Origin of the sequence: Aristophania vespae (assembly GCF_009906835.1) — a bacterium.
GTDB lineage: Bacteria > Pseudomonadota > Alphaproteobacteria > Acetobacterales > Acetobacteraceae > Aristophania > Aristophania vespae.
Map to the genome: position 1 here is coordinate 1816716 of NZ_CP047652.1, position 57671 is coordinate 1874386.

At 43.4% G+C, this 57671-nt stretch carries 42 protein-coding genes, 1 tRNA gene and 1 pseudogene (2 of these 44 cut by a window edge); 28 read left to right on the forward strand and 16 right to left on the reverse strand.

Annotated elements, in window-relative coordinates; translation table 11 throughout:
- Together GT348_RS08165 and GT348_RS08170 are read left to right on the forward strand one after the other, a co-directional pair.
- Positions 1–301, forward strand: the 3' end of a protein-coding gene (locus GT348_RS08165) for an efflux RND transporter permease subunit (protein ID WP_160619276.1). It extends 2801 nt beyond the left edge of the window; the window shows 301 of its 3102 coding nt (coding positions 2802–3102); its start codon lies beyond the left edge, outside the window; it ends in the stop codon at positions 299–301.
- A complete protein-coding gene (locus GT348_RS08170; RefSeq protein WP_236646481.1) occupies positions 298–1821 on the forward strand; it encodes an efflux transporter outer membrane subunit in 1524 nt (507 codons plus the stop codon). Before GT348_RS08165 ends, GT348_RS08170 begins: the two co-directional genes overlap by 4 nt.
- 45 nt (positions 1822–1866) lie before the next feature.
- On the opposite strand, the gene GT348_RS08175 is transcribed toward GT348_RS08170, so the two are convergent.
- The 4 genes from GT348_RS08175 to GT348_RS08190 all read right to left on the reverse strand — a co-directional run bounded on the left by GT348_RS08175 (position 1867) and on the right by GT348_RS08190 (position 5551).
- Positions 1867–2475 carry a histidine phosphatase family protein gene (locus tag GT348_RS08175; protein WP_160619277.1) on the reverse strand — a complete coding sequence of 203 codons (609 nt, stop codon included), beginning with the start codon at positions 2473–2475 and terminating at the stop codon, positions 1867–1869.
- 47 nt (positions 2476–2522) lie between these two features.
- Positions 2523–3464 carry a ribose-phosphate pyrophosphokinase gene (locus tag GT348_RS08180; RefSeq protein ID WP_160619278.1) on the reverse strand — a complete coding sequence of 314 codons (942 nt, stop codon included), beginning with the start codon at positions 3462–3464 and terminating at the stop codon, positions 2523–2525.
- Positions 3465–3568: 104 nt separating this feature from the next.
- Positions 3569–4492: a hypothetical protein gene (locus GT348_RS08185; RefSeq protein WP_369692600.1), complete on the reverse strand. Its 924-nt coding sequence runs from the start codon at positions 4490–4492 to the stop codon at positions 3569–3571.
- Between the two features lie 51 nt (positions 4493–4543).
- A complete protein-coding gene (locus GT348_RS08190) occupies positions 4544–5551 on the reverse strand; it encodes an energy transducer TonB (RefSeq protein WP_236646482.1) in 1008 nt (335 codons plus the stop codon).
- Positions 5552–5685: 134 nt separating this feature from the next.
- Between GT348_RS08190 and GT348_RS08195 the strand changes: the two genes are divergently transcribed.
- The 7 genes from GT348_RS08195 (at position 5686) to GT348_RS08225 (ending at position 9847) form a co-directional block, all read left to right on the forward strand.
- Positions 5686–6369, forward strand: coding sequence for a DNA-3-methyladenine glycosylase family protein (locus tag GT348_RS08195; RefSeq protein ID WP_160619279.1), 684 nt, complete (start codon positions 5686–5688; stop codon positions 6367–6369).
- 141 nt (positions 6370–6510) lie between these two features.
- Positions 6511–6729, forward strand: a complete 219-nt coding sequence (infA, locus tag GT348_RS08200; RefSeq protein WP_141451242.1) for a translation initiation factor IF-1 — start codon at positions 6511–6513, stop codon at positions 6727–6729.
- Positions 6730–6753: 24 nt separating this feature from the next.
- On the forward strand, positions 6754–7386 hold the full coding sequence (locus GT348_RS08205; RefSeq protein WP_236646483.1) for a Maf family protein: 633 nt from the start codon (positions 6754–6756) through the stop codon (positions 7384–7386).
- Between the two features lie 20 nt (positions 7387–7406).
- Positions 7407–8456, forward strand: coding sequence for a ribonuclease E/G (locus GT348_RS08210; protein WP_160619281.1), 1050 nt, complete (start codon positions 7407–7409; stop codon positions 8454–8456).
- A complete protein-coding gene (locus GT348_RS08215; protein WP_160619282.1) occupies positions 8456–8638 on the forward strand; it encodes a DNA gyrase inhibitor YacG in 183 nt (60 codons plus the stop codon). Before GT348_RS08210 ends, GT348_RS08215 begins: the two co-directional genes overlap by 1 nt.
- An 84-nt stretch (positions 8639–8722) precedes the next feature.
- Positions 8723–8798, forward strand: a tRNA-Phe gene (locus tag GT348_RS08220).
- 188 nt (positions 8799–8986) lie between these two features.
- A complete protein-coding gene (locus GT348_RS08225) occupies positions 8987–9847 on the forward strand; it encodes an aldo/keto reductase (protein ID WP_160619283.1) in 861 nt (286 codons plus the stop codon).
- An 89-nt stretch (positions 9848–9936) separates the two neighbouring features.
- Here GT348_RS08225 and GT348_RS08230 read toward each other — a convergent pair whose 3' ends face one another.
- A complete protein-coding gene (locus GT348_RS08230; protein WP_236646484.1) occupies positions 9937–11583 on the reverse strand; it encodes a glycoside hydrolase family 32 protein in 1647 nt (548 codons plus the stop codon).
- A 135-nt stretch (positions 11584–11718) separates the two neighbouring features.
- On the opposite strand from GT348_RS08230, the gene GT348_RS08235 reads away from it, so the two are divergent.
- A complete protein-coding gene (locus tag GT348_RS08235; protein WP_160619285.1) occupies positions 11719–12714 on the forward strand; it encodes a bile acid:sodium symporter family protein in 996 nt (331 codons plus the stop codon).
- Here GT348_RS08235 and GT348_RS08240 read toward each other — a convergent pair.
- From GT348_RS08240 to GT348_RS08255, 5 genes and pseudogenes are all read right to left on the reverse strand, one after another.
- Positions 12702–13406 carry an ABC transporter ATP-binding protein gene (locus GT348_RS08240; protein ID WP_160619286.1) on the reverse strand — a complete coding sequence of 235 codons (705 nt, stop codon included), beginning with the start codon at positions 13404–13406 and terminating at the stop codon, positions 12702–12704. The genes GT348_RS08235 and GT348_RS08240 overlap by 13 nt on opposite strands.
- 61 nt (positions 13407–13467) lie before the next feature.
- Positions 13468–14039, reverse strand: a pseudogene (locus tag GT348_RS09600) (FecCD family ABC transporter permease).
- A complete protein-coding gene (locus GT348_RS09605; protein WP_256375720.1) occupies positions 14039–14458 on the reverse strand; it encodes an iron chelate uptake ABC transporter family permease subunit in 420 nt (139 codons plus the stop codon). Before GT348_RS09605 ends, GT348_RS09600 begins: the two are co-directional and overlap by 1 nt.
- 3 nt (positions 14459–14461) lie before the next feature.
- On the reverse strand, positions 14462–15370 hold the full coding sequence (locus tag GT348_RS08250) for an ABC transporter substrate-binding protein (RefSeq protein WP_160619287.1): 909 nt from the start codon (positions 15368–15370) through the stop codon (positions 14462–14464).
- The gene (locus tag GT348_RS08255) at positions 15294–17213 is read right to left on the reverse strand and encodes a TonB-dependent receptor plug domain-containing protein (RefSeq protein ID WP_236646486.1); all 1920 of its coding nucleotides are present in this window, start codon (positions 17211–17213) and stop codon (positions 15294–15296) included. Before GT348_RS08255 ends, GT348_RS08250 begins: the two co-directional genes overlap by 77 nt.
- A 145-nt stretch (positions 17214–17358) precedes the next feature.
- Between GT348_RS08255 and GT348_RS08260 the strand changes: the two genes are divergently transcribed.
- From GT348_RS08260 to GT348_RS08270, 3 genes are read left to right on the forward strand one after another with little or no spacing between them, the layout of a single operon-like run.
- Positions 17359–18612 carry a metallophosphoesterase family protein gene (locus tag GT348_RS08260; protein WP_160619288.1) on the forward strand — a complete coding sequence of 418 codons (1254 nt, stop codon included), beginning with the start codon at positions 17359–17361 and terminating at the stop codon, positions 18610–18612.
- Positions 18612–20753, forward strand: coding sequence for an AAA family ATPase (locus GT348_RS08265; RefSeq protein ID WP_160619289.1), 2142 nt, complete (start codon positions 18612–18614; stop codon positions 20751–20753). Before GT348_RS08260 ends, GT348_RS08265 begins: the two co-directional genes overlap by 1 nt.
- Complete coding sequence (locus GT348_RS08270; RefSeq protein WP_160619290.1) at positions 20657–21991, forward strand: ATP-binding protein; 1335 nt, start codon at positions 20657–20659, stop codon at positions 21989–21991. Before GT348_RS08265 ends, GT348_RS08270 begins: the two co-directional genes overlap by 97 nt.
- Positions 21992–22043: 52 nt before the next feature.
- On the opposite strand, the gene htpG is transcribed toward GT348_RS08270, so the two are convergent.
- From htpG to GT348_RS08285, 3 genes are all read right to left on the reverse strand, one after another.
- Complete coding sequence (gene htpG / locus GT348_RS08275; protein WP_160619291.1) at positions 22044–23918, reverse strand: molecular chaperone HtpG; 1875 nt, start codon at positions 23916–23918, stop codon at positions 22044–22046.
- Positions 23919–24280: 362 nt separating this feature from the next.
- Positions 24281–24703 (reverse strand): cupin domain-containing protein, encoded by a 423-nt coding sequence (locus tag GT348_RS08280; protein WP_160619292.1) that lies wholly within the window; start codon positions 24701–24703, stop codon positions 24281–24283.
- A 64-nt stretch (positions 24704–24767) separates the two neighbouring features.
- Positions 24768–25244, reverse strand: coding sequence for a carboxymuconolactone decarboxylase family protein (locus tag GT348_RS08285; RefSeq protein ID WP_160619293.1), 477 nt, complete (start codon positions 25242–25244; stop codon positions 24768–24770).
- A 260-nt stretch (positions 25245–25504) separates the two neighbouring features.
- Between GT348_RS08285 and pdxR the strand changes: the two genes are divergently transcribed.
- Entirely contained in the window at positions 25505–26917 is a 1413-nt protein-coding gene (gene pdxR / locus GT348_RS08290) for a MocR-like pyridoxine biosynthesis transcription factor PdxR (protein ID WP_236646487.1), read from the forward strand.
- Between the two features lie 192 nt (positions 26918–27109).
- A complete protein-coding gene (locus GT348_RS08295) occupies positions 27110–28024 on the forward strand; it encodes an NAD-dependent epimerase/dehydratase family protein (RefSeq protein WP_160619294.1) in 915 nt (304 codons plus the stop codon).
- A gap of 133 nt (positions 28025–28157) precedes the next feature.
- Here GT348_RS08295 and GT348_RS08300 read toward each other — a convergent pair whose 3' ends face one another.
- A complete protein-coding gene (locus GT348_RS08300) occupies positions 28158–28958 on the reverse strand; it encodes an SDR family NAD(P)-dependent oxidoreductase (RefSeq protein ID WP_160619295.1) in 801 nt (266 codons plus the stop codon).
- Between the two features lie 558 nt (positions 28959–29516).
- Between GT348_RS08300 and GT348_RS08305 the strand changes: the two genes are divergently transcribed.
- Positions 29517–30959 carry an MATE family efflux transporter gene (locus GT348_RS08305; protein WP_236646488.1) on the forward strand — a complete coding sequence of 481 codons (1443 nt, stop codon included), beginning with the start codon at positions 29517–29519 and terminating at the stop codon, positions 30957–30959.
- On the opposite strand, the gene GT348_RS08310 is transcribed toward GT348_RS08305, so the two are convergent.
- Entirely contained in the window at positions 30892–32832 is a 1941-nt protein-coding gene (locus GT348_RS08310) for an alpha/beta hydrolase family protein (RefSeq protein ID WP_160619296.1), read from the reverse strand. The two genes, GT348_RS08305 and GT348_RS08310, sit on opposite strands and share 68 nt — an antisense overlap.
- 180 nt (positions 32833–33012) lie before the next feature.
- Between GT348_RS08310 and GT348_RS08315 the strand changes: the two genes are divergently transcribed.
- Complete coding sequence (locus GT348_RS08315; RefSeq protein ID WP_160619297.1) at positions 33013–33663, forward strand: DedA family protein; 651 nt, start codon at positions 33013–33015, stop codon at positions 33661–33663.
- Here GT348_RS08315 and hemJ read toward each other — a convergent pair.
- Entirely contained in the window at positions 33622–34068 is a 447-nt protein-coding gene (gene hemJ, locus GT348_RS08320) for a protoporphyrinogen oxidase HemJ (RefSeq protein ID WP_160619298.1), read from the reverse strand. The genes GT348_RS08315 and hemJ overlap by 42 nt on opposite strands.
- A gap of 434 nt (positions 34069–34502) precedes the next feature.
- Between hemJ and GT348_RS08325 the strand changes: the two genes are divergently transcribed.
- The 11 genes from GT348_RS08325 to GT348_RS08380 all read left to right on the forward strand — a co-directional run.
- Positions 34503–35117, forward strand: coding sequence for an invasion associated locus B family protein (locus GT348_RS08325; RefSeq protein WP_160619299.1), 615 nt, complete (start codon positions 34503–34505; stop codon positions 35115–35117).
- A gap of 60 nt (positions 35118–35177) precedes the next feature.
- Positions 35178–36887 (forward strand): ShlB/FhaC/HecB family hemolysin secretion/activation protein, encoded by a 1710-nt coding sequence (locus tag GT348_RS08330; RefSeq protein WP_236646489.1) that lies wholly within the window; start codon positions 35178–35180, stop codon positions 36885–36887.
- On the forward strand, positions 36884–40690 hold the full coding sequence (locus tag GT348_RS08335; RefSeq protein WP_236646490.1) for a two-partner secretion domain-containing protein: 3807 nt from the start codon (positions 36884–36886) through the stop codon (positions 40688–40690). Before GT348_RS08330 ends, GT348_RS08335 begins: the two co-directional genes overlap by 4 nt.
- Positions 40691–40866: 176 nt before the next feature.
- The gene (locus tag GT348_RS08345; RefSeq protein ID WP_408865163.1) at positions 40867–50049 is read left to right on the forward strand and encodes a hemagglutinin repeat-containing protein; all 9183 of its coding nucleotides are present in this window, start codon (positions 40867–40869) and stop codon (positions 50047–50049) included.
- A 71-nt stretch (positions 50050–50120) separates the two neighbouring features.
- Entirely contained in the window at positions 50121–51560 is a 1440-nt protein-coding gene (locus GT348_RS08350; RefSeq protein WP_160619303.1) for a hypothetical protein, read from the forward strand.
- 18 nt (positions 51561–51578) lie between these two features.
- The gene (locus GT348_RS08355) at positions 51579–52016 is read left to right on the forward strand and encodes a hypothetical protein (protein WP_160619304.1); all 438 of its coding nucleotides are present in this window, start codon (positions 51579–51581) and stop codon (positions 52014–52016) included.
- 117 nt (positions 52017–52133) lie between these two features.
- Positions 52134–53177: a hypothetical protein gene (locus tag GT348_RS08360; RefSeq protein ID WP_160619305.1), complete on the forward strand. Its 1044-nt coding sequence runs from the start codon at positions 52134–52136 to the stop codon at positions 53175–53177.
- Between the two features lie 48 nt (positions 53178–53225).
- Positions 53226–53663 carry a hypothetical protein gene (locus tag GT348_RS08365; RefSeq protein WP_160619306.1) on the forward strand — a complete coding sequence of 146 codons (438 nt, stop codon included), beginning with the start codon at positions 53226–53228 and terminating at the stop codon, positions 53661–53663.
- Between the two features lie 179 nt (positions 53664–53842).
- Positions 53843–54916, forward strand: coding sequence for a hypothetical protein (locus GT348_RS08370; protein ID WP_160619307.1), 1074 nt, complete (start codon positions 53843–53845; stop codon positions 54914–54916).
- Positions 54917–54938: 22 nt separating this feature from the next.
- Positions 54939–55376 carry a hypothetical protein gene (locus GT348_RS08375; protein ID WP_160619308.1) on the forward strand — a complete coding sequence of 146 codons (438 nt, stop codon included), beginning with the start codon at positions 54939–54941 and terminating at the stop codon, positions 55374–55376.
- Positions 55377–55517: 141 nt separating this feature from the next.
- Positions 55518–57671, forward strand: partial view of a hemagglutinin repeat-containing protein gene (locus GT348_RS08380; RefSeq protein WP_160619309.1) — the 5' portion only. Its footprint extends 276 nt past the window's final position; 2154 of the gene's 2430 nt are visible here — the first part of the coding sequence; the start codon lies at positions 55518–55520; the stop codon falls past the right edge of the window.

The following is a 57671-nucleotide window of genomic DNA, read 5'->3' on the forward strand; positions in this document are numbered from 1 at the left end:
AAGTATTAATCGCTATAGACAAGATGGATATGACACTAAAGCAGCAACACTTGCTGGCGCTTCAGAACGTTTTCGCCCTGTTTTAATGACAGCGACTGTTGCCAGTGTTGGTATGCTCCCTGCAGCAATTGCAACAGGCATTGGCACAGATGTGCAGCGAGGTCTGGCAACGGTAGTCGTTGGGGGACTGGGAATTGCAACTCTTTTAACGTTATTTATCCTTCCCGTTTCTTTTTATTGCCTCGAAAACTGGTTGGAAAAAAGAGGAAACCATATCCCCAAAGAGGAGACACTGTCATGACGATGTCAAAGTACAAATATTCTCCTCTTCTCACATCTTTTCTTTTTATATCCTTATGTGGTTGTGTGATTGGCCCTAAAGGGGAAACACCACCCCTTCCTGCACATACCGATTATCGCAACACACCCCTTAAACATACCGCAGGGCAAGACAGCAAAGATTCTGCATTACGTCGTCAGGATATTATTCAGGGGCTGGATATCCCCGGTAAATGGTGGGAAGTTTTTAAAAACCCGCAACTTAATTCCCTCATTGAGCAGGCTCTTGCCAATAACCACGACCTTAAAGCAATGCAGGAAGGTTTGAAGGTTGCGTGGGAACAACGTCGTGTTGAAGGTGCTGCGCTTTATCCTACAATTTCGGCGCAGTTTATTCCATCACGCAACAAGACATCCAAGGCACTTTCAAACGTGCCTTATGAAAATCAGTGGCTTTATAATCTCCATACAGCTCAACTTAATATTGGCTATGTTCCCGACCTATGGGGAGGTGAACGTCAGGCGATCCGGGCTGCCGCTGCTCAGGCTAATATTCAACGCTTCCAACTCGAAGCAACAGCCCTCACCCTTATTAGTAATATTGTCAATGGAGCCATCACTGAAGCCAGCTTCAGGGCACAGATTGCCGCCAAACAGGCTCTTATTGCACAGCAGAAAGAAATTCTTTCAGTTACCGAAAAGCAGCAAAAACTTGGTGACCAGTCAAAGCTTGACAGCTTGATGCAACAAAATGCTTTAGCGCAACTTGAAGCAGATTTACCCCCTCTTCAACGAGATCTGGCACAAACACGCAATCAACTTGCTACCCTGGCTGGTATGACACCCAACCAAGATTTGCCCGTCTTTACACTTGATGATTTCACACTTCCCGAAAAAATGCCCTTATCGCTGCCCTCGGCTCTTTTAGAGCAACGCCCTGATATACGTGCCGCACAAGAGCAAATCCACGCAGCGGCTGCCGAAGTTGGGATTGCAATCGCTAATCGCCTCCCCAACCTACAGTTAAGTGCAATGCCGGGGCAGATTGTGGGACATATGAGCCAGATGTTTAAAACCGGTTACGGAAATTGGGACTTAATGGCGACCATTACTCAACCCATTTTCCAGGGTGGGTCGCTCCTTCATGCGCAAAGAGCTGCTAAAAAGCAACTCCATCAGGCTACTGAAACATATAAATCAACCGTACTTAGTGCCGTAGGTGACGTATCTGATAGTTTGCACGCTATCCAATATGACAGCGAAGCCCTTTTAGCAGAACAAAAATCCCTCGATACAGCTCAAAAATCTTACAAAATTGCGCTCGCAAGAAAGAAATTAGGCGATATCAGTCAGATCGAACTTTTAGCCGCACAATCCGCTGTTGCCCAGAGCCAGTTATCTTTTGTCCAGGCTAAGGCTGTTCGCTTTTCTGACAGCGTTGGGCTTTTTCAGGCTCTCGGCGGCGGATGGTGGCACCGCAATGATTTAGGCTTACCACCAGAAGAAGCAAAGAGACTATCAACTAGCCTTGCTCCCTGGTAATTTTATATAAAATGAAAGCTCCGAGAGGCTTGAGACGTATCTTTCTTACGCTTCAAACTCTCCTTCAATTTTTAAATGCCATTTTCCATTTTCAGGATAGGCATAAACGGGCACGGCATTAGGTAATCTAATATTGGGTTCTAACCCCATAGCTGAGCGCAAGGCACGAAAAATACCGCCATGAGCGACAATGAGTGCCATCCCTGGGTCGGCGTCAGCTATCGCTTTATTGACACCTCTGACAGCACGCTCACGCAAATCCGCAAAAGGCTCTGCCCCTTTTGGTGTGTATTCTCCGGCAATCCAGGGATTATACCATTCTCCCATGGGCAGGCCTTCCTGCTCACCAAAACTAACCTCTAAAATATCTTCATTGCAAGTAAGAGGTAAATGCGGGCCACCAGCCTCACTGATTGCACGCTGCACATGCTCCGCTGTTACGCGTGCCCTATCAAGGGGAGAGCAAATAATATGAGTAAAAGCTATTTTCTCATTTTCAAAATGCCGCGCAAAAGCCTTGCCGGCAGTAGCAGCCTGAGCAAGACCTTTTGCATTAAGGGGCACATTTGTACGGCCCTGAGATAATGAACGAGCATTCCAGTCAGTTTCACCATGACGCAAAAACCAATAGGGACGTAAAACTAACTGTGTCATTACTGCTCCTTCAAAAGTTTGAAAGACTTAACTGTCTCAATATTGGCTCAGTCAAATAATGAAGAGACTGAACTTTCATCCGCAACGGCCCGAATCGCTCTGGCAATTAAACTTGCCATTGAAATCTGACGAATATTAGCCGTTTTTAACTGTTCTTCTGTTGGGGTAATACTATCTGTAATGGTCAGCATTTTTATAGGGCTATTGGCGACTTTTTCACAGGCATTCCCTGTCAAAACACCGTGTGTGACATAGGCTTCTACCCCCGCAGCTCCATGCTTCATTAATGCTTCGGCCGCATTGCAAAGAGATCCACCACTATCGACAATATCATCAACCAAAACGCAGTAACGCCCCTCAACATCTCCAATAACGTTCATGACTTCTGAAACACCCGCACGTTCACGGCGCTTGTCGATGATCGCAAGATCCACATTAAGGCGACGTGCTAACTGACGTGCTCTAACAACGCCTCCCACATCGGGAGATACAATTATAAGGTTTTCTTCTTTAATCTCAGAATGACGAGCCAAAATATCGCGAACAAATAAGGGCGCAGCGTAGAGATTATCTGTTGGAATATCAAAAAACCCCTGAATCTGCATAGCATGCAGATCCATGGTTAAAATACGGTTTGCGCCAGCCTCTGTCAGTAAGTTGGCTACCAACTTTGCACTAATAGGTGTTCTGGGGCCTGATTTACGATCCTGGCGTGCATAGCCAAAATAAGGCATGACAGCCGTCACGCGACGAGCAGAGCCACGGCGTAAAGCATCTAATACAATCAATAACTCCATGAGATGGTCATTTGTGGGCATGGAAGTGCTTTGGATAACAAACATATCCTCGCCACGCACATTTTCCAGCACCTCAACGAAAACTTCGCCATCAGCAAAACGTCGAATAGACGTTTTACATAAGGGTAAATCAAGTTCTTCCGCCACGGCGGCGGCCAGTGGCATATTACTATTACAGGCGACAATTTTCATAATTTCAATGATCTCACAGGAGAGGCAAAAGGTCAGACACCTATTTTATTTATCATTTAGATTCCTATATGTCATGGCCTTCTCTAAGCACCACGCCAATAGTTTTATTTTTTTTGCGACATCTTTAAATCACGCCCGGAATAATTTGTAATAATCGTCCTGACAGCACCGGCCGCTTCATGAGCAGCCGTTGCAGCAATATCGCCCCAGGCCCCATCAAGTGAATGTATGGCTATAGCGTGGAGCTGCGTTGCGGCTCCGGCTTCCTTGCCCTTAGAATCGGTAACGCGCCAGATGATGGTTATTTGTTGCTCACTGGCTTTTTTCTGAGATGGACCGGGAGGTAGATCCTTAAGCTGTACTCTACATTTTACGGTATAATCAGCATCTTCCGGCTTCGTTTGCACATTATTACGTCCATCAGGTAGAGAGGCATAAAAAGCACGCGCTAAAGAAATATTCCCATCACCTGGCGCACCCTCAACACCTGCAAAGTAAACTTTCGCAGGACGATTCATCAAACTATGCGGGTCAGCCTGCATAATTTTAACCTGAATCCCTGTCAGCAAACGTGCAATATCTGGTGCTATCTCCAGGGCAACCGTATTTAACGCTACAGGATCAGCCGCTAGCCACCCAGCACGATCTATCACTGAGCCATATCCTTTAGCGCGCACTTTTCCTTCAGGATCATAAAGTAAATAACGGGGTTTTACGCCATTTTTAACACGTTTGGCCCCTAAACGAAGCCACCAATCGCCTTGCCTGGGAGGTTGTGCAACGGCAGGAAGTGATTGCGCCACTAAAGCTACAACAACATCTTTTGCCCATAAGGCTGTTGCTGAACGCCACGGTGCTTTTGCCGCCACTGGCACCGGCACGGCCAAACGAGGGGGCGGTAAATTTTTTTGGGTCAGGCGTTGAGAGTTTCCACCTCTATGAGCAAAAGGATGGGCTACATCCAGGCAGCCCGGCAGCGTTAACAAAACTAACAGAGCCCACAAGACTGAGCAAAAACGCAAAATCAAGGCTAATCCTTTCACCATCAGGGGAGTCATCTCAGCCAGAGGCTATTCTCATTAATGTATCAAAATGTAATTAATAGTCACATCAAGATCAAAATGATCTCCTGACATATCGGGAGGCACCGGAGGGAGTTGGGCGCCCTGGAACATACCAACTGTTGCTGCATCCAACGAATAAGAACCAGACTGATTGGTTAGACGTACAGACCGTACATGCCCGGTCCTGTCAATCACAACATGAACTGAAGAGGGGCCATCTTCCCCTGCCTGGGCAGCTTCATCAGGATAGAACATATGCGCCCGAATCCAGCGATCAACTTCACTTCCATAATCTGAACTGACGCCTTTAATATGATTACGCGTGCGATAAGGCGCGTTGATCTTACCATTAACGCTTAGTGGCCCTAATGAGAAATCAACAGGCCCTCTTGAGCCCCCCTTGCGACCGTGCCGTCTCTTACGAGGCGAAGGCTCACCACTAAAAGACAAATCCATTGGATGTGAAAAAGGATTACTATGCGTATTTCGCTGTCGCGGAGATGGTTTTTTGGAAATCGGATTTCGGTGAACAGCCTTGGGTGTTGCTGGCGTTAAGGGGCGTTTTATTTCGGGTGCCTGGGCCAGGTCACCTGATGGTGCAACAGGTGCAGGCGTTGAAGATGGCGTCTCTGGTGAAGGCACAACAGAAGCGGGGGTGCTCTCTTGCGGGACCGGAGGAGCAGAAACAGCGGGCGCGTCACTTCCAGGATTGTGCACTTGCGGCCCCTTTAAGCCCTGCTTGCTGGGAGGGGCATCAAACACCATTTCTACCTGAGGCTGATTAATGTCATCAGGTGTGCCATGTATAATGGGGGCCCTGTATAAAATGAGAATTAGTGCCATAAGATGCACTAAAATTGATAATATGGAGGGCCCAATAAGAGGCGATTCCACGATTGTATCTGGCCGCATCATGGGAGAAGACGCTGCACGCTGCGCTATGGGATTCGCAGCATAATCTCCTAATTTGGCACGCCGAGGGGACTGTGTAACATCAAAAACTGTCACAGGGATAATAACCAAAAGGAACGGCAGATGAACACAGCTTTAATCGCAATCATAGCCCTTTCCTTGTGCCTCATAACAGGTCAGATTGTCATCACTAATATGAATTAAAGAGATATAATCTTTATTCATATAATAGGGAAATTATGCAAATGGCTCAGCTACCTACCCCGTTTTTAAATGACCCTGATATTTACGCCTATGCCCAAAAAGTTGGAACTGACCAACTCTTTCATAATGCTACTTCCAGCTTTGCAGCATCTCAGTTCAAAGAGCCCTATGAAGCACTCATTCACGCAATTACTGGCCAGCATCTGCACAGCAAAGCTGTCAAAACTATTTTTGCCAGACTTTGTTCTTTAAATAAGACGGAATCGGGCACGATGACAGGCAATGGGCACCCACCATCTGCCAAAGTTTTATTATCTCTAAAAGACTCATCACTCAGGGAATGTGGTCTCTCAAATAGTAAAATTCGTGCCCTTAAGGGAATCGCTCAAGCTCAGTTAGAAGGGATTATTCCTTCAGCCCAGCAAGCAAAAACCATTGATGATGAAACTTTGATAACTCAATTAACGTCACTCTATGGCGTTGGACGCTGGACAGTAGAAATGCTTCTGCTTTTCACGCTTGACCGGCCCGATATATTTCCAGCTGATGATTTTGGCGTAAGAGAAGGGTGGCGACGCATAAAAAAACTTCCCCAAAGCCCATCCCCCAAGGAACTTTATAAGATAACTGAAGTTTTTTCGCCCCACCGTTCTTTGCTGACATATTATTGCTGGCATGCAAAAGAGCGTCTTTTAGAACCCACTCTTTGCCAAACTGCACCTTAAATTAATGATTTTAGCGAGTTTCTCTTGACCTTCTCCCAAGAGAATCGCACATAATGCGGCTCTCATAATCAGCAAAACTAGGCATTTTCTGTCCAGCTTTGCTATAATACCTCTTTAATTTGCCTTGCCTGAAGGATTTCCATGTCCAAAGAAGATCTGATTGAATTTACGGGAACTGTTACAGAACTCCTCCCTAATGCCATGTTTCGTGTAACATTGGATAACGAACATACAATTTTGGCCCATACGAGCGGCAAAATGCGTAAAAACCGTATTCGCGTTCTCGCAGGAGACCGGGTCAATGTTGAAATGACGCCCTATGATCTCAGTAAAGGCCGCATTACCTTCCGCTTTAAATAATATATGACGGCTTCAGTCTCTAAAATGACGTCTTTGCCTCATGAGTTAGTCTCTCAAAATAAGAAGCCACTTCTTATTTTGGCCTCGGCATCGCCCCGGCGTCTGGAACTTTTGGCCCAAATTGGCATAGTTCCTGACCGTGTTATCCCCGCTGATCTGGATGAAACGCCCCGTAAAGGGGAATTGCCGCGGCTTTATGCCAAAAGACTCGCTCACGAAAAAGCTGCTCTTGTGGCATCTCAGTGCCAAGAACCTGCTCTGATTTTGGGGGCTGATACAGTCGTTGCCGTAGGACGGCGTATTTTGCAAAAAGCTGAAGATGAAGATACAGCGCGCCGACACCTGACCCTTCTCTCAGGTCGCCGGCATAAAGTCTTTACAGCTATTGCGCTTTATCCCAGTGCGATTCTGCCTGACAGCCATGTTAGTGAACGCATTGTAGAAAGCTATGTTACCTTCACTAACATGCAGCCACATCATATCGATTCTCTCATCGCTCAGGGCGATTGGCGTGGCAAAGCAGGAAGCTATGCCCTCCAGGGAGCAGCTGCGTCTTATATAAGGCAAATGGGAGGAAGCCCCTCTGCCGTTATTGGCTTACCTCTTTTTGAAACAGCACAGCTTTTACGAGGGCAACCTTCTTTTCGCGTCGTTTAAGATGTTGAGAAGCTAGCCACATGCATATTCAGCTTTCTGGTTCACCAGGTGAACTCCGTTTTACCCTTCTTCAGGCAGATCATATTTGTGACGTTGCCCTTTGGCGCCCTGGATCACCAGATGGGTGGCAAGACCAGCATCTTGTACGCATTCTTTCCAAAGAATCCGGGCTAGATGGGGCTTTTGTACAGCTCGAATCAAAAGAAGAAGGGTTCCTATCAACGAAAGCCAAGTTACAAGAAGGGCAGCTTGTTAAAGCAGAAGTCATAAGAGCTGCTCAAAACAATAAGGGCCTTCGCTTAAAGCTTATCTCGCAGGAAAATGACAGCACTCATACAACACCTAAATTATTAAAAGCCGGGCCACATCCTCTTGATGATCTCTGCTCTCAAGCGCCTCAGGCACCAATTTTTTATGAGGATGCTACGTTAGCAGCTCAAATTCCGGCAAAATTTCGGCCCCTTCTAGAGCGCATTGCCCAAAAAGAGACATCATTTTTAGACTCAGAATGGGAAGAGCTTTTAGAGCCCACAATTATGGTAGGACCGCTTACAGCCCATATTAGCGTCACACCAGCCTTAACGTCTATTGATCTTGATTCGGCCTCACATCCTGATTTCGAGGCTAATGTCCGTGCTTTTAAGGCACTCACTCACCAGATTCGCCTTAGAAACCTTTCTGGCACAATTCTTATTGATCCTGCCGGTATACGCACAAAGAAGCGCCCTGCTTTATTAAAATTTCTGCAAGAAGCTTTTTTTAACGAACAGGATCCTCTTTGCCCCAAAGTGCTCGGTATGACACCCTCTGGTTTATTTGAGGTTGTTAGGCCAAGAAGACGCCCCCCACTTTACGAATCTTTTTCATCTCCTCATGGTCGGGGTCTTGCTATTTTACGCACGATTTTGCGGGAAAAAGCGCAAGGAACTACACTTTGCGCCCCTGCCTCTATTATCCATGCTCTTGAGTCTGACCCAAAAGCACTTATTTATTTTGAAAGGGAATGGGGTAAGAAACTTCATTTCTCTGTTAGTACCGAACATTCGTTTCGTTGTTGGAGCTTAAATTAATGTGCCCTATTTGCCAGCAACCGACAGATCAAAAATTTCGTCCTTTTTGCTCACAACGCTGCGCTGATATTGATTTAGGACGTTGGTTTTCCGGGCAATATCGCGTTCCTTCATACCGAGAGGATGATGAAGAAAATGAGACTATTTTGCCGCAGGATGAAGACCCTTTGCAAAAAGGATAAGAAATCCTCACTTAAGAGGCTTGATCAGTTCTTCATCATAGGGTAAACCCCTTTTCAGTCATAAGCGTATCGCTTATGCACGGTGCCCAAGTAGCTCAGTCGGTAGAGCATGCGACTGAAAATCGCAGTGTCGGTGGTTCGATCCCGCCCTTGGGCACCATTTTAGTTTCTTTCCAAAAATTTGTGTTTATCTGAGTTTTTGTTTCATGTGCGGCTTTGCCGAATTGTGTAACTCTTTAAGCTATCTTTTAGGAAGATATAGAGAGCTCCCCTCAAAATTGAGAGAATTATGTTGTGTTAAGGATGTGAGAGGGCCTACGCTCTTTGTAAGAAGAAGGAGCATTTATCATGACCACATCTTCACTCCCCCATTTTACATTTCGTAACGGCTTACAGGTTCCGCTCCTCGGTATGGGAAGCTGGGCAATGGGTGACAAGCAAAATCAGCGTAAAAGCGAAATTGAAAGCCTCCAATACGGACTTGATGCCGGGTTACGCGTTATCGACACGGCTGAAATGTACGGCAATGGACGTTCGGAAGCTTTGGTAGGAGACGCTCTCAAAGGCAGGCGACAGAAAGCTTTTCTGGTCAGTAAAGTCTTGCCCAGCAATGCCTCTTATGAAAATACAATACGAGCCTGTGAACGCTCACTTAAACATTTGCAAACTGATTATCTTGACCTTTATTTGCTCCATTGGCGCAGTGCTGTTCCATTAAAAGAGACCGTACGAGCCTTTGAAGATCTTACAAAAAGAGGTCTCATCAAAGCATGGGGTGTTTCTAATTTTGACTGCTCTGATATGGAAGAGCTAGATCATGTTAGTGCTAATTGTTTGGCAAACCAAGTACTTTATAGCCTGGAACATAGAGGCATTGAATATGACCTTATTTCCTGGAACGCTAAGAAAAATATAGCCACCATGGCTTATTCGCCTATTGGACAAGGAGCTGACCTCATACAGCACCCCACGCTCAAAGCTATCGCCGCACACCATGAAACAAGCCTTGGGCCAGCAAGTGCAGCGCAAATTGCCTTGTCATGGGTATTAAGACATAAAAATATTCTTGCTATACCCAAAGCTGGTACATTAGAGCACCAAAAACAAAATATCGCTGCTTTGGAAATTCAGCTTACAGAAAAAGATCTTGCTGAGCTTGAGCGTGCATTTCCACCACCAACTCATAAAGTTCCGCTCGCTGTCATCTAAATAAGAAGCATCTGACTATAAGGAGCGCTTGGTATGTCTCCAAGCGCTCCTCAATTTAACAAAAAGTAGTTACGTTACATTGATATGATTTAGTCTAATGTGACACGATTCATTGTCTTTTTCAGAGGATAAAGCGCTGCATTTTCCACGCGAGCAGAAACATTGCTAGCTGATAACGTCACCGTCTCTAGAGCCTGATCTGGATAAACAAGCGCTGTTCCTACGACCATCCCCCCATTGGCATAAATTTCTAATGTGCTACCGTCCAGGATGATCCTGAGCTGAAAGCTGCGCACATCCTGGGGAAGTGAAGCAGAGAACTGCCCTGTGAAAAATGGATTATCAAAACCGCGCAACTTACTGCGATCAAGCCAAAGCTGATTATAAATGGCATCAACACCGATGCTAAACTCCTCACCAGCTTTATTAGAGAAGGTCACGGAGAAACGGGGTGGCAGCCATTTGTTATTTTTATAATGAACATCTGCAAGATTTTCTAAAGTGACATCCAGCAATAACTCAATGGGCTTATTACCAGGAAGTGCCACCTTTTTTGAATCACCTGAATTAAAATAATGAACATCAAATTGTACAGGTGCCTGACGAAGAGCTTCTAGCCCATAAGGCGTTTGCACGAGGCGCAAATCACCATATTCGTCGCGTTTTAAAACCATTTGACGAGGAAGCGTCATTGCACCGCGCCATGTTTGGGTTGGTACTTCTTCCGTATATTGCCAGTTGCTCATCCATGCAATGTAGGTCGAGGCCCCACAGGGCATATCATTATATGTTTGTAGGGCGTAACATTCTTTTGCAAAATCCGTCATACGAATTTGCTTATCCTCTGGGATAAAACGCTCACCGTCAAAATGACCAATAAAATATTCTGTTGAGCTTCCGCCTAATTGTGCACCTGGGTTAATGGAAAGAAAAAGAACCCAGCGCGTTTCACCCGCTTTTCCTCCTTCAACTTTGATTTCTGCCATCGCTGGACATTCATAATCTACAGCAAAAGCCCCTTCCGGGCCAAAATCACTAAGATGCATCCATGTTAAAAGATCGTAAGAGCCATAAAAAGAGAGCTTGTGGGCACGAGCATGTGACACAATCATAATCCATTTATTGCTTGGCGCGTGCCACAACACTTTAGGATCACGAAATGAAGAGCTGCCGACATCCAATACCGGATTTTTGGCATAATCAATAAAATGATCGCCCCCATCCTTACTATAAGCTACATATTGAGACTGCTTTTCGGGCAAGGAGCGGGTAAAAATTGCAACAAGGCCACCCTCTTTTCCACCGGAGAAGAGGCCTGAACTATTATGGCGGTCATAAACAGCACTACCGCTAAATGCTTGTCCTTCTGCTGTCTCATCAATAGCATCTGGCTTATCCTGCCAGTTATAAAGATCTTTACTGATGGCATGACCCCAATGCACATTACCAGCAAAAGGGGCAAAAGGATTATGCTGATAATATAAATGGTAATTCTGACCGTCAAATACCAACCCATTAGGATCATTCATAAAACCCTGAGAGGGTGTAAAATGAATAGAAGGACGATAAAGACGATCATGAATACCAAGCTTGGCAGCAGCAACAGAAGCCTTCGTCTCTGCAACAGCTAAACTCTTCTCTTTAAAGTTTTTGGCTTTAGGTTTATTTAAATCGCACTTTGTTTCAGGACTGTAATTTTTTCTGGATTTTGTTTTAAGAAGATTAACATGATTCATATTCATAGGCTTTCTAAAATAAATAAAAAGTTAATATTATATTTATGGTGCACCTAATATAGGAAGGTGCTTTAGGTCATTTATATTTAAGATAAGCGTTTTCAAGGGCATGATACGTCATTTTGGATAATAATTATGAAAAAATTTGATCCTTTTCTTACAATGCTCATCGGGGCCGTGATATTAGCCTCACTTTTGCCATGCCCTCCCGCAGGACAAATATGGTTAGATAGACTTTCGACCCTCCTCATCACGCTCATGTTTTTCTTTCAGGGCGCAAAGTTAAAACGTCACGCTATTATTGAAAGCTTACAGGATTGGCGCTTACAGGGAGGAACCCTTTTTGCCAGCTTTGTTATTTTCCCTTTTTTAGGATTTGCCCTTTACCTGATTTGTCACGCTATATTTAAAGATGGTTTCATTAAACCAGAATTATGGACCGGCATTTTGTTTCTCTGCTGTCTGTCCTCTACCGTGCAATCTTCAATTGCCCTCACCTCCATTGCACGTGGTAACGTGCCAGCCTCTATATGTGCTGCAACAGCCTCAAATATTCTGGGCATTCTCTTTACACCCTTATTGAGCGGCTTATTGCTTCACCGTAGCGATAGTGGATCGGGGCTACAGACAATCATCGAAGTCAGCCGAGAACTTCTGCTTCCTTTCATCCTTGGGCAATTAACCCAAAAATGGACTGGCCCAATTATTCAGCGCCATAAGATTTTACTATCTATCTCTGATAGAGGATCAATTATTGTTTTGGTTTATGCCGCTTTTAGCACGGCTGTTTTACAGGGGCTTTGGAAGCGTATTCCCCTTATTGACCTTGGCAAAGTCGCCCTTCTGGATAGTATTTTACTTTTTACGCTTCTTTTTCTCACCGGGCTTTTGGGCAAAATTCTGGGCCAAACTAAAGAAAATGACATCGCCCTGCAATTTTGTGGCTCTAAAAAATCCTTAGCTACAGGAATCCCTATGGCAAGTGTTATTTTTCCTTCGGGAGCGGGTATTATCGTTTTGCCATTAATGATTTATCACCAAATTCAGCTTTTTGTTTGCACCATACTGGCTCGCCGCTATGCCCAACGTCCTTTGACCGAAAATAGCAGCCATACGCGTCATGAAGGATGATGTTTTTTGAACAGAACCGGAATATTATCAATAAATTCGGCTTCAATCTGGTATAATTTTTGCAATAAAGCAGGGGTTAAAACCTCCTGGGCGGTCCCTTGTGCAATACATACTCCTTTTTCGAGCATGATAAGCTTAGTGCAAAATTGTGCTGCCAATGATAAATCATGCAGCACAACACAAACAGATTTTTGTCTAATAAGAGCCTGTCTTTTCAGAAGTGACATAACATTGAGCGTTTGTGCAGGGTCGAGTGATGCTGTGGGTTCATCAAGCAAAAGAAAACAACTATTAACGGCCAGGGCACGCGCTAGACATAACCGTGCCTTTTCACCACCTGATAATGTTTCGGCTCTTTGAAAACGCAGCCCATACAAATCTAGTTCGTGCAAAATGGCGTTTATTAGGTCTTTATCATCTTTTTCGTTGGACGTTTTAAAATGTGGAATACGCCCTAAAGAAACAACGTCTATAAGTTTCATACCATAAGGTAGAACCCTATCCTGAGGGACATAGGCAATTTCCCTGCCTTTATGAGAAGGGGAATAACACTCTAATAATTTATCATTTAAAAAAACATGCCCGTCTGAAATTGGCACAAGACCACATAGAGCCTTTAATAAAGTTGTTTTCCCCGCCCCATTGGGGCCTATTATACCAATAAGCTCACCTGGGGTTAGCGCTAAAGACATATCTGATAAATATGATCTGTTCTTGCGCTTAAGACTAATATGTTCGGCCTTAAGAATAATATTACTGCACATTGCGACTATGAAGTTTCCAGATTTGAAAAAGAAAGCACGGTGTACCTATTAAGGTTGTTACAACCCCTAATGGTAAATCTGCCCCCATAACGGGAAAACGCACAATCATATCGGCACCAACCAGTAACACCCCCCTAATAAAGCAGAAGGCAAAAGAGAATCAGACGGCCTAAATCCAACCACATATCGAATAATATGAGGCACAATGAGCCCGATGAAAGCTATATTTCCGGCAATCGCCACAGCAGACCCCAGAGAGAGAGCTGTCCCCGCTATAATGAGTAAATGCACATGGTAAGGGTTAATTCCCATTGTAAAAGCAACATCATCACCCAGTGCCAGACCATCTAGACTATGTCTGGTTTTCATAAGAAAAATGCAGCCTATTATAAGGCCTGGAGAAGCTATAAGTACGTCGTTTAAATCAACTTGATTAAGCGACCCCATAAGCCAGTGCATCATTTCATAACGTGCATAAGGGCTAGGTACAAGATTTAATATGAGAGATAATAAGGCCACACTTACCGTACTTAAGGCTATTCCCGTAAGTGTCATAATCATTAGCCCCCGCGGCTGAGTAAAAAAAGCACTATGGACGCCAAAAAGGCCCCTCCAAAAGAGGCGAATGTCATAATCAGTGATGAAGCTGGCACCAGCCCCGTATAAAACACAATCACCGCCCCCAAAGAGGCCCAGCCTGTGATTCCTAATATACCAGGGTCAGCCAGGGGATTACGCATAACAGCCTGCAAATTCGCTCCTGATAACCCAAGAGCACTGCCAATCAGAAAGGCTAGAATCAAACGTGGCAAGCGCAACTGACCAATAATTAAGGCACTCACTGAGTCATGATTAAAAATTAGGTCTTTCATGCCCTGAACGACAGAAACTTCTTTGGGCAGACCGTAAGACAAAGAAAAAACCCCCACTCCCCCAAGCAAAAAAACCAGAATGAGAAGAATCTTATGAGAGCGAGACATGTTTCACTCTCCCTCTAAGAGCGCGTTATGCGCTTGAATGAGGAGCTTCATTATATGTAGCGTTTGAGGGGTGCCGCATAAACTATATTTCATGGGAATGATAAGCAGATGAGGCCCATTAAAGTGATTTAGCAATATAGGCGGCAGAGATTTTTGCTCTTTTAAAGACGCACCTTCATTAAGTTTTGTACTTACCAAAAGGTCAGGTGGGTTTATCAATAACGTCTCTGCAGAAAAAACCCTGTAATGTTTCTTTTGCCCAGATAGAGAGATAAAACCAGCCTCTTTTAAGAGATCTTCCAAAAGCAAGTCATCATTGTCACCATAAAAGGCAGCTTTGAGTAAAGGTGGTTTCAGATGAGAGCGAATTTCATGAAGAGATGATGTAAATTCATGGATGACTGTCTCTCCCTGAGAGGGGACATCTAACCATAAAGCCAAATCTTTAATTTGTTTTGTTATGTCATCAAGTTTCTGGACAGGGGGAAGCTGATAAAAAGGGATATTTTGAAGCTGCGCAATTTTCTGCACTGAATGATGCCCCCATAATCCTTCTATAATATGGGTGGGATGATATTTCAAAATTTCTTCTCCCTCGGGCCTTATAGTCGCAAAAGCTCTCGCCCTGACACACATTACAGATTCAGAACAATTTTGAGAGAGCTTACTTAAAGCAGCAATATCCTGAGACCTTAAAAGAGAAAGCACTAATTGATCAGAACAGAGATTAAGAGAGGCAACATGTTTTATGTTTGCTGGCTGTGCCGCAGCCTGAAAGGCATAACCTGCAAGACTAAGCAGCAAACATAACAGTTTTTTATTTTTCCGCCCTCTATTAAAGCCCAATTGTAACACCCCCATAAAAAGAGCGAGAAGGTTGGCTATATCCTGCGGGATTTTCGTAACGCTCATTGGCCATGTTATCAGCCCTTATGAATAACTGGGCCTGTTTAGTAAGATTATATTGAGCCGATAAATCGAGAGTGACATACCCTTCTGACCGTATTTTTTTAAAGTTATAACGGTCTATATCATGCCAAGAACTTACATAGAGCACAGAAGGCACAATTGTTAGATCCTTGATTGGTGTCCAAATCAGTGAAGAGGTAATTTTATGTTTGGGGCGGCGCGCCAACATGGCATGCTCTTCCAAATCCCGTGCTATGACGTAACTATAGCTGCTTTGCCACTGTAAAGAAGATAGAAACTTTGCCGTGAAATATGCCTCCATACCATGTGTTTTGGCGCGTGCTACATTAAGATAGCTATATGCCTTCATGGAAGGAACATAGGCATAATTTATGAGATTATGGACATGATTTTCATAATAATCAGCGCCAAAAACAAAGCGATCTTTTAAAAGATGTTCCTCAAACCCGGCATCAAATCCTATGAGTTTTTCTGCTTTAAGATTAGGATTGGCAAAGCTATTAAAATCGGGATAACTCACAAAAAGCTGATTTAAAGATGGACCATGAAACCCTGTTCCACCACTTGCTTTTAAGGTCAAACCTGTATGGGGAACTTTAATGGCAGGAGCCACGCGCCATGTAACATAATGACCGTAACGTGAATTTTGATCGAAGCGGATATTAGCCGCTCCATAAAAAATATCGCGCCAGTTTCCTTCTAGCTGACCGTAGCCGGCATCTGTTACTGTCTGATAGCGAGCCGGACGGATCAATCTTTCTTTGATATGATCATACCCTACCAAAAATGAAGCATTTTGCCCAAGATGGGTAAGGCCTCGCCAGTCAGCCTTTAAACGGTCACCTCTATTAAAAGCAATATCTGCTTGCCCCGCTGTACGGTCACGACGGCGATAAGTTACATATCCCAGTCCTGCATATTGCTCGAAAGCACCATGAAATAAAACAAGTTTGGTCTCGCCTCTTATAATAGCCTGATTAAGGTTGTTTTCATTTCGTAATGAAGTGGGAACAGACACGTAGTCTGGTGGTAAGGATTGATCCGCTTCAAAATCATAATCAGCTTGCGTTAAATGTGATGTTAAAGTGAAAGTTAGATTTTCCAGCATGTCATAATCAAAACGCAAGTTAGCCGTTCTGTTATCGTTTCGATTAGTGGCTATTTTGCTTTCTATTTTTTGCCTGTAATATCGGGGCACAGCCTGGTAACGTCCGACATGATTATGAGAGAGTTCTATGAAATAATGAAATTTTTCGAGCTGTCCTGAAAGATAAGCCATTTGGTTGGCTGTGCTATAAGTGCCACCTTCAATACGCAGCCCTGTTTTTAAAGACCCTCTCCCTTTTTGTGTCTTCATATCTATAACACCACCCATCGCATCAGCGCCATAAAGACCACTTTGCGGGCCACGCAAGATTTCAACGCGTGCTAAACCATCAGTCAAAAACTGGGCAGTGTCAAAAGCCCCCGCTGGCCCGGAAGGATCATTAATATCCATGCCATCGAGACGTAATTTTACCTCATTGGCATTTAACCCACGCATGAAGATAGAACCTGTCCCGCCAGGGCCACCTGTCCTTACCATATTGAGGCCTGGGGTATGAGCCAGGAGCGTAGAAAGATCGCGCCTTTGAGTTATCTCAATATCATGGGCCGTGATAACCGTAACCTGAGTGCCAGTTTCCTGGGTTAAACGCGGCATAAGCTCGGAGGTTACAGTAATATTTTCGGGGTTTGTCTTTGGATTATTAACGTCCCCATATGCGGGACCATTATAAAGGAAACTTACAAATATCAGACAAAGGACAATCCCTAAAACGTTCACAAATTAACCCAGTTTTATAAAGAGAACAAAGATAGGGAGAGATAAATCAATTTCGTAAGTAAAAATCAAGAATATCTCGTGCTTGAGCTAAAGAGAGAGACTCCTTAAGGTAAAAAGGTCGTAAAAAAACAAAAGATTATTGATCATGAGCCGGTTTCGTTTTCTGCACGCTGCTGATATTCACCTTGATAGCCCAATGAAAGGGCTGAGACAGCGTTTTTCTGACGATTCTGTCATTGAAAGGCTCGATAATAAGCCAAATCGTAAAGCCCTTGATAATCTTGTTGAGCTTGCCCTTAGAGAAAAAGTAGCTTTTGTTATTTTATCTGGAGATCTCTATGACGGCTCCTGGAAGGATTCAGGCACAGGCCATTATATGCTCAGGGCCTTAAGCCGCCTGACAGCAAAAAACATTCCCGTTTACTATGTCGCAGGTAATCATGATGCAGACTCTGTCATTATCAAAGAATTACCTATGACAGCCGAGATCCACAAATTTCCTTCAAAAAAACCCAGCACCAAAATTATAGAAGAGCTTAAAGTAGCTCTTCATGGGTTAAGTTTTGAAACAAAATCTATAAATAACAATGTTATTCCCGACTTTCCCTCTCCCGAACCAGGATATTTTAATATAGGGATATTACATACATCCCTTGAGGGTAATTACGAAAATCACATATCCTATGCTCCCTGTAGTACGACAGACCTGATTAATAAAAATTATGATTACTGGGCCTTGGGGCATGTTCATAAACATAAAATCATTCATCAAGATCCCTGGATTGTATATCCAGGTGTTTTGCAGGGACGTAATATTAGGGAGACTGGGGCTTCTGGGGTCTGTTTGATTGATGTTGAAGATCACGAAGTAAAAGAAGTGCGCTTTGTGCCCTGTGATGTTTTACGCTGGGAAGAGGTCACCATTGATCTGACGAGCATAACTTCATGGGAAGACATGCTAGATCTTGCCAAAAGCGCTTTTGAAAGAGCTATCGAAAATTCTGGGGGCTATTTGCTTCTTGTCAGATGCATTCTAACAGGTGCAACGTCATTAAATGACAGGATTTTAGCTAGTCATGACTTGGTTGATGATATCTCAGCTCTTCTCCATCCTTTAAATGGCGATGAAACCGTTATTGCGCTGGAAAAAATAGAGTGCAAAACGACACTTCTCCAAAAAGAACTTAATCAATCCCAGCTTTCTGCCCTTGATGAAGCTTTAGATGATGTTTTGAAAGAAGAGCACTTATCAGTAACATTGAAGAAGAATTTAACACCTCTTTTGACGTTACTGCCCCATCAGATTGATAAAACCATTTATGAAGAAGAGGCATTTGAGGAGCTGGTTGGCAAAGCCGCCCGTGCCCTACGCTTTCAACTAAGCCAGCAGGATAAATAATGCGTTTTGAAAAATTAAGTCTAACGCCTTATGGCTCTTTGAAAGAAAAACATTTTCACTTCCCGCAAAAAGAGCGGGATTTGCATATTATTTTCGGACCAAACGAGGCTGGCAAATCAACAACATCAGCAGCCATACGCGACTTTCTCTTTGGATTTCCCTTCCGCTCCAAAGGAGATGACTGGAAAAGCCGCACAAAATTCCGTGTAGGCGGTACTATCAGCCATAAAGGGCAATTATTAAGTGGTGTAAGACGATCATCCCGAAAAGCAAGTTTTTACGATGAGACAGACCAAAATGAACTAGACGATCAGCTTATTAAGGAGTGCCTAGGCTCATTAGACCGTGAAAATTTTGAAAAATTCTGGTCACTTGATCATTACAGACTGAGAGACGGGGGGAAAAGTTTTACTGAGTCCAAACATGATAATGGCTTTCAGCTTCTGGCAGCGAGCTTGGGAATAGAAAATCTGGCCAGCATCCAGGACGCAATTCACACAAAAAAAGAAGCCTTATGGAAAAAGGGAGGCAGAGTTCCTGAGTTAAATCAGGCTCTATCTGATTATGATCAGACTAATAAGACCCTAAAAGGAGCCATCACCCTTCCAAAAAAACTTTTAGAAACACGCAAACAGCTGGAAGACAGAAAAAGCCAGTTAGATAATATCAAAAATCAAATCACTAATATTGATATCCAGCTTCATCATCTGACAAAAAAGCAAAATCTTTTATGCCCCTTTAATCATTATAAAAGCGCTTTAAAGGATTGTGAGTCTTATCCTGCTCCTGTTTTTACTCAAAAAGACGGTTCTGCAATCCTTGATAATTGCACTCAATATGAAACCATATTGATACAAGCAGAAAAACAGAGCGAAAAACTTACCCGCCTAAAAAGCACTTTAGAAAATTTGGGCAAGACACCTGATTTTTTAGCAGATGACCAACTCATTCAAGATAGTTTTAAACTTGAAGAAGAGCTTGCAGCTTCGCAAACTGATTATGAAACTAAAGCAAAAAGACGCATAATATTACAGGAAAATATAGACTCTCTCTATGCTCAACTCTCCCTTTCAAAGGAAGATAAACTTCCTTTAGAAGAAGATTTTGACGAACTTGAAAGCCATTGTCAGAAACGCCGGGACATTTCTGTTCAGTGGGAAAGTCATTCAAATTCACTTACTGAAGATGATCTGGAAAAATCTACTTTGGAAGCAGACTTGCCCCCAGAACCGCAAAGAGAGGCCTTACGCCTCCTTTCAGCCTGGCGGGATCATGCCTCTAGCCAAGTTTCACTGGACGGTACACTTGAGCAAACCCTTCTTGATCTAGATGAGCTAAAACGGTCTATTGAGCAGCAAAAAAAACGGCTGGAATTTTTAGGTTCAGACATATCTTTAGAAAATCTGGTCCCACCATCAGAAGAAGAGCGTTTGCTTGCTCAGAAAAAAGAAGAAAATGCACAAAATGATCTGGATCAGAAAATAATTAAACAGAGTGAGTCGCAATGCGAACTCGACCTCAAAAAGCTTGAACTTGCGCAAATAGAAAATAAACTCACTATCTCTCCCAAAGATGTTTCAAACATAAGAGAAGAACGCAATAGTCTTCTTAACGAACTCTCTGAAAACCACTCTAATCCAGAGCAATTTCAGGAAATATTTTTATCTCTCAAAGACAAAATTACAAAGACAGACCAGCTTATAGATCAATATTTGACGCAAATAGAAAATCTGGCCAAATTTAAAGAAATTGAAGCCCAGCGTGATAAAACTGCGCTTTTACACCACCAACATAGTGAAGCTGTTGCTCAATCACGCAAAAATTTAGACAAGATAAGACAGGACTGGTTCAGCCGGTTAAAAGACGCTCACTTACCTGCTCTTTCTCCAACAGAATTTGTCCTTTGGCGTCAAAATTACGAGCGTTATTTAGATTTTCATAAAAAGCTCGGAAAAGCTAATGACACTATAAATGCCGCAAAAGGTAAGAAAGAGCAGCTTTTCTCTAGATTAGAAAAGCTCATGCCCTTGACCGGACCATATCAGTGTCTGAGGCCATTTCACTCATTGACCAGAAAAGAAACCAGATTGAGCAAGACTGTCAAAATTACGATGCAGTGCATAATGAAATCAGGCAATTAGAGAAAAAACGCAGGGAAACGGAGCATGAACTCGCCGTACTCAAGAAAAAACGCATAAAATGGGAAGAGGAATGGGCCTCCCTTTGTGAAAAACTTTCTTATCCTTTAGCGGTTTCTTATGAGGATCTTTCTCAGCTCAGAAAACTGGTCTCCCGATCAAATGAGCTTAAGAGTCTGGAAACTAATCTTACGCGTTACGAAAATAAAAAAGAGCAGCTAAATTCTCAAAAAAGAGATCTTTTGGCCCGCCATAAATTCCTTGATCTCAAGACGCTTCATGAAAAACTCAAAGCAGAAAAATTAGCAGAAAATGAACGTAAAATAGTACGCAATGACCTTAACCGGGAAGAAGATGATTATAAAAAGCAGCTTGCTGCGCTTGAAGAGATAAAACGCGCCCTACATCCTTATCTTGAAACATTAGGGCCGGAAACATCCTACAAATCTCTTATGGAGCAGGCCTCTAAAGACCAAGAACAATATAAACGCCAGAGTGACCTTGAAAGACGCTCTCACGACCTGATTGAGACAGGTGGAGGACGGTCTTTGGAGGCCATCTGCCAAGAATTAAAAGACATAGATGAAGCCTCTCTCGATAGAGAACAGCATAGGCTTAAAGCAGAGAAAGAGATATTAGACAAGCAGCGTGACGATGCTGTGAGAGATGTGACCGAAGCTGAAAAAGAAGTGGAAGAGCTAGAAAATAAAGATCTGGCTTATGGTCTGCAAAGTAAATTACAGACCCTCCAAGCCTCTATTGAAGATAAGACAGAGCAATATATATCACTCTATCTTCAGGAAGCTCTTTTACTCTCCATGGTCAGGCAACAGAGAGACCGAAATTATGGTCCACTTCTGGAAAGAGCCAGTCCTTTATTCGAAAAGCTGACTTTGGGGGCTTATCAGTCTTTAAGCACCGAAGAAGGCCCTAATAGCATGATACTCGTTGCCAATGCAGCGCGTAATGATCATCAGCTAGAATTAAGCGCCATGAGCGAAGGCACGCGGGATCAGGCCTATCTTGCCTTAAGGCTGGCCAGATTAGAGCAGGAATTAAGTAAGGGAATTTCTCTTCCTCTCATGGCTGATGATTTATTCATGACGTTTGACGATGAACGCGCTCGGGCCGGCCTCGAAATCCTGTCTGAATTTTCTCAAAAAACGCAGATTCTCTTTTTCACCCATCACCACCGTTTAAAAGAACTAGGCCAGGATTTGGGAACTGTTATTTCTTACTAAAAAGGGAGGAGCAAAGCCCCTCCCTCGCAAAATCGTAGCACTTTAAAGGTCGTTATTGTGCCAAAAGAGCGGCTAAACGCCGTGCAAAACCACCCGGGTCAGAAAGGGCTTCGCCTTCCTGCACACGAGCAAGATCTAGTAATATGCGTGCGTAATCAGAGATATTTTCTCCCTTTTCCACGCTCTCACTTAAACTGCGAATAAGTGGATGACGTGGGTTAATCTCTAAAACAGGGGGCATAGCAGGGAAAGCCTGCCCAGAACGACGCAATAAGCGCTGCATGGCCAAATCAGGTCCACCCTCAGAGGAAAGCACTACAGCACTACCTGTCAGGCGGTCTGTAGGACGAACTTCCTTGACGGTTTCACCCAAAGCTTCTTTTAAAGCAGGAACAAGTTTTTCGGTCTCAACTGGCTCGGCCTGATCTTTAAGTTCCGAAGAAAATTTCTCCAGATCATTATGAGCCTGTGCCACGGAACGAAGCACTTTATCTTTGAAAGAATGTAAACGATCGGGCCAGAAGCTATCAACAGGATCAGACAGTAGCAGAACTTCTAAACCACGCGCACGGAAACCTTCAAGCTGGGCAGACGCTTTAAGAGCTTCCAAATTATCACCAACAAGGTAATAAATCGCATCCTGCTCAGGCTTTAAGCGGCTAATATACTCATCTAATGTTGTCAGTGAGTCGTCATAGCTTGTGTGGAAACGCGCGATTTCTGCAATTTCTTGGCGATGGTCTGAATCTTCCCAAAGCCCTTCTTTAATGACGGCCCCAAAATTCTCCCAAAAGCTCTTAAACTTATCGTCATTTTCCTTAGCACGTGATTTAATTTCGCTCATGACACGCCGTGTCACAGCCTTGCGAATACGCGCCAACACTGGCGTTGTCTGCAACATTTCACGTGAAACATTAAGCGGAATGTCATCAGTATCCACAACACCCTGAACAAATCTCATCCAGTTCGGGACAAGCTTTGCATCATCAGTGATAAACATGCGTTTTACATGTAAATGAACATGACTCTCGCGATCTGACTGTTCCATAAAGTCAAATGGACGTGCAGATGGAATAAATAAAAGAGAGTTAAATTCTACCGTACCTTCGGCATGCCAGTGGAGCGTCGCATAAGGTTCATCAAAAGCATGAGCTATATGACGATAAAACTCGGTATATTGCTCGGTTGTGATTTCCGCTTTCGGGCGAAGCCACAAAGCTTTCCCCTCATTAATGGTATTTTCTTCGCTCGTGCCATCTTCTTTAGTTTCACGCAGCGCTACAGGCCAGGAAATATGATCTGCCCATTTGCGAATAATAGCCCGCAAGCGATGTGTGTCCAGGAACTCTTCTGAATCATCTTTCATATAAAGAATGATGTCAGTACCTGCCTGTTCACGGCTTGCATCACTAAGGGTATAGGCTCCTTTACCTTCAGAGCTCCATAAAGTGGCCTGCTCTTCACCTGCCTTACGTGAAATCACATCAACACGATCTGCCACCATAAAGGCAGAATAAAAGCCAACACCAAACTGACCAATAAGGCTGGGGCGCTCTTCAGGCTTGGCGCTTGTTAATTTTTCCTCAAAAGCTTTCGTTCCAGAACGTGCAATTGTACCAAGATTTTGCACAAGTTCTTCACGATTCATACCGAGACCATTGTCAGAAATGGTCAGTGTTTTACTATCCTTGTTAGGCGTAATGAGGATTTGCGGGTTTTCTGGCAGCGCCAGAGAAGACTGAGTTAGAGCCTCAAAGCGTCTTTTATCTGTGGCATCGGCTGCATTAGCAACCAATTCACGCAAAAAGATTTCACGATCTGAATAAAGAGAGTGAACAACCAAATCAAGCAGACGTCCAACCTCAGCACTAAAATGGTGCTGCTCACCCTGAGAAGGTTCTGTTACTGAGCTTTTTATCTCACTCATTCTGTCTCTTTCCTCCTTAACGTTTAAATAGACCACGATATATATTAGCGTTGGGCCTCATATTTAATGCTAAAGATGGGCATAAAACTCTGTTTTGAAAGAGTTATGATCGACAAAATTTATATATTTTCTTTTTTATCAAAAGATTGGAGAGACCTTTTATAAAGATAATTTATGCTTAGAAGGCCCTTCACTCTGCATAATATAAAATATGGTTTTCTATTTTGGCCGATCTAGCCTAGCAAGCTCATTATCGCAATGAAGACGGTAAGTAATTTAGTCCGTAAGACTGCAAAGACCTTCTGCAAAGGTAATTTACACCTAAAAGGCCCTTCACTCTGCATAATATAAAGTGTGGTTTTTTATTTTGGCCGATCTAACTTAGTAAGCTCATTATCATCATTATCGACAATGAAGACAGCAAGTAATTTAGCCGGTTCTGTCTTGCTGGCATTACGACTTACAATATGATGCGCGCCCGGATCTTCGTACCAACTTTCTCCAGCATTATAAACATGCTCTGCCTGACCGGCGATTTGGCTAACGATTTTACCTTGTACAACATAGGCATAAATAAAGGCTGAGGGTGCATGAGTATGGGGCAAAGATGATGTCCCAAGCGGGTAAGTAACCTCTACAACCCTTAGTGATTTGCCCGGGACATTGGGTAATTTGTGATCAAATCCTGGCTTTATAATATCACCTTCTGCCTTTGCACTTATCGTGCCAGAAAGTAATATTCCACTCGCCATCACACATAATAAAGAAAAGCGTTTTACTGACATTATGGTTGGTCTCCTTTAGGTCGGAATAACAAGCTGGAGACCAGAAAAAAGAACCGAGAAAATCTTATAATGTTGTACCACAGCTTTCAGTGAGTACTGCTTCTTGTGGCACTCTCCTAAAGCTGATCGCCAGGCGGTTATAGGCATTCATAAGACCAATAGCGAGCGTCATATCTACAAGTTCTTTTTCAGTAAAAACCGCAGAGGCTGCCTGAAAAGCTTTGTCAGGCACATGAGTTTCTGAAATTCGTGTCACAGTTTCTGCCCATGCAAATGCTGCTTTTTCACGCTCACTAAAAACCGGTCCTGCCTCACCCCAAAGCCCCACGAGAGAAAGCTTAACAGGACTTAAATTTTTTCTTAAAAGCGCACGCATGTGCAGATCAAGGCAATAAGCACATCCATTAATCTGACTTACACGTAAATAAACAAGCTCCATTAATGTTTTATCGAGCCCACATTGCTCAATATAGGCATAAATGCTCCCTAATGATTTTACACCCTCGGGTGAGATCTTTTCGTAATTAATCCGCTGAGACATAATTTCACTCATATATACATAGCTTAATGACGTAATTTATGAGTCAGAATGTGCCTTATTTAGGAAAGAAAAAAGTACCAAAAATGAATAATCACTCTGTACCACCTAATGCCACTATGAGCTAAACCGTGATGTTATATTCTAGCTCGAACGTTTTATAATGCAGAATATTTCAAAAACTAGTCACTCTAAATAATGTTGGCCATCGTAATTTCAATTAATATATTACGTAACGCCATGAAATTACTGAAAAACATATCGTGAAACGCACTCCTAAATTACCAGTTAATATTGACCGAAACGAGCAAATCTCACTTTCAGAACAAATTAGAAAGGGAGTAACGGACGCTATTTCAAAAGGTCTTTTGGCACCAGGTGCTCGCCTGCCTTCCTGGCTGGATCTGGCAGCTCAGCTTGGTGTTTCACGTGGAACAGTGAAATCTGCTTATGACCGCCTAAAAGACGATCAGCTAGTTGCATCATCACCCTCTCAGGGGACAAGAGTTGCTCCGTTTTTACCAGAAAAAAATAACATTCCGACAATTTCTGAGCCAGTCCCCAACTCTGCTTTATATCGGGACTTTTTGCTAGCTCGCGGCTTTTTCCAAATGGGTATTCCGGCAAAAGATAATTTTCCAGCAACAACACTGGCCCGTTTATTTTCCGCCGCTATGCGAGCCCGCATGTCATCTCAACAGCTTTACCCTGATCCGCGTGGCGAAATAGAATTTCGGACAGAAATAGCTGCCCAACTTGCCTTATCGCGCGGCCTAAAATGCCATCCCTCCCAAATATTCATTACCTCCGGCTTTACAGGCGCTTTAAGCGTAATTTTACAGGCCCTTAAATTACACGGCGAAAAAGCCTGGGTAGAAAATCCTGGCTTTCCTCCAGCACGTAAAGCATTGGAACTGGCAGGGTTGTCGCTTGTAGCTGTGCCTGTTGATCATGAAGGAATGAACATAGAATTTGGTTTATCACACGCCAAAGACGCCGCTTTGGCTTTGGTAACAGCAGGGCAGCAAGCCCCTTTGGGAGTAACATTATCTCTCAAAAGACGTGCCCAGCTTCTCAATCGGGCAGACCAAAATCATAGCTGGATTATCGAAGATGATTATCTTGGAGAGTTACAGTTAAACCATCGTGCAGCCCCGGCCCTTGCTTCCTTGGATTCAAAAGGACGCGTTATTTATACTGGCACTTTCAGCAAAACAATTAGCCCTAACTTAAGGCTGGGCTTTCTGGTGGCCCCTCCTTCTCTCATAGACATAATAGGCGATATTGTCGCCACACTCTCTCCTGCTCCTGAGCCTGCCCTACAAATGGCTATCAGAAATTTTATGCATGAGGGCCATTTTTTGCGACATCTCCGAAAAATGAAACGGCTTTATCATGCGAGAAGTCAGGCTTTATGTGCTGAGTTTAATCAGATGGGTCATAAAGCTGAAATCAAAGGACTATCTATCCTTTTACAATTGCCAGAAACCGTACAGGATGAAACCATTATTAGCCAGGCCAGTCATTATGGATTAGCCCCTTCGGCTCTCTCTCGCTGGTATATGCCAAATACACCATCACATTCTGGCCTTCTCCTTGGCCTCGCCGATCCAGAAGGAAAAGACTTACTACAGGCCTGTAAAAAACTTGACCACGTCATTCGCAATCAGTCCTGACGGTCATCATTTTTAATAATGACCACCATATTTTTGGTACATTAAAAATAAAGATTTTTAGTTCTTTTATATGAACCTAATTAATTTTACCCTTCTGTCACTACCCGCATAAACCATTTTAAAACACGTCATGTCTGGCCCAAAATTAACTTATCGGCTAGCCCCCACCTTCACAAACTCCAGGACCTTACTATGAAAATTCTTGTTGCCGGGGCGACAGGCACAATCGGACTTCCCCTTATTAGAGCACTTTGCGCCCTGGGCTATGATGTTTCGGCCATAACGCGCCCCAAAACAGAAAAAGCTTGCCTTAAAGAGATCGGTGTCAAAACTTATGCCGTCAATATTTTTGACCGCACTGAAGTACAAACGGCAATTTCTGCCATAAGACCCAACGTTATTATTGATCAGATGACTCATTTACCTTCTGATCCAGCGGATATTCTTAGCTCAATACCGCTTGATACCCACCTCCATAAATTAGGAGGTCAAAACCTTTTAGAGGCCGCAAAATTACTTAATGTACGACGGTACATCATGCAATCTAAAGGGTTTTATCTTGATGCTCCCGAAGATTGTCTTGCTGATGAAAAAGCATCTTTAAGCATACAAGCCCCCGATATTATCGGCGAAAGCTGTCAGGTTCTGGCAGATTACGAAAATGATGTTACCCAGGCCCCAAATTTAGATGGTGTTATATTACGTTATGGCTTCTTTTACGGCCCTGGCACATGGTATCGACCGCATAGTATTCTAGCCAAACAATCATGCAATGAAGGGTCTGTCATAATTGGTTCTGGCAAGGCTATATGGTCTTTTGTTCATATTGACGATGCCATCGCAGCTACAATTGCTGCACTCCACGCCAAGCCAGGAACATATAATATAGTCGATGACCACCCACTGCCTGTTCGTCAGTGGCTTCCCACTTTTATGCAGTGGATCAATGCTCCTGAACCTAAAAAAATAGACATTCAAGAAGCTCGTAAAACTGTCAGTGAGGCCGGAATATATTTTCACTTGGGATTAAGGGGAGCCTCTAACCATTTGGCCAAAAAACATCTTGGCTTTAAACCTCGCCCTTTGCTGTGGGCAGGGTCAAACTGAACCAAAAGTCATTACGTCCCTGATATTATATTTGCAGCTTTATCTGGTGCTTGATGATGAAAGACAAGAAAGTTCCACTGGAAATACTATAATCACATCCAGCACCAGAATTTAGCATTATTAAAATGGGATTTTAAGCACCCAGCCCTAAAGACATACCTTCATCAATGACGATAGCTGCGCCATGCATGGCCTGAGCAGCATCACTTGTAAGAAACGCGACAACATTCGCAATATCATCAGGGCTTGAAAATGCACGCCTGCTAGGGTTGGACGAAGCAATGGATTTTAAAATCTCAGCCTGTGCAGGATCGTTAATTAACTGATCATGCATAGGCGTCTCAACACGGCCAGGCTCTACAGCATTAATATTAATGCCCATAGGGCCGAGCTCTAAAGCCAAGGATTTGGTTAAAGCCGTTACGGCAGCTTTGCTCGCACAATAACCTGAATATGTTGCAAAGCTAAAAAAGGAGCAAATGGAGGAGAGGGCAACAATTTTACCTCCTGGCTGATTTTCGGACCCTTTTTTAACCAATGGAAGGGCAGAGCGAATAATATTCCACATACCATTCACATTAATGGCAATCATACGATCAAAGGCTTCTGACGACTCATCAGTAATAGGCGTATCAAAAAATACCCCTGCACTATGAACAACGATATCAAGCGTAATATTATCAGCCTGAAGTACTTTCATTAAAGCCGTAACATCAGCTTCTTTTGTTACATCCACACCATAGCTTTTCACCCATGGAGAGCCAGCTTGTGTTTGAGCAACTTTGGAAACAATTTGTACAGCCTCTGAATAGTCTTTTGAAGGACGACTTCCTACCAAGATTATATTACAGTTCTGCGAAGCAAGCTTACGGGCAATTGCTAACCCAATTCCTGATGTTCCACCTGTTATAAGTGCTGTTTTTATAGCAGCCATATCCTATTCTCCTTATTCTCAACCATAATCACATGATCACAGACTTAGAACCTGATTTTATCATAGATATTATGTAGCATTAAAATATTAGTGTAAAATAATTACTCATATTTGTTTTATTTCTAAGAATAAATATAAAAATTTTATATCTTATAAATAATTATATTCATTTACACTATTTATAGTGATCTTTTTAAAATAACTTCGCAATCAATTTGTTTGTTGTTTTTATCAAAAATTCATTTTAGAAAATACCTGCATATTGGACAAAGATTCTATGGTTAGAGCCTAGATTAATAACCATAACTGATATTGCTTGTGATTATTGAATAAAAAACTTACAAGGAAGGCCCGACGAGATTCTGGCTATTATAGGCGCTATAATCAGTTTAATTACCCAATATGCTGAAAGCCACTATGGCGCAGCATAAACACCAGTATAATCTATTTATAAGACAGTTGAAAAAGCTGGTTTTGAGCCTATGATCGCAAATTATTAATTTTCTTGCGAAGCTGGAAAGATCACTATCCAGACGTAAATAGGCAATATCGTGCATTATGGATAATCATCCTTCTTCTGATCCTGACGATAAAAAGAAACTTTCTCATTCTCCTCAGCCTCTTATTAAAGATCGTCCCCTAAATCGCGCGCGTTTTGTTCATGGCAGTATTATGCGCCATGTACTAACAATGGCGATTACTGGGGCCGTCGGGCTTATGGCAGTTTTTGCTGTTGATTTACTGAATTTTTTCTACATCTCGCACTTACATGACCCGACATTAACCGCCGCTATTGCCTTTGCAAGCTCCCTTAGTTTTGTGCAGACAGCCGTAGGGCTGGGCATGGCCATAGGATTAGGAGCCTGTATTGGCCGCCTCATTGGCGCCAGACAGCATGACCGCGCACGAGAATTAGCCTCGTCTTTTTTAGTTGTCATGATAATTGTCACACTCGCTTTGGGACTATTTACGGCAATTTTTGCTCATTATTTTCTGACTCTTTTAGGCGCTAAAGGAGAAGCTCTTATACATGCTACGCGCTTTCTCCATATTATCTCACCAGCCTTGCCCCTTATTTGCCTGGGCATGACTCTTTCAGCCCTATTACGCGCAGTAGGTGATGCAAAACGCTCTATGCGCGTTACATTAATAGGGGCAGTTTTTACCGCTATTTTAGATCCAATTCTGATTTTCGGTTTTAATCTCGGATTAGAGGGAGCAGCCATCAGCACAGTTCTTTCACGCTGTGCAATTTCAGTCAGTGGCTTTCTCAATCTTCGTGGTCACGCCATGATTGAACGCCCTAAATTGAACCTTATTATGCCTGCAACACGCGAAATTGGTAATATTGCCCTACCGGCCATCGGCACTAACCTAGCAACACCTGTTGGTGCTTTATTTGCTACTCATGCCATGTCACGCTTTGGCCTTGAAGCTGTATCAGGGCAAGCAGTTGTTGATCGTTTAGTACCCGTTTCATTTGCGTTTGTTTTTGCCCTGACCGGGTCAGTAGGCCCTATTATGGCGCAAAATCTCGGAGCAGGACAATTCCACCGGGTCAGAGAGGCTTTTATATGCTCTTTGAAACTCACAGCCCTTTGTGTAGCCATTGCCTGGGCTGTTTTTGCAAGCTGTCACACAGTTATTTTGAAATTATTCCATGTTCAAGGAGCAGGCATTGAGCTTGTTAATCTCTTTTGCTTCGGGGTTGTTGCAAGCTATATGTTTGTCGGGCTGCTTTTCGTCTCCAACACTGCTTTTAACAATCTTGGCCATCCTCTTTATTCGACCGCCTTTAATTGGGGACGTGCCACTCTAGGCACGATCCCTTTCGTCACTATTGGCGCTTATTATGGCCCTAAGGGCGTTATGATCGGTCAAGCACTTGGCGTTGTTATATTTGGCTCACTCGCTATGATGGCAGCCCTCTCAGTTATTCACAATCTAGAGAAAACAGCCTCTCATAAAATTCCAACTCCCTCTGCAAAGAATCAGCTATAACGTCAGGGGCTCTAAAACCATGCCCTTCATGAGGGTATATATGGAAAATAGCTTCTTTCATCTGATCAGCAAGAGCTTTGGCCTGTGAAAGAGGCACAACCCGATCCTCTGCGCCATGAAGAAATAAAACGGGATTGGTCAGTTTTTCCGGCCATGATAAGGGAGAGCGCTCTTTATAAAGAGCTTCTGCCTGGGGCCATGGACCAATTAAGCCATCAAAATAACGCGCTTCAAAACGGTGTGTTTCTTGCACTAACCCCGTTAGATCCGTAACCCCATAAAAAACCGTTCCTCCACGAAAGAGCTTTGAAGATGCCAGCGCTGAAAGAACCGTAAGCCCCCCTGCACTACTACCCCGAATAACACAGCGACGGGGGTCTATTTTTTTCTGCTCAATAAGAGCTTTAACAGCTGTGCAACAATCCTGTACATCAAGCACCCCCCATAGTCCTTTGAGAGCATCTCTATATGTACGACCAAAGCCTGTTGACCCACGATAATTAACATCTAAGACAGCAAAGCCACGCGACGTCCACCATTGTACTTTAAAAGACAAAGCTGAACTTGCCTGCCCTGTAGGCCCTCCATGGACCAAAACCACTAAAGGAGGCAGTCCCCCTTCCTGATGCCAACAATGATCGCCCTGCGCAGGAGGATAATAAAACGCCTGCAAAGGCGAAGGCCCCTCTTCCACCTCAAAATGCACTGAAATTGCCCTGGAAATGTCATTTTTAGTCACATGGGGCGGAAGCTCCCAGGCAAGACGAAAACGATCATATGCTCCATCTAAAGACCCTATTGCCAAGGCTGGAGGCGCATCTTGTGGAACATCTATCCAGGCAAAAACTGTCTTTTCCTTATTGACAGAACAAGGAACCATTTCGGGACTAGCTTTAACAGAAAGTTTTTCCCAGCCCTGCTTTGGGTCATACATTAAAAAGCAGGGAAGAGCATCCTTGATACCACGCGCCAAAATACGGCCATCTTCAAAAACACTATATGAATTTTGCCCAAACACCCAGGCAGGAAAACCAATTTCGACGCCAGCAGAGGGTAAAATATGAGTATGCCACTCCCCATTATTCCACTCAAATCTTATGGGCGACCAATAACGATCCTGCTCTTTCTCGCCACGTTTTTGATCTGAAAGAGCATAGAGATCCTGACCAGCCCATCGAGGCTCTATGAGGCTAATCCCGCCTTCCTGTCCGGCTAATACCCATTTTCTTTTAGTCGTCAGATCTATCACACATAATTGTGTCTCATCCCACGGCATGAAAGGATTTTGCCATTGATACCAGGCCAGAAACTGCCCATTGGGAGAGGGGCGTGGTGCTGCGTAAAAGTCGGAATCCCGTGCCCAGATATTGCATAATCCATTAGGGTTAACAGAAGCAATATCAGAGGATTCATAACCACTACTCTGACATTCACGAACACAAAAAACTTCATCCCTATCAGGATGAAAAGAAAAGTCAGCATAGTGATAAATAAGCTCCTCGCCTTGCTCACTAACAGTCTGGCTTATCCATTGTTGAGCCTCTTGCCCATTTATACTTAACCAGATACCGCCCTTTTTCCGGTCACTAAATATGATTTCTATACCTTTAGGCGTCAAACGCGCTTCCCAGGCACCGCCACCATATTCGTGAACTTTAGTACCTATATCATAGCCTAAGGGTGTTAAATCCCTGATTAAACCCTGCGTGTCTCGCGCTACCACAACGGCACGTCCCCCCTCATCCGGGCGGCGCTCTAGCCAAAGACTATAATCCCCTATTATTTTAACATCACTAAATTGCCGTGTTTTGCGAACAATTAAAGATGTATCAACCCAAGATTGTTTCTGGCATAAAGATGTTTGTGACAGCATTTTAAGACCTCGTTGGGTTTTATGTTTGGCTTTACTCTTTTATAAACTGTAATTAGTGCCTTTTGTGCAAGATCGCAGCATCATTCAAGGAGCAAGATCCTGTTCCATATTTCAGACCTCACAAATTATATTGAACAGATACCGAGCCCTTATGCCTATACCCTTATAGGCCTAATTATCATGCTTGAATGCACGGGTATCCCTCTCCCTGCAGAGAGCCTCTTGGTGCTTGCCTCACTTTACGCCTCTCAAACTCATCATTTTAGCCCCGAAGGCCTTATAATAGCAGCAGCAACAGGGGCTATCATTGGCGATAATATAGGCTATTTGATAGGCTATAAATTTGGCTTTTCTTTACTGGAAAAACACGGTCCCAAAATAGGGCTCAATGAAGACCGGTTATTATTGGGGCGCTATCTATTTCGTCACTTTGGCGGGTTAGGTGTTCTTTTTGGCCGCTTCATGATGATTTTGCGTATTTTCATAGCGCTTCTAGCAGGAGCATCTCATATGCCCTGGAGAAGCTTTTTATTTTACAACGCGTCAGGTGGCATTTTATGGGGATGTGGTTACGTTCTCATAACCTATGAAATTGGTAGGCAGATTGAAAAATTCTCAGGGCCCTTTAGCCTTATTCTGGGTTCCATAGCGGCTATTTTAATTATCATAGCTTTTCTGTTTTTACGCCGCCATGAACGACGATTAATTGTCAAAGCAAGAGAAGAAGAAAAACATCTATCCGAACATCATAAAAAAACTCAGTTTTTCCGCAAACGATCTGAAAAAAATTCAGGGTCTTACGACGATCATAATGACGATAATCATCATTAATATGGTGGGGACCTCGTTGATAATGCGATAAAATCGCTCATTATGACTGTTTTTTCCCTGCTCAAAGAGACGGCGCCACATACCGCAGGCCCCCTGAAAAGCACCTAATGCCAAAACCGAAATAACTTTGCTCCACCACCAAAAACTATGCCAGTCTACAATATGGGGCAAAGAGGCCATTGTAATTCCTGTTACGAATGTAACAATCATAGCCGGGGTCATTATCTGTTTATAAAGACGCCTCTCCATAAGAGCAAAACGCTTATCTTCACGAGAACCATGCTCAAGCTGCGTGTGATAAACAAATAATCTAGGCAGGTAAAATAAACCTGCCATCCAGGATATGAACGCCATAATATGGAGCGCTAAAATCCACGTAAAATGGTCCTGAAGAAAAACCATCATAAAATTCCCTCTTTTTCTGCCACTTTTTTGCGGGCCAATTTTTAGCACAACTATAATATTTAAGCGAAATACTTAATCTTTTTTCAGTTCAGCCATGCAAAGTGCTCTCAAACCCTGTCACAATAAAGTGTAATTATCTATAATATCGCACAAGCCTTAAGAATTTGTATCTATTAATCATTCGTAAATAAAAAATTCTTATTTTCGCCATAATTTCATTATTAGAAGAAAATTTAGATTATCTTGATTTAGCATAAGAGAAATTTTATGTAACTTTTTTTTATTTCGTTAAAATTTGGGCAAAATTTACTTAAAACTTGTTAAATTTTTACTTGATAACGTATAAAACTTTGTATAGGAAACCAAGACTACAATGGTACTATATTGCAGTCTCCTAAAAGTGTCTTTTGCTTATAATATAGGTGGTTAATATTATGATATGTAAACTTATCAAGTCCGTCCTGTTGATTACACCCTTTATTATAGGCTCAACGAGTCAAGCTGCCAGTGACTCTAATAAGGACTCAAAAGAAACACCCCCTCAGTCTTCACCCATAACAATTTCAAGTTCTATAGGTGAATGGTCTTATCGCTGCACATTTCCTCTTAAAGGAGCGTCAGAAGACCCTCAGAGCTGCATCGTACAGCAAACTCTCATTGCCCAAAAAGGCCAAAAATCTGTTCCCCTTGGAATGGTCGTTTTAGCCCGTGCAACTGATAACGCAAAAAAATCCCCTTTAAGCAAACGTCCCTGGCGCTTAACTGTCATGGCACCTTTGCAACTTTCACTCAAAACACAACCTGAGATCTCTATTGATAATAAAAAATCTCTTTCTTTAGAGTGGCAAAGTTGTGTTGCAACAGGTTGCCTTGCCTCACTGGATCTCAATAAAGCAGAGGCCCAACAATTCCAAAATGGAAAAACGGGCCAGTTTAAAGCTGGGAAAATTGTAGGAGGCGGTACTTTAACAATCGCTTTTTCACTCAACGGGGCTGAAACAGCGATGCAAAATATTGATAGCTGGATAAAGCACCCTCCCCTCCGCTAATTCCCTAATAATAAGATGAGTTACATAAAGCAGAGGATTTCTCTCGCAGCTTTTTTGCTGGTGGCTCTGACTACACCGGGGCCATCAGCAAAAGCGGCTGACATCCCTCATTTAGGTCTGCCAGCAGGCCCCGGCTCTGCTCAAGATCAGTTCCAAAGATTTCAGCAGCGTCAGAGGCAGTTAAACGCTCTGCCTCCTCCTTCTTCCACGCTTCAGCCTACAACAAAAGCAGCTCCTTCTTCATCGGAGCAGAACTGCGTTTTGATTCATAAAATTACGGTTGAAGGAAACCGCCATATTGGCTCTCAAAAAATCACTCAACTGACTAATCCATATCAGGAACGCTGCCTAACCATTAGAGATATTAATTCTATAGTTAACGACATAAATAATGCTTATATAACAAAAGGTTATATCACCTCACGAGCCTATCTGCCTGAACAGCATCTCTCTACCGGCACTCTTAAAATTGTAGTTATAGAAGGCAAACTTGCAGCCATAGACCTGCAAGGAAGGCCAAGACGCGCAACTATAGCTATGGCCTTTCCCTGGCTACATGCAAAAATCCTAAATCTGCGTGATCTTGAGCAGGGCATTGAACAAATGAACCGCTTACCCCACTGGGGAGCGCAAATGCATATTGCCCCCGGCCAGGAACCAGGCACATCTAAGGTCATTATCGAAACACCAGATAATGGTATTTTTCACGGTCAAGGCTGGGTTGATAATTTGGGGCAGTCTGTCACGGGGCGCCAGGTCGGTCATGCCATGTTAATGGCCGAAAACCCTCTAGGACTTCTTGATTTATGGTCTGTAGAATATGACCACTCCCTCAGGGGCCCTGATCATGGCTTTAGAGGAACGGAACTTTTTTCTTTTAGCGGTTCTATCCCATGGGGATATTGGACTTTTTTCGGCTCAGCCTCACGCTCTCAGGATAGTTATCCTCTACAATCTGGCACAGAACTCTATAATCTCAGCGGTTCAAGAACAGACTGGCAAGTCGGATTTTCGCGCGTTTTACTCCGCAACAAACTAGGTGTAACAAGTTTTCAGGCCAGTATCGAACGTAAGGGATTTGCCTCAGCCATTAATCACACAGTGATTAATATGCAAACTGGGCACCAATCTTATGTCAATCTCTCTCTTAGTGAATCCCTCAAGGCTTTAGGGGGCATATGGTACGTAACTGCAGGAACAGCAATTGCTATAGATGCTGCTGGCACTGATAATTACCTCCCTCATCCTTCTAAAAACGAGCCTCATTCTTCTTATCTAAAACCAAGTCTTGATATTGATGGTTATGAACCTCTGACACAAAGACTTAGCTGGCACACAACACTTCATGCTGAAATCAGTACCTATGATCAATTTTCTACCAACCAGTTACAGGTTGGTGGCCCCTATAGTGTTCGTGGTTTTATAGAACAGGCGCTTATCGGCAATAATGGCGGGTTCATGCGTAATGATTTTTCTTGGACCTTACCCACCGAAGATTTGAGTTGCGGCCCCTATGAGGGGCTTTGCCATGCTTTATTTGACAGCACCCAGTTATATGGAATTTTTGACTTCGGCATTGTAAGAGCTGGTTTTGCAGATTCCAGCCTCCCTAAAGCTTTGAGAGGTGGGGAAATAGTCGGTGCAGGCGCAGGATTGCGCAAAACCACCGGGCCAGCTTTTTGGAACATATCTATCACTCACGCTGTACATACAGGCCCCCTCCCCTCAGAAGGTGTGCTGGGCTTATTTAGCGCCGGACTAAAACTATGATGAAAAATAATAGGCTTAATCATAAAGTTTTTGGCATGAAAAAACGTTTCTTTTGCAAAATAGTAAATTTATTTGCAGCAAGCTCTTTATTTTTGGCTTCAGTCACAAGTCCTGTGCTGGCTCAACAAGCTCCACCGCGCATTATTATTGACCATCAAGCAGCGGGACCACATCCTACATTAGACCATACTCAAAATGGTCTTGACCAAATTAACATAGCTAAACCCAATAACAACGGCGTATCTCATAACGCTTTTACAGAATATGGCGTTAAAAAGAATGGACTTATACTTAATAACGCCACACATAATATTGGTACAAAAACTGGCGGCCAGATCATGGGAAACCCCAATCTGCAAGGCCAGTCAGCACATGTTATACTTAACGAAGTTACAGGACACCTTCCCTCACATATTTTAGGCTATACAGAAATTGCAGGGGATAAAGCCGCTGTAATCATTGCGAACCCGAATGGAATTACATGTAATGGGTGTGGCTTTATTAATACAACACGCTCAACCCTTGTTACGGGACAACCAAAACTCGACAGCCAGGGACATCTTCAGGGGTTTGATATACAAAACGGAACAATTTCTTTTGAAGGAAAGGGAGGTGATTTTACAACCGTACCGGTGCTTGATATTCTTTCACGCAAAATAAGGCTAAAAGCACAGCTAAACGCTCAAGATGTCAATATTGTTGCAGGGCGTAACTATGTTGAGTACGGTAGTAACATAGCCCATCCTCTTGATAAAGACAGCTCTGACAAACCAGAATGGTCTATAGATACCGCAGCTTTGGGCGGGTTATACGCTCATAGTATTTACATGGTTGTAAACGAAGCTGGCGCAGGTGTGCGTGTTAATAACACAATGGCTGCCAATGCAGGAGATATGCACCTCACAACAAATGGCGACCTCGTTTTAAACGGACAATTAAGCACAACTAACCAGCTTAAAATCAGATCTAATGGGGCTATATCAAGCACTGGTTCATTACAGGCACAAAATGATATTACCATCGATAATAAAAATGAGTTCAGCAATAGCGGAACTATTAATAATCAAAGCGGAAATCTTTCAATCCACACAGGAAAAAATCTATCTAATACCGGAACAATCGCAGCACAATCTGGAAGTGTTAAGTTAGAAGCTAGTGGTGAACTTAATAATATAGGAGGCATTGGAGCCTCGCAAAACGCAATCAATATTCAAGCCAACTCTATTAAAAATCAGGGTAAAATAGCTGCTCAAACAGGCCTTCACTTAGACAGTCATAAATATTTATCTAACCAGACTGGACAGGTATCTACAGTTTCTGGCCCCTTACTCGTTTCAACTCAGGGCGACTTGAATAACGATCAAGGTAAAATTATTAATGGAAACAATGCCTTAACCCTTAACGCAGCCTCTTTATCTAACCAGTCAGGCCTCATTGAGAGCAATGACTCTCTGAAAATTTCATCACAGAATTATAGCTCTAATAAAGACTCTGTTATTAGAACAGGTAATGAACTTTCTTTTTCAAATAGTAACAATCTTGACAATGAAGGTCTTATTGCCAGTGCTAATGGCAACTCCATAGAAACATCGCAGTTTACTAATGGAGTTCAAGGTCAGACTCTCTCTAATGCCGGCAATATTTCGATTAAAGCTGACAATTTTGCTAATTCTGGACTGATCCGTGCCGAGACTGGTCATATTAACGCTGACATTACCCAGGACACCACAAATAGCGGCACAATTTACGCTGTTACGCAGGATTTGGTCTTTAATACAGCTTCATTTCGTAATTCTGGCCTCATCTCATCAAAAAAAGGCCTAACGCTCAATAGCAATGGTTTCTTTTCCAACCAAAAAGGAAATATCTCTACTTCTTCTGATAGTTTGCACATTACAACTTATAGTGATTTCGACAACAGCCAAGGCAAAATTCTTAATAATAATGGCAATATAATTTTGCACTCAGCTTCTTTAACCAATGATGAAGGAAGCATCGAAAGTAATGGGAATTTAGACGCTACTTTAGAAAATTATAATGCAGATCAAACAGCCACGTTTTCTGCACAAAAATTATTACATCTCTCAGCACGAACAAGCATAAATAATGACGGGCTGATTGGGGGTGTCAATGGTAGTGCTATAGAAACCTCTAATCTCACCGCAGCTGCACAAAGCCAGATAATCTCCACCTCTGGTGACGTTACACTTAAAGCCGACAATCTTGCAAATGCAGGAAATATCCGCAGTGAAAAAGGCCATGTTAATGCCGATATCACCCATGACATTACTAATAGTGGTTCAATCGTTGCTGCCGAACAGGATCTAGCTCTCAATGCAGGGTCAGTCCAAAACTCCGGCCTTATCTCTGCCCAGTCTGGACTAACCCTCAACAGTGACAGCACCCTTTCCAATCAAGGTGAGATCTCAACTTCTTCTGGCAATTTATCCATCACAGCTAAGGAAGACCTTAATAATGATCACGGGAAGATTCTTAACGCAAATGGCAGCCTAACCTTACAATCTGCTGCCCTCTCTAATAAAAGTGGAGCCATTGAAAGCACAGATGCTCTACAGCTCACATCACAAAATTATAACTCTGATAAAGACTCTGTTCTAACAACCAATAAGGCCCTCTCCCTCAAGGTCGATAGATCTTTCAATAATGAAGGGCTCGTTGGCGGTATAAATGGAACATCTCTCCAAACATCCCAGTTCATCAATGGATCTCAGGGACAATTCCTCTCTACTTCCGGTGATGTCACAATCAAAGCGGATAGTCTCACAAATGCAGGTCTCATTAATAGCGAGAAAGGTCATATTGGCATCGATATTGCTCAGGATGCTACCAATAGTGGTTCAATCTCCACTTCATCACAGGATGTGAATTTCAAAGCAAGATCACTCAATAACTCCGGCCTTATCTCTGCCCAGTCTGGACTAACCCTCAACAGTGACAGCACTCTCTCGAACCAGGGTGAGATCTCAACTTCTTCTGGTAATTTATCCGTCACAGCTAAGGGAGATCTCGATAATAGTCACGGCAAGATTCTCAATGCAGGTGGCAGCCTAACCTTACAATCTGCTGCCCTCTCTAATAACGGTGGAGCAATCGAGAGCACAGATGCCCTACAGCTCACATCACAAAATTATAACTCTGACAAAGACTCTGTTCTAACAACCAATAAGGCCCTCTCCCTCAAGGTCGATAGATCTTTCAATAATGAAGGGCTCGTTGGCGGTATAAATGGAACATCTCTTCAAACATCCCAGCTCATCAATGGAGCTCAGGGGCAGTTCCTTGCCACTTCCGGCGATGTCACAATCAAAGCGGATAGTCTCACAAATGCAGGAAATATCCGCAGTGAAAAAGGCCATGTTAGTGCTGATATCACCAATAACGTCACTAATAATGGTTCAATCATTGCAGCTGAACAAGATTTAGCTTTCAATGCAGGCTCAGTTCATAACTCCGGCCTTATCTCTGCCCAGTCTGGACTAACCCTCAACAGTGACAGCGCTCTCTCGAACCAGGGTGAGATCTCAACTTCTTCTGGTGATTTATCCGTCACAGCTAAGGAAGATCTCGATAATAGTCACGGCAAGATTCTTAATGCAGGTGGCAGCCTAATCTTACAATCTGCTGCCCTCTCTAATAACGGTGGAGCAATCGAAAGCACAGATGCCTTACAGCTCACATCACAAAATTATAACTCTGACAAAGACTCTGTTCTAACAACTAATAAGGTTCTCTCCCTTAAAGTCAGCGGAACTTTCAATAATGAAGGGTTTATGGGGGGATAGATGGAACATCTCTCCAAACATCCCAGCTCATCAATGGAGCTCAGGGGCAGTTCCTTGCCACTTCCGGCGATGTCACAATCAAAGCGGATAGTCTCACAAATGCAGGAAATATCCGCAGTGAAAAAGGCCATGTTAGTGCTGATATCACCAATAACGTCACTAATAATGGTTCAATCATTGCAGCTGAACAAAATTTAGCTTTCAATGCAGGCTCAGTCCAAAACTCCGGCCTTATCTCCGCTCAGTCTGGACTAACCCTCAACAGTGACAGCACCCTTTCCAACCAAGGTGAGATCTCAACTTCTTCTGGTGATTTATCCGTCACAGCTAAGGGAGATCTCGATAACAGCCAGGGTAAGATTCTTAACGCAAATGGCAGCCTAATCTTACAATCTGCTGCTCTATCTAATAAGGGTGGAGCCATTGAAAGCACAGATACTTTAAAAATTAATGTAAAAAACTATAGTTCAGATAAAGATTCTATACTCACAACAGATAAAGACCTTATTTTTAAAAATGAAAACCATTTTGATAATGACGGTCTTCTGGGCGGAATCACAAATACTATTATCGAAACAACATCTTTTATAAATAATGCACACGGCCAAATTCTGTCTAATTCCGGTGATATTTCTATAAAAGCCAATAGTCTTACAAATGCAGGTCTCATTAATAGCGATAAAGGCCATATTGGCATCGATATTGCTCAGGATGCTACCAATAGTGGCTCAATCTTCGCTTCATCACAGAACATGGAGATCAATGCCCAATCCTTGAGCAATTCAGGCCTTATCTCTGCCCATTCTGGACTAACCCTTAACAGTGACAGCACCCTTTCCAATCAAGGTGAGATCTCAACCTCCTCTGGTAATTTGTCCGTCACAGCTAAGGGAGATCTCGATAATAATCACGGAAAGATTCTTAATGCAGATGGGACACTGACGCTAAACTCCGCGGCTCTTTCCAACAAGACCGGCACTATTGAAAGTGCTGGCAATCTAAACGCCATCATCGCAAATTATAATTCTAATAAAGACTCTGTCCTCACAGCCAATGAAACCCTCTCTCTTAAGGTCAATAAATCTTTCAATAATGAAGGGCTTGTTGGCGGCATAAATGGCACATCTCTGCAAACATCTCAGCTCATTAATGGCTCAGAAGGACAGTTCCTTGCCACTTCTGGTGATGTCACAGTCAAAGCGGATAGTCTCACAAATGCAGGTCTCATTAATAGCGATAAAGGCCGTATCGACGTCGATATTGCTCAGGATGCTACCAATAGCGGCTCAATCTTCGCTTCATCACAGGATGTGAATTTCAAAGCAGGATCGCTCAATAACTCCGGCCTTATCTCCGCTCAGTCTGGACTATCCCTTAACAGTGACAGCACCCTTTCCAACCAAGGTGAGATCTCCACTTCCTCTGGTAATTTATCCGTCACAGCTAAGGAAGACCTCGATAACAGCCAGGGTAAGATTCTTAATGCTGATGGAAATTTGACCCTACAATCCGCCACTTTATCTAACCAGGCAGGAACTATTGAAAGTGCCGGTAATCTCAATGCCACCATCGCAAATTATAATTCAAATAAAGAGTCTGTCCTCACAGCCAATAAGACCCTCTCCCTTAAGGTCAACAGCGCTTTCAATAATGAAGGACTTGTTGGAGGGATAGATGGAACGTCTCTGCAAACATCCCAGTTTATTAATAGCTCACAGGGGCAGTTCCTTGCCACCACTGGCGATGTCACAATCAAAGCGGATAGTCTTACAAATGCAGGAAATATCCGCAGTGAAAAGGGACATGTTAGTGCCGATATCACCAATGACGCCACGAATAGCGGTACAGTCGTTGCAGCTGAACGAGATGTAAATTTCGAAGCAGGGGCGGTTAATAACTCTGGTACAATCGCCTCTCTCAATGGCATGCACATTAAGAGCAAGAGCACTATTGCAAACCATAATGGCCAAATCTCAACAAATAATGGCACTTTACTCATCACAGCCAATAACGACCTTGATAATAGCCAGGGCAAAATCCTTGATGCTAATGGGGATTTAACCTTACAGTCAGCCAGTTTATCTAACCAAGCAGGAGCTATTGAAAGTGCTGGTAATTTAAATGCTGATATTACAAATTACGGCTCTGACAAAAACTCTACTCTCTCAGCTCAAAAACTCCTAAATATTACATCTTCAGAACAAATTGATAATGAAGGTCTTATTGCTGGTGGAACAGGTGCCATTATAACGGGAGGCACTCTCCTTAACGGAGGGGATGCAACGTTAGTTACAATTAATGGTGATCTTGGTTTAACACTTTCCCATGATGTTCATAATAATGGCCTGATCAGAACACAAAATGATCAGTCAAACCTGTCACTTTCTGCGGACTCTTTAGATAATAAAAGTGATATTCTCTCACAAGGAGAACAGCATCTATCTCTTCATGGAGAGATGAATAATCAAGGACGTATTCGTTCTGAAAAAAGCTTAAACATGGCTGTAGAAGGCAAAGGAGAAAATACCGGCCTTCTTTTCAGTATCAAATCCATGATTTTGTCTTTCAAAGAACTATTTAGTAATAATTCTGGCCAAATTGGTACAAAAGAAGATTTTGTCACTATCAAATCAGGGCAATTAGATAATCAGAACGGCAAAATCATAGCTCAGGGTGGCGCACTTGATATCCAAAATCAAAATGATGCCACCAATGATAAGGGCGTTTTGCAATCTGATGGAAGATTGTCTTTCTCTACAGGGGATCTGAGCAATAATGGTGGCTTGATTCTCAGCACAGCTGATCATGTTGCCCTCAATGCCAGAAGAATCAGTAACCAAAATGGAAATATCCGTTCAAATGGTGATCTGACAGCGTATTTAACACAATATGATTCAGACCAGAATTCGGCATTAAGTGCACAAGGGAATTTAGTAGTCACCTCTTCAGGCGCAATCGATAATGAAGGCGTTATGGGCGGCATTTTGGGCACTGAAATTAAAGCATCTCAGCTCAATAATGGTCTGCGGGGCCAGCTTATTTCTACTAAAGGCGGCATTAACCTAGATATTATAAATGACGGAACACTCAATAATGATGGAATTATTGAGACCCTGGTCGCAGGACATACCCTCAGAATAAATGCAGGAACACTCCACAATAATAACTCTATCCTTTCATCAGACATATTTACAGGTAACATCAACACTGACCTTTATAATAAGGGCGTAATTTATAGTACGAATGATTTCTCACTAAACCTACAAGGCACCCTCAATAATGAAGGCCAAATCAGCAATGATAACGGCACATTAGACCTTAATGCCCGTGCGATTAATAATCAGAGCCAAATATTCACATCTGGTAGTGACTTAAAAGTACAAACCTCTTCAATAGCCAATGATAACGGACAAATTCAGTCAGCTGGCTTTCTAACAGTGCAAAGCGATAGGCTGTCTAATCAGCATGGAACACTCCTTGCTGATAAAAATATCACTATTAGAACAGCCATTACAGACCAGCCTTTGACAGAATTTAATAATAATCAGGGCATTATTCAGGCGGGGCAAGAACTTAATGCCACAGCATCCTATCTGGATAATCGCAATGGTACATTGCTCGCTTTAGGGGGCAATCTAACATTTAATAATGATGTCTCCCTCACATCTGATGCTCAACTCCATAATGAATCTGGGTCGCTCAAAGCATCGGGAGATCTGCATCTCAGAACGTCACAATGGCAAGATAACGCTCAGTCTGTTGTCAGTGCAGGTCAAACATTATCTTTCACTGCTGCTGGGCTAATGGAAAATAACGGCACCATTATAGCCGGACATGATCTGACTTTCACAGCAGGTGGACTGGATAATAAAGCAGCATCTGGTGGTCAGGGTGGTTTAATCGCCAGCCAAAATGGCGCTATGCATTTTAGTCTTAACGGTTCTGAAGGACTAAATAACGCAGGCCATATTGAAACACAGCAACAAAATCTAACAAGAAGTTCTGCGCCCTCTCTCGATATTCAAAGTCAGGGCCCTGTGCATAATGAAGGTGAACTCTTATCTTTGGGAAGTTTGTCATTATCCTCTGATGGTTCTATCGATAATAGCGGGAAAATCGGTGCCCTTGGCGGTAATCTGACATTAAAAGGCCACTCTCTTACCAATAAAGGGAATATAGCGTCATCAGGTCAAGCAAACCTTACTGCTTCAGACACGCTCCTCAATAATGGGCAAATTTACGGTGTTAACGGCCTTACAGCAAATAGCGACAAAATCACCAACAACCAGGGTCAGATGAGTGCACAGAAATCTGTCTCTATAACAGGGTCAACATTAGATAATAGCAACGGCACTATTATTTCTGGACAAGATGCCCTTTTGATAAATATTGCTGATCTTACCAATAACCAAAATGGCATTATTCAAGGGGCAGGTCCTCTTACCATACAGAATACCACGCTTGATAATCATGATAATGGGCGCATTATTAGCACAGCAGACTCTTTAAATATCAGAACCAGCAAAATCAGTAATCAAAACGGCATATTACAGGCCCAAAGAGATATTGCCCTTTACATAGATGATCTTGATAATAGCAATAATGGCTTTATTAACGCTATTACCGGTAGCTTTGCCCTTACCGGAAATACGAACCAGGCAACACGCTCTGTCTATAATAATAACGCCATAATACAGGCACAGCATGATTTAAGCTTAACCACCGATAATTTCGAAGGCCTTGGCGGCAAGCTTCTCCAGCAAGATCAAACTGGCAGCCTTATTTTAACAGCAGCGAATAACTCAGCTCTTAATTTAAATGCCGATGATAATAGCCTCCACGCAAAAGGAAATCTCACACTTAAAGCACATTCGCTCGGTAATTTAACTCAAATCCTGGCAGGTAATGCCCTTGATGTAGAGACTGAGGGCGACATAACAAATAATATTCTCTTTCAGTCTGGCGGAGATGCAAGCCTTCATTTGAGCGGTAATTGCATTATCCAACCCGGATATGGCCTATTAGCCGGAGGTAATGCCACAATTAACGCTGCCTCCATCACCAATAATGGCGCGCTTATGGCGCAATCCGGCCTGTTAAATATCCAGTCAAACCAATATATCACCAATAATGCCCTTATAATGGGCCAGGCCATAAGCCTCACTCTTCCTGGACAGCTTACCAACCAAAAAGGGGCTATAGAGGCACAGTCAGGCTCAATTTTCATTGGCGGCATAAATGGGGCAGAGGCTGGTGATGTTATTAATAGAGGCGGGCTGATCTCAGCTGATAGCAATAAAAGCGATATAGAAATTCATGCCAGCTCTCTGAAAAATATTTATGATGGAACCATAACAAATAAAAAGGAATCAAAAGAGCTGGCTTTCACCACTAAAGGTTCCGGTGGTGGCGAATATAAGGTTCCCAAAGGACTTTTGGATAAAAACGGCAATCAGGGAACAGGTTATATCACTATAAAAGCTGTTAAACGTAAGCCCAAAAAAAACCGTGGTGGCTCAAGCCTTTCGGAAGACAGCACAACTTATGAGCTTACGGGAACCAGCAGTCTTATATCAGCCGGTCGCGATATTAAAGTTACAACAAGTGGCGGTATTGATAATGATGCCAGCCATATTGCTGCTGGAGGAAATATTCTGCTCCAGGGCGGTAACCTTAAAAATATCGGTTATGTGAATGAAAAAATTTTCTACCTCTTTTGCAATGACCACAAAGGATGCCGCTGGGATAGCAAGAACTCCAGCATCCCCTTTACTGATGCTGATGGAAATTTAATAAATGAGAATGGTTTCGCAAAAAAAGGTCATAGACAGGCAAAAGCCCAATGGGGGCCAACAGCTCATTCAGCGTCTAATGCAACAGGAAGCATTGTAGCGGGAGGTGACATAGTTGGTAAACTTACAGGCGATATTGATAACGTAACAAAAATTGAACATGCGAAAAAAGGCTCTCACCCCTCTTTTAGTGGTGAAAAACCTGACGGCCTTAATGCTGTATCAGCAGGCGATATAAGCGCTACAAAAGCAGGGGCCGTTAATTCAGCCAATGCTTTGCCTGATTTCCAGGGAGGAGGCCTACCATCTGTAACCGCTTCTGCTGCAACACAAAAAGCCTCGACAACACTTCCAGGCTTTACGGCTGAAACTGATCTTTCAAATAACTCTCAAATTGATGGCGTAAAGCAGGGTCAGCTTCCTGCTAATTACGTACCAACCCTTCCTACAATCAATAATACTGCCCCTTCAGAGGGCAAAGGACCTCAACCCCCGCCCATCAACAATACAAAACCATCCCAGGGAACATCTTTACCATCCGCAGGAAGTGGCGTAACAGCACCTCCGGGAACAAATATCCCGGGCTTGCCATCCGCAGGAAGTGGCGTAACAGCACCTCCAGGAACAAATATCCCGGGCCTGCCATCCGCAGGAAGTGGCATAACGGCACCTCCGGGAACAAATATTCCGGGCTTGCCATCCGCAGGAAGTGGCATAACGGCACCTCCGGGAACAAATATTCCGGGCCTGCCATCCGCAGGAAGTGGCGCAACAATACCAGCAGGGACAAATATTTCAGGTCTCCCATCAGCTTCAGGCGGGAATAATACAACATCAGGCACAGCTCACCCCATAGCACCACCAACAGGAAGTGACGTAACAGCTCATCCAGGGGCAAATAATCCAGGCCTCCCTTCGGCTAATAATGAGCATAATCATTCTTCGGGTGGGGCCACGATAGCAAGCCCCACCATTCCCGCGCCATCTCCTGGGGCTATGACACCCCCTGCTATGGCAACACCTATTTTACCAACGTCATCTATCAGTCAGGTCGTTAATGCCATTCCGGGAGGGTCAGCACTCTTTGTGCCTAATCCCTCGCCTCAAGCGCATTATGTTATTGAAACAAACCCACGTTATTCCTCACTTCAGGGTTTATATGGCTCTAGTTACCTCCTTAAAAGATTAAGCCATAACAAAGCTGATTATGCCTTTTTGGGTGATAATGGCTTTGACACGCGATACGTCCAACAACAAATCGTTTCGGCTACGGGACAAACCTTCTTAGGGGCGAATTATCAAACAGCAAATGACCAAATGCGTAATCTTCTTGATGCAGGGACTAAAGAAGCACAGCAACAAGGATTAGAATTTGGCGTTGCCTTAACAGCAGAACAGCAGAAAAAACTAAAAGAAAATATCGTCTGGTATGTGCCGGTTATTATAGATGGCAAAACTGTTCTTGCCCCTAAAGTTTATCTCTCACCTGATCAGGCTGTCATCACAGATGGGGGCACGATTTCGGGTAAGAATGTATCTCTTACAGGCCGCTCAGTTCATAATAGCGGCACCATTAATGCAAGCGATAATTTGGCCCTAACCTCAACAGAGGGCGATATTGTCAATGCTGGCGGCACACTCTCTGGGGGCACTGTCGCCTTAAATGCCATAAAAGGCTCTATCATTAATGAAAGCCAGCTCAATACGTATCAAATAGCGGGTGGCACGCAGCAAGATGTTAGCTCTACAGGGCATATTATCTCTAAGGGTTCGGCCCTTTTAACAGCACAAAAAGACATTCACTTTAGCGGCTCTTCTCTCACCGCAGGAGGTGATACAACCCTCCTTGCCGGAAATGGCATTACACTCGATGCTGCTGTAACAAGCGCCACTCAGGCCATAAGCTATCATCATTATCGCCATACTGCCGATGCCACCAAAAATACAGGCTCATCAGTCATAACAGGTGGCGACCTCACTATGGGCGCTATTGGCGGCGATCTAAACCTCGCAGCATCAGGTATTTTAGCAGGAGGGTCGGCAAGCCTTACCGCTAAAAAGAATATCACTTTAGGCAGTAGAACCGATAGCTCATCAAGCTATACACGCACCAAATCAACGGGCTTTCTCAGCAAAAAGGTTGTTACAACATCCACAAGCAGCAGCACTGAAATTGGCAGCTTGGTCGGTGCCAAGGGCAATATCACCATTGCCGCAGGGCATGATCTATCTGTTGCTGGTACGGTCAGTGGTGGCAATAATGTCTCTCTTATTGCAGGCAATAAAATTGAAACATCCGGCCTGCAAGATAGTTTCAGCTCTTATTATCACAAGAAAAAATCAGGCCTGGGCGCAAGCTTTAAAGGCGGCATGCTCTCTGTTGGCTATGGCAAAACCAAAAATACACAAACAACCGATGCAACAAGCTGGACAGCCAGCCAAATTACAGCCGGCAAAGGCGACCTTAGTGTAGCAGCAGGCGGGGCCATCCAGTTTAAAGGCACTGACTTGTCTGCCGGTCATGACCTTTCTGTCAGTGGCTCTTCTGTTGGTTTTGATACGCTGCTTAATAGCAGCAAACAAACACAAAAACTCTCCTCAAGCTTTTTGGGACTAAAGGCCGGACTGTCATCAGATTCAGCCGCAGGTCAGGCTCAGCAATCAGCTCAGGCTGCTAACAATATGTCGGGCAAAGATAGCGCGGCAGGCCAAACCCTTAATGCCATGCAGGCCGGCTATGATATTGGAAAAAGTGCCTTTGATTATCTCAATGGAAATCATACAACACTTGCCGGTATTTCTGCCTCATTAGGCTTTAACAAGTCTAAATCTTATGCTGAACAAAAAGAGAGCCATATATTAGGCTCTTCGGCCATAGCGCAAAATAAACTCAGCGTTGTCGCTCGTGGCGATAATAAAGATGACGCCAATAACGGCACCCTTAAAGCTGTGGCCGCACAAATTGCTGGTAAGGATGTCTCCCTCTCTGGTCAAAACATCATTTTGCAATCAGGGTGGAACACATCAGACCAGCATAGCACATCTAAACAAAGCGGTATTTCCGCTGGCGCTGAACTTAACTTTGGAACAAGCGGATTTGAACTTAGCGCCGTTGGAAATACTCAGCAGGCCAAACAAAAAGCCAATGGCCACAGTGCCACATCTGTCGATACAACCATTTCCGCTACTCATAATGTCACTATAAACGCTCCAGGCCATACAGTCCTCCACGGCGCTGAAGTAAATGGCGATCAGGTCTCTATCAATACAGGCCATCTCGACATTACCAGCCCTCAAAATAGCTCACGCTATAAAAGCTCTACCAAACAAGGCGGTCTTAATGCTTCAATCCCGGCTTCTGGTTTCGACATGGCAAGCGGCGGGGCAAGCTTTGCCAATCAGACTATTAAAGATAACTATCTCTCAACAGGCAAAAAGCTTAGCGGTATTTATGCCGGTAAAGGCGGGGTGGATATTCATGTCGCTCATGAAACCCACCTTAAGGCAGGGTTATTACGAGCGAGGCTGATAGCACCAAAAATCATTTCGATACCAAAAAGCTCATAACAGAGAGTGAAGATAACCTCTCTCAATGGAAAGCCCAGAGCAGTGGCGGCGGCTTAAGTCTCGGAAAAGACATGATGGGCAGTGTCACGGGCGCCCTTGGTGTGATTGGCAGCAACATCGCCGCTAACTCTGGCGTTATAACAGGAGGGGAGCGCAATCATAATGAAACATCACAAAGCCACTCTGTTATTAGCGGTAACATTAATGTTCAGGCAGGCTCTATAGAGGGCCATTATGACACTGACATTAATAAGGCCAATGGATATTTAGATAATAAGTTCGATGCCAAAAAACTCGCCAACCAGCTCCAGAACAGCCGCGTCGGCATGCAGCTCGTTGGTGAAGTCGCCGGCCAGATTTCCGATGCTTTGGATGCTAATGGTATTAGTGGCTTTGGTGAAGGCGGGATAGGGCGCTTAATTGTTGAAGGCGGAGCCGGGGCCGCTGTGGGGGCCATCACAGGAGGTAACCCAATAGGTGATGCTGCCAGCATTATTACAGGTGGTCTCGCTGCGGCACAAACGCGGGCCCTGGCCAAACAAATTGGCAAGTCACTTAGTGATGACCCCAACACTCAAATCATCATTGCCAATATTATTAGTAACGGCGTTGCCGCAGGGGCAGGCGCTGCTACAGGCGCTGTTGTAGGGAGCGGAAACTCCAAGCTTAACGCCTTGGAAGGGGCGGCGGCTTCTTCTGCTCTGCAACAATATAACCAGGCCAATGATAATAACCCCAATGCCGATAAAACAGATAAAACAACTGACAAAGCTATTGGCCTCATTCTGACAGGCGGAACATTTGTTCCTGTTGTCGGAAGTGCGGCCTCTTTACTGCTCGGTGCCTATGACTGGCTGCATGGAAACAAGGTCGATGCCGCTATGGATATAGCCCTTGTTGTTCCCAGCTTTATTGGAGTGGGGGGAGAAGCAAAACTTGCCTATAAAGGGGGTAAATATGTTTATGAGGGCACTGAACATGCCCTCACAAACGAGGCCAACCACGCAACTGACAGCACAATTAGCCAGTCTGTTAATCATGGAGCAGGTGAGAACAAGGCGCTTTCTGGAGATAAAGAAACTAGTGCCGGCACTAAAGACACTACTAGCACTACAGATGAAAGCATCAGCCATAGCGAGCAAAAAACACCTCGTGAAATCACCAAAGAAGAGGATATTTATACTAATTCCGACGGCAGTGTTTTTGGTGAAGACGGAAGCAAGCACTTCATAAAAGAAATTAGGGGTAACAAAGATCCCAACCAGGCTGCTTTGGACGATTATAATAAATTTAAGAAGCTTTACCCTGAAGCAACAGAAGTAGAGCGTATAATAAATGGCGTAAAAACTAAGTCTTTGACTTTACCAGAAAAGGACGTTTACATAAACTACCGCCCAGCTGGAGCAGCCAGCGGCCGTACTCCAGATACAACCGCAACCCTGGATATTAATACGCCAAAAGCGCAGGAACTAATCAAACACAAACTCTTAAAGATTAAATATACAAAATAATTGCGAAAAGGTGATGTAATGACCGACAGAGAGTTCTGGGAATGGTATCAAGACCCGATGACAGATATATATTATGAACCCTGTAGTCTTACGGGTTTATTTGCACGATTTCACGTAATTTCAGGTAGGGACAAAGAGAACATTCAAGGTGCCTTAGATTTCGCTTATAGGCTGGCAAAATGTTCTTTGGCTAAATTTGACCTAGTACCAGATGAAGATCCCCTTTCAATTATAGATAAATTATCGAAAAATATTCCTACAGATGCAGAAGCCAGATGGCTGTGGGAAAACCACCTATTTTACTTGGTAGAAAAAGGAATGACTCTTATAGAAGAGTGCAATCTTAAAGAAGAGACAGAAGAAGTCTCTCCACTGTTCAAAGCAAAACTCACAGCTATGTTTGAAGAACATGGTGTAGGCTTCGATAAGAAAGCTTTCGTGCCAATTCAGTTTTAAATTGCGATAATAAACGGTTTTTATAAATTTCGTTCCTGGTTCAAAACATATTAAAAAGATGTCCTGAATAGTTAACACACGCTCTGGTTGTGCTCTGCGTGCCAAATAACACAAGGCATGCAGCTCGTTGGTGAAGTCGCCGGCCAGATTTCCGATGCTCTCGAAGATGCAGGCGTGCCGGGGTTTGATGGGACTGACCCCACAAAAAATATAGGTCGCATCATATCAGAAGCGGCAGGCACTGCCCTTATATCTTCCATTACAGGGGGCAATGTAGGCGCCGGAGCAGCAAGCAGCATTGCGGGTAATATAGCCACTGGCATTGCCCTCGATGATATCGCCAAATGGGCTATTAGTGTTACAGGGCCAGATCATGAAGACCTTGCATCATCTATTACCAATGCTGGCGAAAACATTGCCGGCACAGCAGCAGGGGCCGCTATAGGCGCTATTATTGACGGCAATGCAGGCGCTGTTAATGGTGGTTCTATTTCTTCGACCATTCAACAATATAATGGCGTTTATGAAAAGCTCGCTGAAAAGGCCATAAAGGCAGCAGCCAAAGCCGCCAGAAAAGCAGGCCATCCCAAATTAGGCGATGCTATTGAAGATAGTGAAAGCACGATTAATGAAATCGTCGAAGAAGGTGAACATCAAGCCGGAAAAGCAGTAGATAAAGCCAAAGACGTTATAGACGACATTGTCGAAGCACCAAAAACAAAAACAGAGGAAAATCCTAATCCCTCCGATCAGGTCTCTCAAGATAGCCTCAATCCTTCTCAGCAAAAGACACCACGTGAAATCACTAACGAAGAGGATGTTTATACTAATCCTGATGGAAGTCTTTTCGGTGAAGATGGAAGCAGTAAAGGGATACGAGAAATAAAAAACAATGATGATGCAGCAAGTGAAGCAGAGAATTTTGTAACAAAATTAATAGGTAAACGAAAGGTACAACGCATTATACAGCTACCCCCTATTAAAGGTGTGTCAGGCGGCAAGACGTATATTATAGATAACAAAAATGCCATAACATATCGTCCTGCAGGTGCAGCGGGGAAATTAACTGATAAGACCACTGTCAACGTAGATGTTAATACCGAATCGGCAAGAGCACTTAATAATGGAGAACAATTAAAATTTAAATTTTTACAGAAATAAACAAAACATTAGAAAAACTTACTTTTACTAAATGACGGAAACAATATCATGAACGACCAAAATTTTTACGATTGGTACCAAACTCCTATCAGACGTATGTACAATTGTGATTGTAGTTTACCGTTCGTATCTAGGAATTTTATATCTTTTGAAAATGTTACAAAAGACTGGGCACAAAATAGTCTAGATTATCTTTATAGAACATTTGTATGCTCACTATGTGAAAATGAAATAGATGACCCAGGAGAAAATATTTTTATTTTAAATCGATTAGCAAACTCTGATCCTTCTAATTTAGATGGCTATGGTTATTGGGAGGCTTATCAGTTTCACCTTACTGAAAAGGGCATGGCCCTCGTAAAAGAATGCAATCTTGATCTAAACTCACAAGAAATTTGCCCTCTTTTCAAAGCGAAACTCACAGCGATGTTTGAAGAACATGATGTAGGTTTTGACAAAAAGGCCTTTGTTCCAATTCAGTTTTAAATTGCGATAATAAACGATTTCTATAAATTTCGTTCCTTTTTCGGAACATATTTTAATATCTTCTGAACAGTTTATACACGCTCTGGTTGTGCTCTGCTTTCTAAATAACGCAAGTTGCACAGCTCATCAGTGAAGGCGGGATAGGGCGCTTAATTGTTGAAGGCGGAGCCGGGGCCGCTGTGGGGGCTATCACAGGGGGTAACCCAATAGGTGATGCTGCCAGCATTATTACAGGCGGTCTCGCTGCAGCACAAACGCGGGCCCTGGCCAAACAAATTGGCAAGTCACTTAGTGATGACCCCAACACTCAAATCATCATTGCCAATATTATTAGTAACGGCGTTGCCGCAGGGGCAGGCGCTGCTACAGGCGCTATTGTAGGGAGCGGAAACTCCAAGCTTAACGCCTTAGAAGGGGCGGCGGCTTCTTCTGCTCTGCAACAATATAACCAGGCCAATGATAATAACCCCAATGCCGATAAAACAGATAAAACAACTGACAAAGCTATTGGCCTCATTCTGACAGGCGGAACATTTGTTCCTGTTGTCGGAAGTGCGGCCTCTTTACTGCTCGGTGCCTATGACTGGCTGCATGGAAACAAGGTCGATGCCGCTATGGATATAGCCCTTGTTGTTCCCAGCTTTATTGGAGTGGGGGGAGAAGCAAAACTTGCCTATAAAGGGGGTAAATATGTTTATGAGGGCACTGAACATGCCCTCACAAACGAGGCCAACCACGCAACTGACAGCACAATTAGCCAGTCTGTTAATCATGGAGCAGGTGAGAACAAGGCGCTTTCTGGAGATAAAGAAACTAGTGCCGGCACTAAAGACACTACTAGCACTACAGATGAAAGCATCAGCCATAGCGAGCAAAAAACACCACACGCTAATGATTATGATCCAGATGAAAAAGTATGGAGAAATCCTGATGGAAGTCTTATTGGTGAGGCTGGAAGCGACCCGGGGAAAAGAATTATTCAAAACAATGAAAACCCAGCTGGCGCAGCAAAAGACTTCATATTAAAAATGATTGACGGACGCAAATTTAAAACAAAAGTTTTACCCCCTATTAAAGGAGTACCAGGCTCAAAAGTATATATTTTAGAAGATGGAACGGCTATAATCTATCGCCCTCCTGGAGCTGCTAGTGATCTTACAGATAAAACGACCGTAAGTGTTGACGTAAATAGTCCTGCTGCGTTAAAGACAAACGATAATGTAATTTTAAAATTTAAATTTTTATTAAAATAAAAAATATTAGAAGGCAAGATAAATGAATAGTCATGATTTTTTATATTACTATCAAAAATCTTTTAGACTCATGTGGGATACTTATTATAGTCTACCATCTTTATTTCCATGTTCTGGTGGTTACAAAAATTTTACTAAAGAATGGTCTCAGAACTCTTTAGATGTAATCTATAGACTTTTAGAATGTTCTCTAGCTATAAACCATGATGAACTGGTAGAACAAAATCGGACCATCTTATATCAGTTAGCAACATTTAACCCCTCAACTATTGATGGATATGCTGTTTGGGAAACTTACCAGTTTTGTTTGACGAAAGCAGGAATAATTCTTGCAAAAGAGTATAATCTTTTCAACAAACCAAGAGAACTCTCTCTTTCATTCAAAACACGTCTTAGTTCCATATTTGAAGAACATGGTGTTGGGTTTGATAAAAAGGCTTTCGTGCCAATTCAGTATTAAATTGCGATAATGAACGATTTCTGTAAATTTCGTTGTCTGTTCGAAACACATTTTTAATATCTTCCGAATAGTTAATACACGCCCTGGTTGTGCTCTGCTTAATAAATCGCAGGTGGGGCCATCCAGTTTAAAGGCACTGACTTGTCTGCCGGTCATGACCTTTCTGTCAGTGGCTCTTCTGTTGGTTTTGATACGCTGCTTAATAGCAGCAAACAAACACAAAAACTCTCCTCAAGCTTTTTGGGACTAAAGGCCGGACTGTCATCAGATTCAGCCGCAGGTCAGGCTCAGCAATCAGCTCAGGCTGCTAACAATATGTCGGGCAAAGATAGCGCGGCAGGCCAAACCCTTAATGCCATGCAGGCCGGCTATGATATTGGAAAAAGTGCCTTTGATTATCTCAATGGAAATCATACAACACTTGCCGGTATTTCTGCCTCATTAGGCTTTAACAAGTCTAAATCTTATGCTGAACAAAAAGAGAGCCATATATTAGGCTCTTCGGCCATAGCGCAAAATAAACTCAGCGTTGTCGCTCGTGGCGATAATAAAGATGACGCCAATAACGGCACCCTTAAAGCTGTGGCCGCACAAATTGCTGGTAAGGATGTCTCCCTCTCTGGTCAAAACATCATTTTGCAATCAGGGTGGAACACATCAGACCAGCATAGCACATCTAAACAAAGCGGTATTTCCGCTGGCGCTGAACTTAACTTTGGAACAAGCGGATTTGAACTTAGCGCCGTTGGAAATACTCAGCAGGCCAAACAAAAAGCCAATGGCCACAGTGCCACATCTGTCGATACAACCATTTCCGCTACTCATAATGTCACTATAAACGCTCCAGGCCATACAGTCCTCCACGGCGCTGAAGTAAATGGCGATCAGGTCTCTATCAATACAGGCCATCTCGACATTACCAGCCCTCAAAATAGCTCACGCTATAAAAGCTCTACCAAACAAGGCGGTCTTAATGCTTCAATCCCGGCTTCTGGTTTCGACATGGCAAGCGGCGGGGCAAGCTTTGCCAATCAGACTATTAAAGATAACTATCTCTCAACAGGCAAAAAGCTTAGCGGTATTTATGCCGGTAAAGGCGGGGTGGATATTCATGTCGCTCATGAAACCCACCTTAAGGCAGGGGTTATTACGAGCGAGGCTGATAGCACCAAAAATCATTTCGATACCAAAAAGCTCATAACAGAGAGTGAAGATAACCTCTCTCAATGGAAAGCCCAGAGCAGTGGCGGCGGCTTAAGTCTCGGAAAAGACATGATGGGCAGTGTCACGGGCGCCCTTGGTGTGATTGGCAGCAACATCGCCGCTAACTCTGGCGTTATAACAGGAGGGGAGCGCAATCATAATGAAACATCACAAAGCCACTCTGTTATTAGCGGTAACATTAATGTTCAGGCAGGCTCTATAGAGGGCCATTATGACACTGACATTAATAAGGCCAATGGATATTTAGATAATAAGTTCGATGCCAAAAAACTCGCCAACCAGCTCCAGAACAGCCGCGTCGGCATGCAGCTCGTTGGTGAAGTCGCCGGCCAGATTTCCGATGCTCTCGAAGATGCAGGCGTGCCGGGGTTTGATGGGACTGACCCCACAAAAAATATAGGTCGCATCATATCAGAAGCGGCAGGCACTGCCCTTATATCTTCCATTACAGGCGGCAATGCAGGCGCAGGGGCCGCAAGCAGCATTGCGGGTAATATAGCCACTGGCATTGCCCTCGATGATATCGCCAAATGGGCTATTAGTGTTACAGGGCCAGATCATGAAGACCTTGCATCATCTATTACCAATGCTGGCGAAAACATTGCCGGCACAGCAGCAGGGGCCGCTATAGGCGCTATTATTGACGGCAATGCAGGCGCTGTTAATGGTGGTTCTATTTCTTCGACCATTCAACAATATAATGGCGTTTATGAAAAGCTCGCTGAAAAGGCCATAAAGGCAGCAGCCAAAGCCGCCAGAAAAGCAGGCCATCCCAAATTAGGCGATGCTATTGAAGATAGTGAAAGCACGATTAATGAAATCGTCGAAGAAGGTGAACATCAAGCCGGAAAAGCAGTAGATAAAGCCAAAGACGTTATAGACGACATTGTCGAAGCACCAAAAACAAAAACAGAGGAAAATCCTAATCCTTCTGATCAGGTCTCTCAAGATAGCCTCAATCCTTCTCAGCAAAAGACACCACGTGAAATCACTAACGAAGAGGATGTTTATACTAATCCTGATGGAAGTATCTTTGGTGAAGACGGAAGTGATAAACAAATAAGAGAAATT

What these genes read in the sequence shown, in the direction of transcription:
- GT348_RS08300 (WP_160619295.1), bottom strand. Translation starts at nt 28,958, where the DNA reads ATGGCTGCTATAAAAACAGCACTTATAACAGGTGGAACATCAGGAATT.
- GT348_RS08260 (WP_160619288.1), top strand. Translation starts at nt 17,359, where the DNA reads ATGAGCCGGTTTCGTTTTCTGCACGCTGCTGATATTCACCTTGATAGC.
- GT348_RS08305 (WP_236646488.1), top strand. Translation starts at nt 29,517, where the DNA reads ATGGATAATCATCCTTCTTCTGATCCTGACGATAAAAAGAAACTTTCT.
- GT348_RS08225 (WP_160619283.1), top strand. Translation starts at nt 8,987, where the DNA reads ATGACCACATCTTCACTCCCCCATTTTACATTTCGTAACGGCTTACAG.
- GT348_RS08295 (WP_160619294.1), top strand. Translation starts at nt 27,110, where the DNA reads ATGAAAATTCTTGTTGCCGGGGCGACAGGCACAATCGGACTTCCCCTT.
- GT348_RS08210 (WP_160619281.1), top strand. Translation starts at nt 7,407, where the DNA reads ATGCATATTCAGCTTTCTGGTTCACCAGGTGAACTCCGTTTTACCCTT.
- GT348_RS08335 (WP_236646490.1), top strand. Translation starts at nt 36,884, where the DNA reads ATGATGAAAAATAATAGGCTTAATCATAAAGTTTTTGGCATGAAAAAA.
- GT348_RS09605 (WP_256375720.1), bottom strand. Translation starts at nt 14,458, where the DNA reads ATGTCTCGCTCTCATAAGATTCTTCTCATTCTGGTTTTTTTGCTTGGG.
- GT348_RS08170 (WP_236646481.1), top strand. Translation starts at nt 298, where the DNA reads ATGACGATGTCAAAGTACAAATATTCTCCTCTTCTCACATCTTTTCTT.
- GT348_RS08285 (WP_160619293.1), bottom strand. Translation starts at nt 25,244, where the DNA reads ATGTCTCAGCGGATTAATTACGAAAAGATCTCACCCGAGGGTGTAAAA.
- GT348_RS08355 (WP_160619304.1), top strand. Translation starts at nt 51,579, where the DNA reads ATGACCGACAGAGAGTTCTGGGAATGGTATCAAGACCCGATGACAGAT.
- GT348_RS08350 (WP_160619303.1), top strand. Translation starts at nt 50,121, where the DNA reads ATGATGGGCAGTGTCACGGGCGCCCTTGGTGTGATTGGCAGCAACATC.
- GT348_RS08180 (WP_160619278.1), bottom strand. Translation starts at nt 3,464, where the DNA reads ATGAAAATTGTCGCCTGTAATAGTAATATGCCACTGGCCGCCGCCGTG.
- htpG (WP_160619291.1), bottom strand. Translation starts at nt 23,918, where the DNA reads ATGAGTGAGATAAAAAGCTCAGTAACAGAACCTTCTCAGGGTGAGCAG.
- GT348_RS08315 (WP_160619297.1), top strand. Translation starts at nt 33,013, where the DNA reads ATGCTTGAATGCACGGGTATCCCTCTCCCTGCAGAGAGCCTCTTGGTG.
- hemJ (WP_160619298.1), bottom strand. Translation starts at nt 34,068, where the DNA reads ATGATGGTTTTTCTTCAGGACCATTTTACGTGGATTTTAGCGCTCCAT.
- infA (WP_141451242.1), top strand. Translation starts at nt 6,511, where the DNA reads ATGTCCAAAGAAGATCTGATTGAATTTACGGGAACTGTTACAGAACTC.
- GT348_RS08235 (WP_160619285.1), top strand. Translation starts at nt 11,719, where the DNA reads ATGAAAAAATTTGATCCTTTTCTTACAATGCTCATCGGGGCCGTGATA.
- GT348_RS08265 (WP_160619289.1), top strand. Translation starts at nt 18,612, where the DNA reads ATGCGTTTTGAAAAATTAAGTCTAACGCCTTATGGCTCTTTGAAAGAA.
- GT348_RS08365 (WP_160619306.1), top strand. Translation starts at nt 53,226, where the DNA reads ATGAACGACCAAAATTTTTACGATTGGTACCAAACTCCTATCAGACGT.
- GT348_RS08215 (WP_160619282.1), top strand. Translation starts at nt 8,456, where the DNA reads ATGTGCCCTATTTGCCAGCAACCGACAGATCAAAAATTTCGTCCTTTT.
- GT348_RS08375 (WP_160619308.1), top strand. Translation starts at nt 54,939, where the DNA reads ATGAATAGTCATGATTTTTTATATTACTATCAAAAATCTTTTAGACTC.
- GT348_RS08360 (WP_160619305.1), top strand. Translation starts at nt 52,134, where the DNA reads ATGCAGCTCGTTGGTGAAGTCGCCGGCCAGATTTCCGATGCTCTCGAA.
- GT348_RS08230 (WP_236646484.1), bottom strand. Translation starts at nt 11,583, where the DNA reads ATGAATCATGTTAATCTTCTTAAAACAAAATCCAGAAAAAATTACAGT.
- GT348_RS08205 (WP_236646483.1), top strand. Translation starts at nt 6,754, where the DNA reads ATGACGTCTTTGCCTCATGAGTTAGTCTCTCAAAATAAGAAGCCACTT.
- GT348_RS08175 (WP_160619277.1), bottom strand. Translation starts at nt 2,475, where the DNA reads ATGACACAGTTAGTTTTACGTCCCTATTGGTTTTTGCGTCATGGTGAA.
- GT348_RS08240 (WP_160619286.1), bottom strand. Translation starts at nt 13,406, where the DNA reads ATGTCTTTAGCGCTAACCCCAGGTGAGCTTATTGGTATAATAGGCCCC.
- GT348_RS08280 (WP_160619292.1), bottom strand. Translation starts at nt 24,703, where the DNA reads ATGTCAGTAAAACGCTTTTCTTTATTATGTGTGATGGCGAGTGGAATA.
- GT348_RS08310 (WP_160619296.1), bottom strand. Translation starts at nt 32,832, where the DNA reads ATGCTGTCACAAACATCTTTATGCCAGAAACAATCTTGGGTTGATACA.
- GT348_RS08325 (WP_160619299.1), top strand. Translation starts at nt 34,503, where the DNA reads ATGATATGTAAACTTATCAAGTCCGTCCTGTTGATTACACCCTTTATT.
- GT348_RS08250 (WP_160619287.1), bottom strand. Translation starts at nt 15,370, where the DNA reads ATGAGCGTTACGAAAATCCCGCAGGATATAGCCAACCTTCTCGCTCTT.
- GT348_RS08195 (WP_160619279.1), top strand. Translation starts at nt 5,686, where the DNA reads ATGGCTCAGCTACCTACCCCGTTTTTAAATGACCCTGATATTTACGCC.